A 56,923-nucleotide genomic window follows, 5' to 3' on the forward strand; every position below is an offset into this window, starting at 1 on the left:
AGGCAATGACTGTCTTCGGCACTTCGCGCCGTGCCGAATGGCCGGTTTCGGGATGGCGAAACGGCCGACTGAGCGTCCAAGATTTGGGCGTTAGCAGACCGTCCGCTTTATGAGTCTCCGTCCTAGTTGGCGCTCATCGAAAAGGGCCGCGCCTTCTTGCTCGCCCCCCATGCCTTGTTCGGCGTCGCCTGCATCGTGAAGCGCAATTCGCCGCCTGCCATGATCTCCTCGTGGCGGATATAGACGCGGTCGAGCGGCTTTCCGTTGAGCGTCACCCGGCCGACATAGCGGTTCGCGTCCGACAGGTTGCTCGCCAAGATCGTGAAGCGCTTGCCGTTCGGCAGGTTGAGCACCGCGCGATCGACGAAAGGTCGGCCGATAACATATTCGTTGGAGCCGGGCGCGACGGGGTAGAAGCCCAGTGACGTGAAGACGAGCCAGGCCGACATCTGCCCGAGATCGTCGTTGCCGGAGAGCCCGTCGGGCGTCGGCTTGTACTGGCTGTCGACGATCTGCTTCAGCCGCTCCTGCGTCCGCCAGGGCTGGCCGGCATAGCTGTACAGATAGGCGACGTGGTGGCTGGGCTCGTTGCCATGGATATACTGGCCGATCAGCCCGGCGATATCCTCGGCATGGCTGTAGTCGATCTTCGAATTGTCGAAGTCGAACATGGCGTCGAGCTTCTTCACCGCCGCGGCGTCGCCGCCCAGCAGCGCGAACATGCCGGCCTGATCCTGCGGCACGAACCACGAATATTGCCAGGCATTGCCCTCGGTATAGTCGGATCCATAGTTGATCGCGGTGGGATCGAAGGGCGTGCGATAGCTGCCGTCCGCCTTGCGGGCGCGCAGGAAGCCGGTCTTCACGTCGAAGCTGTTGCGCCAGTTGGCGGCGCGCTTCTCGAACGCGGTCGCGATGTCGGTCTGGCCCATCGCCTTGGCCATCCGCGCGATCGTCCAGTCGTCATAGGCATATTCGACCGTCTTGGATGCCGCTTCCGGCTCCTTATCGATCGGCACGTAGCCGAGCTTCATGTACCAATCGAGCCCGCCATAGGGGCCATAGGTCGCGCTCTTCACCATCGCCTCGAGCCCGGCCTTGGCATCGAAGCCCTTGAGCCCCTTCATATAGGCGTCGGCGATCACCGGGACGGCATGATAGCCGATCATCGTCCAGGTCTCGCGGCCCTGGAACTGCCAGACCGGCAGGATGCCGAACGGGCTCGCCTGCTGGCTGGCGATCAGCGAGTTGATGAAATCGGCGTTCTTCTTCTCGGGCTGGACCAGCATGAGCAGCGGATGCTCGGCGCGGAACGTGTCCCACAGCGAAAAGGTCGAGTGGAAGGTGAAGCCCTTGGCCTGGTGGACCTGATCGTCCGGTCCCCGATAGCGCCCGTCCGCGTCGGAGAATATGCTGGGCGCCATCAGGCTGTGATAGAGCGCGGTGTAGACGGTCTTCTTCTCCTCCGGTGCGGCGTCGATCGCCACCGCGCCGAGCGCTTGCTCCCAGGCCGTGCGGGTCTTCGCGCGGATCGCATCGAAATCGCCGGGCTCGCTTGCCAGGTTGGCGATCGCGCCGTCTTCGTCGACGCTCGAGATCGCGACCTTCACTTCCAGCGGCTTGTCGAGCGCGCCGAAATCGAGCCGGGCGACCAAAGCGCGGCCTTCCAGCTGCGCGGAATCATCGGCGCCGCGGCTGGGCCCCTGGAAGCCCTTGTACGGTACCTTCTCCTCGCGGTTGAAAAAGGCATGGCCGGCGAGCGGCGCGTTGGGACGGATCGCGAAATAGAGCTTCCGCGCAGGCGCCCATCCCCGCGTCTCGCGCATGCCGGTGATCGTGCCGTCGGGGCGGATGCGCACCGAGGACCACATGATCTTGCCCGGATAATTGTAGAGCGAGCTGCGCAGATCGAGCACCAGGTGCGCGGCCTTGCCTGCAGCGAAGGCGTAGCGCTGCACGCCGACGCGCTGGCCCGCGGTCAACTCGGCGCGGATGCCGGCATCGGACAGGGTGACGCCATAATAGCCGGGCTGCGCGGTCTCGTCGGCATGGCCGAAGCGCGAGCGATAGCCCGAGCCGGGCTTCTTCGGATCGCCGGGTTCGAGGGCCACATCACTGCCGGCCACCGGCATGATCAGAAAATCGCCCAGGTCAGAATGTCCCGCGCCCGAGAAATGGGTCATCGAGAAGCCCTGGATCGTCGGGTCGTCGTAGCGATAGCCCGCGGCATGCCCATAGCATTGGCGGATCTCGCAGCCGGTATCGGTGTCCGGACTGAGCTGCATCATCCCGAACGGCGCGACCGCGCCGGGGAAAGTATGGCCTTCGCCGCCGGTGCCGATCATCGGATCGACGCTCTCATACGCGGTCTGCGCGGCGAGCGGGGCGGAGACCAGGGCGGCGGCGGTTAGGGCGAGCGTCGCCCGGCGAAGATGCGCGATCATGGCGCGCAGCGGTAACGGCTGTTTCGCGCGGGGCAAAGGGCAATGGCGAGGATCGGTGGTTAGTCGACGTTCCGTCCCAGCAGCCTCGCTACATTTGTTTCACGCCGCATCATGGCCTGCATCTCAGCAGCGAACCGCGCTGTATCAGGATAGTTTGTGCGAAAGACAGCCTGACACTGTTGCCGCGCGTCGTTGAGGTCGCCGACCTTCACAAGAACGTCGAGGTCACCAGTCTTGTTGGCCGGTAAGATGGAGACGCCGATTATCACCTCGTAGTTGGAGCCGTCGCTCTGGCACTGTCCCCATTCCGCCACGCATGGGTTCTCAGTCGAGATAGGGTAGGAACCGAGTTTGCCGGCCCACGCCTCGACGTCTTGCCATTGTACCCAGAACCCACCCCGGCCCGAGAACGGATAGGTCTCCACCTCGGCCGCTAGCCACCCGAAGTCGCCGTCATCAGAACTAAATTCGTATCGCAGTGTGAGTTTGGCGTTCATGGCTTACGTTACGTCGCCAACGGAACGTCCGCTACCGGGTCGCTAACAGCCTTTCGGGCGATCGGTCCCTCGAACGTCCGAAAAGAGGGAGCTGCCGATGGCCGCTCCTAACGCTTCTCCTTCCCCAGCGCGATGCCGGCCTGGACGAGCTCGATATAGCTCGGCCCCATGTTGATGACGTACTCGTTCTCGCCCCAGAAGAACGGCCAATGCTCGCTATTCTCCGGGAAGTCGGGCTTGAGGATCAGCACGCCGGGCACCACGCCGCCGGCGATGAACGAGAAATCGGCGCGGTTGCTGCCATAGGCGACTTCTTTCGAGACGGTGCCGACGCCCGACACGAACGAGATGTCCGATCCCGGATGCGTGCCGTGGAGGAAATCGAGCGCGCGATAGGCTAGGCTGCCGTCGGTAACTGCCGGAAACGCCTTGTGCAGCACATAGTCGGTGATGCCGGTCTGGATCACCGCGCCATTGCCCGCCCAGCCGCCGGTGGTGACGGGCACACCGTAGGGATTGTCGGGCTTTTGGGCCGCCTTCCAGGCACGCGCCGCCTTCTCCACCTCGACGCTGTAGCCGGCGGGCATGCGCGACAGCGCCTGTACCGCGGTCTGGGCATATTGGCCGAAGCGCGTCGCGATCTCGGGCCATAGTGCGGCGACCCGATCGGCATATTGCTTGTCGCCGGTAGTAACGAGCAGCTCGACCGCGGCAGCGAACTCCTCGCCCGGCAGCCAGCCGCCGGTGGTGTTGCCATGGCTGTAGGTGTCGGGCGCATGGCTATGCTCCTCCGCCCAGACGCGCCTGGCGAGGCCGAGCGCCTTGTCGGCCAGCGCATCGTTATAGCCGCGGAGCGCCCGGCTCGACGCGGCCAGTGCCGCCGCCGATCCATAGTTGAGCGCGCTCGCCTTGGTGGTGAACACCCAACGATCGTCGGGCGTGCCGCTCTTGCCGTCCCTGCGTTCGCCATAGGCGAGATCGGGATCGTAGATCAGTCCATCGGTCTTGGACGCGGCATCGCCCAGATGCGTGTATTGCGCGACATCGGGCTCGACCACGCCGTGCACCGCATGGCCGACCGCGTCGTACATCGAGGTGAGATAGAGCGTGCCGTGCTCGATCTGCTGGAGCATGTCCGGCTTGCCGTCGGGCACATGGATTTCGACGTGGCGCAGCTTCTGGTCGACCAGGGTCTGGTCGCGGGTGGGGCGGTAATCCTCCCATATGCCCACCAGCGTGCGGATCACCGCATATTGCGTCTGGGTGCGGATGTCGAAATCGCCCGCGTCGAGCCAGCCGCCGATATTGAGCCCCGGGATGTGCTCGCCCGGCTTGAACTTGGTGTCGGTCGTCGGCCCCTGGGCATAGAGATCGATATGCTCGTGGTTGACCGGCGCCTGGCGCGCATCGTCGCGGTGGCTGTCGCTGTGCCACACGCGATACGCCTCGTTGACCAGCATATGGTCCATCGCCACCGGCATGTAGACGTCGAGGCTCGGATGCCAGGCGGTGTCGTAGAGGTCGGACGCTATGCGGAAGGTCGCGGTGCGCCTGCCGCCATATTCGAGCAGATAGGTGCCGGGCTGCTGCACGCCGCTGAAGTCGAAGGTGCGATAGGTATAGCGCAGATATCTGCCCCAGGGCTTGGTCGCGCCGCTGAGTACGGATGTGATCGCGCCGGTTTCCGAAACGCGCAGCAGCCGCGCGGTGGCAGGCGCGGTCGTCATCGCCGGATCGAGCTCGATCACCGCCAGCTTCTTCTGCTCGGGCGCATAGCCGAGTTGCGAATGGCCGATCACCGGCGCGCGCACCCAGCCGGGCACGCTGTTCGGCGTCAGCGTCCATTCGATCACTTTGCCGGTCTTGCCCGCTGGGATGGCGCTGCGGACGACGAACCAGCCATTCTGCGCCTGGTCTCGGCCGTCGAACAGGCCGAGTTCGCCAGCGGTAGATGTGATCGTGACGCGGCGCGCCGGATCCTCGGGCGCGAGCACCAAAGTCTTGCCGGCGGCGAAGGGCAGCGGCTCGGCGCCGGGGCCGATGTCACGCCCGCTGGCGGCGTTGCGCGCGCCGCCCGCGACCATGTCGCTGGACGGATAGAGCGGGAAGCTGCCCGATTTGCCATCGGCCATCAGGCTCTTGTGGAAATAGGCCGAGGGGATGAACTCCAGGTTGAACCCGGCCTTGCCGACCAGCGCCTCGGGAAGGGGTCTGTCGAGTAGGACCGAGAGGATCACCGATCCGCCGCGGCGCTCGGCGCGGATGCGGTACTGGAAATTATAGTCCGGATATTCGAGCAGTACCTCGATCGTGCCGGTCTTGGGGTCTACATCGCGCTTCACCATCCGGCCGATCGGATCCCATTGGCCCGGCGTGGCGGAAAGGCGGACATCGCCGTTGGTCGCGGTGCGCTCGCCCTGCTGGATGATCTCGACGCCGCTGATCTTGGAGTCCGCGAATAGCCCGTCATACCAGTTGGAGAAGACGAGGACGTTGACGCCGGGGCTCTCGAAATAGCCCGCATCGCCAAGTCGCAGCGCGGTCTGCGCATCGGCGGGAAGCGCGGTTCCGGCGAGCAGGCAGGCGCAGATCAGGCGTTGAACGGCTTTGGCTTTCACGGCGCTCTCCTTCGTGGCAGGTTGGTTCCCGCGCATCGAAGTTAGCGCTAACACAGACAAATGGGGCAGGGGAAGACCGGGGAATGAAGAGCAACACGCTGGCGGATCGGCAGGGCATCTGGGCGTTCGGCATCGGGTGTGTGGCCGTCACCGCGGGAGTGCTCATGCACATCCCGATGTTCCTGATGGGCCGCGACATGCATTTCATGCTCGCCGGCATGCCGATGGGCTGGGACATGGTCGCCGGCATGGGGTTGATCATCATCGGCTGCCTAGTCGCCGCCTGGGGACTGCTGCCGCGCAACGTCGCCGCGCAGCGCGCGGCGAGCGTCGATCTGATCGTCGCCGCTCCAGAGGATGCGCCGCTGGGGCCTGCGCATTGGGGTTTGCTCTTCGTGCTCGTGCTGGCGCTGATCATCGACACGATGAAGCCCGCCTCGCTCGGCTTCACCGTGCCCGGCATGGTCGGCGAATATGGAGTGCCCAAGGCGACGGTGTCGCTGGTGCCCTTCTTCGCGCTGATCGGGACCATGACCGGATCGGTGGTGTGGGGCGTGCTTGCCGACATCTATGGCCGCAAGGCGACGATCCTGCTTTCCGCGGTGATGTTCGTCGGCACCTCGATCTGCGGCGCGATGCCCAGTCTCGCCTGGAATATCGGCATGTGCTTCATGATGGGGCTGGCTGCGGGCGGCATGCTGCCGGTGACCTATGCGCTGCTCGCCGAGATGATGCCCAACAAGCATCGCGGCTGGAGCCTGGTGCTGGTCGGCGGGCTGGGCGCGGTGGGCGGCTATTTTGCGGCAAGCGGGCTTTCGGCGCTGCTCCAGCCGGTGTTCGGCTGGCGGATATTGTGGCTGCTCAACCTGCCGACCGGGCTGGCGCTGGTGTTGCTCGGCGCCTTCATCCCCGAATCCGCCAAGTTCCTGCTCGCGCGCGGCCGCGCGGTCGAGGCGCAGGCAGTGATGCGCCGGTTCGGAGCGGTTGTGCGCAAGGCCGAGGCTGCGCCCGGGGCGCGCGAGAAATCGACGCACACGCCACTCACCGGCGCCAAGCTGATCGGCAAGCTCACCGCGCTTTCGATCGCGGCGATCGCTTGGGGCCTGATCAATTTCGGGCTGCTGCTATGGTTGCCCGCCGATCTCGCCGCCAAGGGCTATTCGATCGCGGTGGCCAGCAAGCTGCTTGCCGAATCGGCGCTGATCGCTTTCCCCACCGTGTTCGTCGCGGCTTTGCTGTACAGCCGCTGGAGCACCAAATGGTCGCTCGTCGGCGCGATTGCTGTCACCCTGGCGGGTCTTGCGCTGGTGTTGCGGCTCGAGACCGGCGGCGGGGGCAGCCCGGTGCTCCCGGTCGCGCTGCTGATCGTCGGATCGAACGGGATCATCGCGATCCTGCTGCCCTATGCCGCCGAAAGCTTCCCCTTGCGCGTGCGCGGTCGCGCCACGGGATGGGTGGCGGCCTGCACCAAGGGTGGTGGCGTGCTGGCGCAGGCCCTGTCGATCACCGCATTGGTGCCGGCGATGGGCGTCGTGGCAGGGATAATCCTGGTGCCGACCCTGTTGGCGCTGGGGCTGGTCGCCTGGTTCGGGCGCGAAACGCGTGGCGGCGATCTGCGCCGGCTCGACGACGCGATGGATGCGCCGCTCGTCTGAAGATTCGTCCTGATCGAAGTTAGGTGCCCGCTTTGAAGCGGAACCATCGCGCTTTTCTGCCGGTTTTTACGGCCAGGCAGGAGAGCAATCCATCATGGCGACTAGAGCACGCGATTTCGCGAACGATACCGGCTCGCAATTTCTCAAGGACAGTTTCCAGCGCGGCCTCGCGCACTGGAATCACGAACGGCTATCACCCGGATTTCCGAGCGACGACTGGCAGCGCATCTTCGATCGCGACGCGAAGATGCAGCGACTGGAAGGCGCGTTCCTCGAGGAACTGCGCGCCGACGTGATCGAAGAGGCCGCGCAGGCGCCGACCGATGCCCACGGGTTCATCGCCTGGTTCGAGGAACTGGCGGCGACGGGTCCGGGGCAGGGCGACCCGCTTTTCCCCTGGCTGTGCGCCAAGGCCGGCATCGACGAATTGCGCTGGTTTTTCGAGCAGGAAGCGGCCGGCGAGGCGGGGTTCGACGATCTGGTCGCAATGACGCAGGTCAAGCTGCCCGTTCGCCCCAAGCTCGAGCTCGCCCGCAATTATTGGGACGAGATGGGGCATGGCACCTATGCCGGCATGCACGGGCCGATGCTCGATGCGCTGGTCGAGACGCTGCAGGTGAATCCCGTCATCGAGAATACCGTGTGGGAGAGCCTCGCGCTCGCCAATGCGATGACTGCGATGGCGACCAGCCGGCGCTACGCCTGGCATTCGGTGGGGGCACTGGGCGCAATCGAGCTGACCGCGCCGGGCCGCTCGGCGATGGTCGCCGAAGGGCTCAAGCGGCTGGGTTTCTCGGGCAAGGAGCGCCGCTATTTCTCCGTGCACGCGGTGCTGGACATCAAGCACAGCGTGGAATGGAACAAGGAAGCGATCCGCCCCGCCGTGGAGGAAGACCCGGCGCGCGCCACCGCGATGGCTGAAGGCGCGCTGATCCGCCTCCGTTGCGGCGCGCGCTGCTTCGAGGCCTATCGCGCCCGGCTCTGGAGCTAGAAGGCCGAGCTGGCGATCTTCGTGTCAGCGCTCTTCCAGGCGGCTTCGAACTGCGCGCGCGCCTCAGCGGCCTCCGCCGTCCTGCCTTGTTCCTCCAGCGCCTGGGCGAGGCCGAGCAGCGCCCAGCCATTCGCCGGATTGCGTTTCAGATCCTCGCGATAGACGGATGCGGCTTCGACTTTCCTGCCCGCCTTGAGCAAGGCGGCGCCCAACAAATGGCGTGTCGGGAAGAACTCATCGGCCGGCTCGTTGTAGGAAAGCGTGTCCTCCTTGGCGACGGCCTGGGTGAGCAGCGCGATTGCCGTGGCGTAGTCACCCTGCGCACCGGCGATGCGCGCCTTCGCCCGCAACACCGCGATCTCGTAGAGCGGCAGTCCGGCGTTCATGCCGGCGGCCGCGTTGGCGGGTGCTGCCGCCACCGCCTTTTCGGTCTCGGCGAGTTCAGCGGTGGCTTCGTTCACTCGGCCCTGGGCGGCGAAGGCGATGACGCGCGCAGAGTGATAGTTGATCACCATGCCGGTCAGCCGCGGATCGGGCGCGGGTTCGGCGAGCATCGCGTCCCACATGCCGAAGCGCAGCAGCGATTCGTAGAGAAAGGCGATCGTCCAGTCGATGCCAGGCATGCCCGCGACCATGTCGTCGGACATCGTCGTGCGGACGTCACGCAGTGCCTTCACCGTCTCGGCACCGCGTCCCTCCATGGCGGCCGCTGCGGCGAGGAATTGGTAGTTGTGCGCCGAATACATCGGGTAATAATCGATCGCCGCGGTCTTGGCGTAATAGGCCGTATCCGCCGCGGCCGCTAGGCGATTGACCTCCGCCGAATCGGCATATCGCCCCACACGCTGCAGGATGTGCGACGGCATATGGACCAGGTGTCCAGCCGCCGGCATTGCACCGCCGACGCGCTCGGCGGATGCGATCGCCTTGCCCGGATCCTTCGATGCCTCGACGGCGTGGATGTAATAATGGTTGGCGCCCGGATGGTTGGGCGCCCTGGCGAGCACCCCCTCCAGCGTCGATACGATCTCGAGCGTGCCGGGGGCCGGGCTGCCATCGGCGTTCCACAGCTTCCACGGATTGAGGTTCATCATCGATTCGGCGAACAGCACCTGCAGATCGAGATCGTCGGGAAAGCGGCGCGCAGCCTCGCGCATGCCGTTGGCAAAGGCGAGAAGCGACGGGCCGCCATTGGAAGGATCGAGTCCCTTGGCGCCATCGAAGCGCTTGGCCAGCGCCGCGATCATCGCCTGGTCGGCGGGCGAGGCCTTGGCCGAAAGCGCCTGGGCGCGATGGATCGCATCGAAGCCGACCTTGGCGCGCGCCTCGGCCATCATCGGCATGTTGTAGTTGGGCCCGAGCGTCAGCGCGACGCCCCAGAAGCACATCGCGCAGGTCGGATCGAGCTCGGCCGCGCGGGCGAAGGAGCGCGTCGCCTCGTCATGGTTGAACGCCCAGAGGAAACGCATGCCCTGGTCGAAATAGGCTTGCGCCTCTTTCGACGAAGTGCCGGCCGGACGGTGGAAGTCGCCCAGCCCCTCGAAGAGCTGCGCGCCATGCGCCCAGTCATCGAGCGTCTGCGGGAAGCCGTGATGCATGCCCGCCATCGCATCGGCGGGCGCGCCGCTTTGCGCGGTAGCGGGCGGCACCGCTAAAAGGATCGGCGCGGCACAGAGCGTCAGCAGGCTTCGAATCATTGGTCTTCCCGCGAAGAACCGAAGATCGCGAAACTACGCCGCCGCTCCGTACCGCGCAATGCAGCTAGACCGTCTTCAGCGCCTCTTCGAAGTCCGCGATCAGATCGTCGGCATCCTCGACGCCGATCGAGATGCGCACGAGATTGTCGGTGATGCCCAGCGCCTGCTTGCGCGCCTCGGGCACCGACAGGTGCGTCATCCCCGCCGGATGGCTGGCCAGCGTCTCGGTGCCGCCCAGCGAGACCGCGAGCTTGGCGATCTTGAGCGCGTCGAGGAACGCGAAAGCCTCCTTCTCGCCGCCCTTCAGATAGAGCGAGAAGGTCGATCCGGCGCCGATGCAGTGGCGTCGATAGATGTCGGCCTGGCGTTCGTCGTCGCCGCCCTCGAGGAAGCCGAGATAGCCGACCTTCTCCACCTTGGGATGGCTACGCAGATATTCGCAGACCTTGACCGCATTCTCGCCCGCCCGGCTCATGCGCAGCTCAAGCGTCTCGAGGCTGCGAAGCAGCATCCAGGCGGTGTGGGGGTCGCAGATCGTGCCGATCGTGTTGCGCATCAGCCGGATCGTGTTGATGTGCTCCTTGTTGCCGAGCACGCCGCCCGCGACCAGGTCCGAATGGCCGCCCGCATATTTGGTGAGCGAATAGACGACGATATCGGCGCCCTGCTTGAGCGGCTGCGCCCAGAGCGGCCCCAAGAAGGTGTTGTCGATAGCGATCGGCGGCTTGGCGCCCTTGAAGATCGCGTCGCGGCTGGCGCGGACGGCTTCGACGTCGACCAGCGCATTGGTCGGATTGGCCGGGCTTTCGAGATAGATCAAAGCGACGTTGCCGCTCGCCGCGCGGTTCAGCACCGCGTCGATCTCGGCGCGGGTCGCGCCCGCCGGGAAATCGAGCCAATGCACGCCGAATCGGCCCAGGATGCGCGCGATCAGCGTCTCGGTCGCGGCATAGAGCGGACCCGAATGGACGATCGTATCGCCGGGCTTGACCATCGACAGGAACAAGGTGGCGATCGCCGACATGCCCGAGGAGAAAGCGAGCGCGTCCTCCGCCTCTTCCCACACCGCGAGGCGATCCTCGAGGATCTCCTGGTTCGGCCCGTTGAAGCGCGAATAGACCAGCCCCTCAGCACCGCCCGGCCGCTTGCCGGTGACGCCCTCGAAATGGCGCTTGCCCGCAGCGGCATTGGGGAAGACGAAGGTCGAGGTGAGGAAGATCGGCGGCTTCAGCGAGCCTTCGGAGAGCACCGGATCATAGCCATGGCCCATCATCATCGTGCTGGGCTTCAGCTTGCGATCGCCGATCCTGTCGGCCGAGGGTTTGGGGCGACGGCGGGGCGCGCCGCCGGTCAGATCGGCTTCGGTTTCGTCGGTCATGTGGCTCTCCTGATTCTTTCGGCGGCTCTAGCCGAAAGAAGGTCTCAATTGATACCAATTATCGAAATCTGACGTCCGTAATCAGGCTCGCCGCGATGGGTCGAGCGGCGGAAGCTGTAGAAACGATCCTCGTGCGCATAAGTGTCGAGTCCCAGCGCCTCGACGGTGCGGATGCCCGCGGCGGCGAGGCGGTGCGCGACATAGGCTTCGAGGTCGAACTGATAGTGCCCCGGCTTGCCGTCGGCGAAGAAACGCTCATTGGCGGGATCGGCTTCCGCGAACCGGGTGAAGAAGTCCTGGTTCACCTCATAGCTGGCGCGGGCGATGCAGGGTCCGATCGCCGCGGCAATCCGCTCGCGCCTTGCCCCCAGCTTTTCCATCGCGGCGATGGTCGAATCGGTAACGCCGCCGACGGCACCTTTCCAGCCTGCATGCGCCGCGCCGATCACGCCCGCTTGCGCGTCGGCGAACAACACGGGCGCGCAATCGGCGGTGAGGATACCGAGCGCCAGGCCCGGGCGATCGGTGACCACCGCGTCGGCATGGGGGCGTTCGGCGAAGGGCTCGGTTGCGATCACGGCATCGGGCGAATGGACCTGAAAGACCGTCACCAGGCGCCCGCCGGGCAGCACCGCTTCGGTCGCGCGGCGGCGGTTCTCGGCGATCAGCGCGGGATCGTCCTGCGACCCCGTGCCGACATTGAGCCCTGCCAGGATTCCGCTCGAGACGCCGCCGCGCCGGCCGACAAAGCCGTGCGCGATGCCGTCCAGGGCTTTCGCACGCGTGACGTCGATATCGATCACAGATCGAGGCTCCAGATGCGGTCGTCGTCGATTTGGTCACCGACTCGGAATTCGTAGCGGCCCACTTCGCGGAAACCGTAGCGCGCATAGAATCGCTGCGCGCGGACATTCTCGACGAACACGCTGAGCAGCATCTGCGTGGCCCCCTGCGCGCGGGCGGTGACAATGGCCCAGTCCATCAGCACCGGTGCCACGCCTTCGCCCTGCCAGCGACCAAGGACGTAGAGCTGGTGGAGTTCGATCGCACCGGCATCCCAATCGCCGGGAAAGTCGACGGGACCCAGTTTGATGAAGCCGGCGATGGTATCCCCTTCGCAAGCGAGGCGCACCGTATAGTCGGGATCGTCGAGTTGCGAGGGCAGCCCGTCCGCACCGAAGGTTCGGTCGAGGAACGCGGCGAGATCGGAGGCGCGGTAGAGGCTGCCGAACGTGTCGGTAAACGCGCGCTTCGCCATCGCCGAGAGCGCGGGCCCGTCGGCGGGCAGGGCGGCGCGATACGCGATGGTCAAAGCGTGCGCCACCAGATGCGGTCGCAATCGATGCGGGTGCCGACGTAGAAATCGAACGAACCGATCTCGACGAAACCGTAGCGCGTGTAGAAGGCGCGGGCACGGTGATTATACGCGAACACGGCCAGATAGATTTCGGGCGCGCCCATCGTTCTTGCGGTGTCGAGCGTCCAGTCCATCAGCGCGGTAGCCACGCCCGCGCCGTGCCAATCCTTCAACACATAGAGCTGGCGGAGTTCGGCGGCGCCCGGCTGCGGATCGGGTGCCGGCAGCGCGACGCGGGAAAGTTTCGAATAGCCGATGATCCGGCCATCCTCCAGCGCGATACGGAAGCGGATCGCCGGATCGGCGAGGTGGGCGACGAGGCCCTCGGGACCATAGGCCTGGGCGAGATAGACGGCGAAGTCGTCGGGCTCATATTCGCTGGCGAACGTGTCGATCGCGCATTGCTTCGCCATGGCATTGAGTGCCTCGGCATCGGCCAGCGTCGCGTCGCGATATTCGATCATGCGAACCCCGCGGGCACGGGCCAGTCGGGCGCGGTGATCGCAAGCACCTTGAAGAGGTCACCCATCGCCTCGTCTCCGGTCAGCCGCTCGCGGTCCAGCGCGATATCCTCCGCGCGCTCGGGGCTAGCTTTGGCCAGGGCTTCGGCGCGCGCGTCGATGCCGAGCGCGGTCAGGAAAACGCCCTGGGTAACGGGACCATAGACGACCAGCCCCTCGGCCTCGGCGGCTTCGCGCAGCGTCGCGAAGTCGACATGCGCAGTGAGGTCTGCCTCGCCCGGCTCCTCGAACGGGTTGGCATATTGGTGGCCGCGCACCGCCTGCAGCGTGTCGCCGATCGCGGGACCCTGATAGCCATAGTCGATGATCAGGGCCGCACCGCCCTGGCCGAGCAGGCGCCGGGCGAGGCCGCGCAGCATCGCCACGCTGGCGGGCGAGGTTTCCAGGATCGATCCCGGCGGCGCATCACGCAGATCGGGCGGAATGATCATGTCGAAGCTGCGGTCGCCGGCGATCGGCAGGAACAAGGTATCCTGGCAGGCGACCAGCCGCTCGCGCCAGCCCTCGTTCGTGGCGACGAGCTGGCGGATCGGCAGCGCGTCGAAGAATTCGTTGGCAACGACGAGCAGCGGCCCGTCTTCGGAGATGCCCGTGAAACCCAGATGCCATTCGGCGTCCGGTACGCGCTCGGCCTGCGCGGCGCGCAGCGTCGGGCTGGTCTCGATCAGATCGACCGGCGGCGTCAGTCCGGCCTTCGCCATCGCGCGGAGCGCATCGACGGCGAGCGTGCCGCGCCCCGGCCCCAGCTCGACATAGCGCGCCGCGGGGCGGCCCGCGCGATCCCATAGATCGGCAAGCCATAGCCCGATCAGCTCGCCGAACATCTGGCTGATCTCGGGCGCGGTGGTGAAGTCGCCGCGCGCGCCGAGCGGATCGCGCGTGCCGTAATAATGGGCGTTGGCGGCGCCCATGAACTGCGACAGCGGGATCGGCCCAGCCATGGTGATCGCACGGGCGAGGCGTTCGGCGAGCAGCGGCTCCGCGGCGTTTTCCGCGCGCTCCTGCGCCCCCGCCGACAGGGGATTGTCGTCAGGCACGCGCGTTCAGGCCACGCTCTCGCTGCCCGCGATCGGCTCGACGCGCTGACGGCGTCCCTTGGCGGTGGCGATGAAGTAGATGCCCAGCGCGATCATCGGCAGGCACAGCCATTGTCCCATGTGGAGCCCGGTCTGCTCGACCAGCCAGACGAGCTGGCGGTCGGGCTCGCGGAAGAACTCGACGAAGAAGCGGCACAGGCCATAGCCGAGCAGGAAGATGCCGACGAGCTTGCCCGGTTCGTAGCGCGCCTTGGTCCGCCAGAAGAAGAACCAGAGCACCGCGAACAGCAATATGCCTTCTAGCCCCGCCTCGTAGAGCTGGCTCGGGTGGCGGGCCGGCTCGGGAACCCCATTGACGGTACCGCGGAAGACGATCGCCCAGGGCACGTCCGCCGGCTTGCCCCAGAGCTCGCCGTTCACGAAATTGGCGAGGCGGCCGAAGAAGAGTCCGAACGGCGCGACGCAGGCGACATAATCGTGCACCCTCAGCCAGTTGAGCCCCTGGCGCCACGAAAGCAGGATGATCGCCAGCGTGGTGCCGATCACGCCGCCATGGAACGACATGCCGCCGTCCCACAGCTTGAGCACCGATGCCGGGTGCTCGAGCATGCTGGGCGCATAGAAGATCACATAGCCGAGCCGCCCGCCCAGGATGATGCCGAGCGTCGCATAGAAGACGAGATCATCGGCGTGGCGCCGCGCCATCGGTGCGCCGGGCTCGCGCAGCAGGCGGAGCAGATACCACCAGCCGATCAGGATGCCGGCGATATAGGCCAGCGAATACCATTTGATCTGGAAGAAGGTGAGATCGAGCGCGACCGGGTTCAGCCCGAGGCTGTCGAAATGGAGATGGTCGCCAGCGGCGGCCAGAGTGGTGAAAAGCACGATCGATCGATCCCCGGCGAGTGTCCGGCGCACCGATAGAGCAGCCGCGCGTCAAACCCAAGTCCCTGGGTGTCGAGCACACAGCCTTAGCGCGCTGGCGCACCGCGCCCGCCCGCGATAGAGCGGGGGCGATGACGGCGAACCCAAAGGCGCGGATCAAGCTCGACCGGCGCACGTTGCTGATCGGCGGCGGCGTGGGGGCGGGGCTGGTGGTCGCCTGGGCGGTGTGGCCGCGCACCTATCTGCCGAACCTCACTGCGTCGCCGGGCGAGAGCCTGTACGGCGCCTGGCTCAAGATCGGCACCGACGGGCACGTCACGGTCGCGGTCCCCCAGGCCGAGATGGGGCAGGGCGTGTTCACCGCGATGCCGCAGATTGTCGCGGACGAGCTGGGTGCGGACTGGAAGATGGTCGGCGTCGAGCCGGCGCCGCTCAATCCGCTCTATGCCAATCCGCTGGCGGCGGCGACCTTGTTCGAGCTCGCATTGGGCTCGATGCCCGAGCAGCTCCAGCGCACCTTTGCGGCGCGCACCGGGCTGATGCTCACCGGCTGCTCGACCTCGATCCGCTATTTCGAGGACCAGCTGCGCCATGCCGGTGCCGCCGCGCGCGTGCTGCTGTGCAAGGCGGCGGCGCGGCGCTGGAATACCGATTGGCAAGCCTGCGGCACGGCGAACGGCTTCGTCGTCCATGGCAATCAGCGGCTGCCCTTCGGCCAGCTCGCCGCCGAGGCGGCCGACGAAGAAGCGCCCGATCCGGTGCCGCTGCGTACCGGCGACGACAACCGGCTCTACGGCCAGCCACTTCCGCGGCTCGATACGCCGGCGAAGGTCGACGGCAGCGCCAATTTCGCTGCCGATATCCGCCTGCCGAACATGGTCTATGCCTCGATCCGCCAGGGACCGGTCGGCACGACCGAGCTGGTGCGCGTCGATCGCGCGGCGGCCGACAAGATCCCGGGCATGCTCAAGGTGGTGACGACCCGGGACTGGGTCGCCGCGGTCGCCAACAATTGGTGGGCGGCGGATCGCGCGATCGAGGCGATGCGCCCGCGCTTCAAGGTGCCCGATCCGGTGATCAACGACGATTCGATCGAGGAGGCACTCGGCAAGGCGTTCGACGGCGAAGGCGCGCGGATCGCGCAGGCGGGTGATCTCGCGGCAGAATTCCGCGGCGCCAAGATCATCTTCGCCGAATATCGGGTGGGGCTGGCGCTCCACGCCGCGCTCGAGCCGATGACCTGCACCGCTTCGTTCGCCGACGGCAAGCTGGCGCTGTGGCTGCCGACCCAGGCGCCGGGACTGGCGCGCCGGGCGGCGGCGCTCGCCGCGGGCATCGGCGAGGGGCGCGTGACGGTGCATCCGATGATGGGCGGCGGATCGTTCGGCGCGAAGCTCGAGCATGACGTCGCGGCGCAGGCGGCGCTGCTCGCGAAGGAAATCGGCCGCCCGGTACAGCTCACCTGGCCGCGCGGCGAGGATTTCCGGCACGACCGCTATCGCCCCGCCGCCGCCGGGCGGCTGAGCGCGAAGCTCAACGAACGCGGCCAGATCGCCGGATGGCTCGCCAAGATTGCCGCGCCCGAGACCGGGCGCGAGCTTGCCAGGCGCTTGCTCGGCGGCGATCCGGTGATCGCCGCGTCGCTGGCGCTGCCCGGCAATGGCGACCCCTCGGCGATCGCGGGAGCGACCCCGCCTTATGCGATTGCCAACTATGCGATCGATCACCACCCCGCCGACTACGGCATCCCGACCGGTTATTGGCGGGGCGGGGCGCATAGCTACACCGCCTTCTTCACCGAAAGCTTCATCGACGAGCTCGCGCACGTCGCCGGGATCGACGCTGTCGCGTTCCGCATGGCGATGCTGGGCCAGCAGCCGCGCCTCGCGCGCTGCCTCCAGACCGCGGCGCAGCTCGGCGGCTGGCAGGGCGGCACGCCGGGGAGCGGGCAGGGCGTTGCGTGCCATAGCTTCCGTGGATCGCATATCGCGGTGATGGCCGAGGCGCATCTGACCGGCGACCGCAAGATCCAGGTGGACCGGCTGGTCGCAGCGGTCGATTGCGGACGCGTGGTCAATCCCGAACTGGTCGCGCAGCAGATCGAGGGCGGGCTGATCTTCGGCATGGCGGCGGCTTTGGGCGCCAGCACCGGATTCACGGAGAATGTCGCCGACGCGCGCGAGATCGCCGATCTCGCCCTGCCGACGCTGGCGGATGCGCCCGATGTGACGGTCGAGATCATCCGCAGCGGTTCGGACACCGGTGGGGCGAGCGAGCTCGCCGTCCCGGCCGTAGCGCCCGCCATCGCCAATGCATTGCAGGCCGCGACCGGCGTGCGCTTCCGCCGTCTTCCGCTGCTATCGGACGCCGAATGAGCCTTCCCCCCGATCATCCGGCGGTGCGGCCGCGCCGCATCGGCGTGCTGCTCGTCAATCTGGGCACGCCCGACGCGCCCGAGGCGGGGGCGGTGCGGCGCTATCTCGGGGAGTTCCTGTCGGACCGCCGCGTCGTCGAGATCCCGCAGATCCTGTGGCAGCCGATCCTGCGCGGCATCATCCTGCGCACGCGTCCCAAGAAGTCTGCGCATGCCTATCGCCAAGTCTGGCGCGAGGACGGCTCGCCGCTCGCTGCGATCACGAAGCTCCAGGCCAGGGCACTAGAGAGTGCGTTCGGGCCGGAGGTGATCGTCGACCATGCGATGCGCTATGGGCGTCCCGCGATTGCCGACCGCTTGCGGGCGCTGAAGGATCAGGGTTGCGACCGCATTCTGCTCGCACCGCTCTATCCGCAATATTGCGCGGCGACGACCGCCACTGCCAACGATGCCGGCTTCGCCGCGCTCGCCGCGATGCGCTGGCAACCGGCGCTCCGCACGCTGCCGCCCTATCATGACGATCCCGACTATATCGCCGCCTTGAAGGCCTCGGTCGAAGCCTCGCTCGCCGCGCTCGATTTCACCCCTGACGCGGTGATGGCGAGTTTCCATGGCATGCCCGAGCGTACGCTGCATCTCGGCGACCCCTATCATTGCCATTGCCGCAAGACCGCGCGGCTGCTGGGCGAGGCGCTCAAGGAAACTTTGGGAGGCCGCGAGCTGATCGTAACCTTCCAGTCGCGCTTCGGTCGCGCCAGATGGCTCGAGCCCGCGACCGACACCACGCTGGCGGCGCTGCCGGGAAGGGGCATCAAGCGCATCGCGATCGTCGCGCCGGGCTTCTCGGCCGATTGCCTCGAGACACTTGAGGAGCTCGCGATCCGCGGGCGCGAAACCTTCATGTCTGCAGGCGGAATCGATTTCGTCTATCTGCCTTGCCTGAACGATAGTGATCCCGGCATTGAAATGCTCAAGAAGATCGTCGGCCGGGAACTTGCCGGATGGACCGCACAGCCCTAGCGTTTCGGAAAACCAAAGGAGAGGATGGCATATGGCACGCGTAGCGATCGTGACGGGCGGCACCCGCGGCATCGGCGAGGCGATCAGCCTTGCTCTCAAGGAGCATGGCGTAACGGTCGCCGCCAACTATGCCGGCAACGAGGAGAAGGCGAATGCCTTCACCGAGCGCACCGGCATCGCCAGCTACAAATGGGACGTAGGCGATTTCGATGCCTGCGCCGCGGGAGTCGCCCAGGTCGAGGCGGAGCTGGGTCCTGTCGATATCGTCGTCAACAACGCCGGGATCACCCGCGACGGCACGATCCTGAAGATGAGCCGGGACATGTGGGAGGACGTGATCCGCGTCAATCTGGGCGGGTGCTTCAACATGGCGCACGCGACGTTTCCGGGCATGCGCAGCCGCAAATGGGGACGGATCGTCAATATCGGCTCGATCAACGGGCAGGCGGGTCAATATGGCCAGGTCAATTACGCAGCCGCTAAATCGGGCATCCATGGCTTCACCAAGGCGCTGTCGCAGGAAGGCGCGCGCGCGGGCGTGACCGTGAACGCGATCGCGCCTGGCTATATCGATACCGACATGGTCGCCGCAGTACCGCCCGAAGTGCTCGAGAAGATCGTCGCGAAGATCCCGGTGGGCCGACTGGGCCAGGCGAGCGAGATCGCCCGCGGTGTGGTGTTCCTGTGCTCGGAAGAAGGGGGCTTCGTCACCGGATCGACCCTGTCGATCAACGGCGGACAGCATATGTACTGAGAGTCGATGGGGGCCGGTTCTTTCGAACCGGCCCCCAGCCCTCGATACGCTACGCGAGGGATCGATACGCGAACAACGAGCCCCTTCTACCGGGGTTCCGTTGATTTGAAGCTGAACGAATTGGTTATCTGGCGTTCATAATTGATCGCTGGATGCCCTCCGCATAACGGGTATGAGCGTAGGGGATGCGGTTCGGCTTCCTGAAATTCGGCGTCCTGCTATTGGCCCTGATACCGGATTCGTCCAGCGACACGCTGCGCGTCAGGCTGGGCAGCGTACCCGAAATGCGCACGGTTCGCGTGCCGCTCGATCCATCCGATCCCGCGCGCACGCGGCTCGGCGCGCTCACCTATCTAGGCGGTGCGCGCCTCGTCAGTCGCGATCGGGTCTTTGGCGGCTTTTCGGCGATGCAGGTGCTGGGGGACCGCTTCACGCTGCTCAGCGATCGCGGCAACATCGTCCAGTTCCGCATGGGCAGCGATTGGCGGGCTCGCGAGATCCGCTTTGCCGATCTGCCGAGCGGACCGGGCACCGGCGCGTTCAGGGAGGATCGCGATTCGGAATCGCTCACGTACGATCCTGTGGCCGGAAAATTCTGGGTGGGTTTCGAGCAGCGCAATGCGATCTGGCGCTACGATGGCAATTTTCTGAAAGGCGAAGGTGCGGCGCGGCCACCGGTCATGAGGGACTGGTCTGGAAGTGGCGGAGCCGAATCGTTGGTGCGGCTGCACGACGGTCGCTTCATGGTGATCAGCGAGACGACCCGGCCCGATGGTGGGCATCGGCGAGGCGAGCGTGTGGCATTGATCTTTGCCCGCGATCCGACCGATCCTGCCGGCCCGATTGCTGTTCTCTCTTATGTGCCGCCCAAGGGATATGACCCGAGCGATGCGGCTGAACTGCCCGATGGCCGCCTTTTGGTGGTGAACCGGCGAATCACGCTGCGCGATCTGTTCACCGCCAAGCTGACCGTGGTCGATATTCGCGGCGCCAAGGCGGGGACGGTATTGCGGGGCGCCGAGATCGCCACCTTCGCGGCGCCGGTGCAGCATGACAATTTCGAAGCACTGGCGATCACGCGCGAGAGCGGCACGACGATTCTGTGGATCGCCTCGGACGACAATAATGAATGGTGGCAGCAATCGCTGCTGCTCAAATTCCGCCTGGATCTGTAAGTCGGCCAGACACGGCAAGGCCCGCCCCCACGCGAAGCGGGAGCGGGCCTATGCCGTCATCGCTAGGGCCGAATCAGGCCGCGGCGGTTTCCGCGGTCTTCTTGCGCAGTTCGCGCTTCAGACGGCGGACGCGCAGCGAGAGATCCTCGTCGCTGGTCTTGAGCAGCCAATTGTCCAGGCCGCCGACATGCTCGACCGAACGCAGGCCGTGCGTCGAGACGCGCAGGCGCACGCTCTTGCCGAGTGCGTCAGACATCAGCGTCACGTTCTGCAGGTTGGGCAGAAAGGTGCGCTTGGTCTTGTTGTTGGCGTGCGAAACGTTGTTTCCCACCTGCCGGCCCTTGCCGGTCAGCTCGCAAATGCGCGACATCGCTTGAAATCCTGAATTTTGGCCGAAGCCGGAAAGGCCGCGCCGATAACCCCATTGGCGGGCCACGTCAACCGATTCACTCTTTTCGACGCAACCGAGTGGGCAGATGCGGCGTTAATTACGCAAGCGATTCAATCGGAGAGAGAAACGATGCGTGCAATCCTGGTGCTGGTCGGCCTTGTTGCCGTCGTCGTCGTCATACTCATGTCGCTGGGGATGCTCAATCTCCAGATGCAGAGCGGCAGCTTCCCCACGGTCACGGTCAACACCAAGGGCGGCGAGCTGCCCAAGGTCAAGGCGGAGACCGGCTCGATCGGCCTGGGCACCACCAATACCACCGTGCAGGTGCCGACGGTGGAGATGAAGAACACCACCGTGACGACGCCCACGATCGACGTGAAGCCGGCCGCCAAGCCGACCCCGGCACAATGAGTGCGACGCCCGGCCGAATCGCCGCGGCGTTGCTGCTGCCTCCGCTCGGCGTCTATCTGGCGCGCGGGCCGGGGCGGGATTTCCTGATTGACTGCATCCTGACCGTGCTCGGATATCTTCCCGGCATGGCGTTCGCGCTCTGGACGGTGCTGCGGCCGGAGAATCGTCCGGCACTCGCCTGATCGGGGCGAGGACGCTAAGCCGCGTCCGATGTTCCAGCTCCCCGAACCGATGCGTGCCGCCTTTGAGGCGGCGCAAGCCGCCGCCGAGCAGGGCGAGGTACCGATCGGCGCGGTGATCGTGTGGAAGGGCGAGATCGTCGCGAGCGCCGGCAACGCGCCCCGCACGCTCCGTGATCCCACCGCGCATGCGGAGATGCTGGCGATCCGAGAGGCGGCGCGAATACTCGGCCGGGACCGGTTGGAGGATTGCGACCTCTGGGTGACGCTCGAGCCCTGCGCGATGTGCGCCGGGGCGATATCGCATGCGCGGATCGGGCGCCTCTATTATGCTGCCGGCGATCCCAAGGGCGGCGCGATCGAGCATGGCCCGCGTTTCTTCGGCCAGCCGACCTGCCATCATCGCCCCGAAGTCTATTCGGGCATTGGCGAGGTCGAAGCGGGGAATATGCTCAGGGAGTTCTTCCGGGAGCGGCGCTGACGCAATTGCGCACGCCTGTTGCGCCTCTGCACCGAAAGTCTCGCGACTGCCGGTTGTAGTGAGCGGCATAGTGCGGATATGGAGTCGGCTTCATCATGAACGCCCCTTTTCCCTGGATCGACGTAGCGATCATCCTCGTGCTCGTCGCTGTGAACGGCGTCTTTTCGATGTCCGAGCTGGCAATCGTCTCCGCGCGCACCGCGCGGCTGGAGGCGCTTGCGCGGAGTGGCAACAAGGGCGCGGCGACCGCGATCCTGCTCGCGGCCGACCCCGGCAAGTTCCTGTCGACCGTCCAGATCGGCATCACGCTGATCGGCATTATCGCGGGTGCCTATTCGGGCGCCAGCCTGGGCGAGCCGGTGGCGCAGCGCCTCGCCTGGACCGGGCTCAGCCCCGAAACCGCGCATACCGTCGGCATCGCGCTGGTCATCGCGCTCACCACTTATGCCTCGCTGGTCGTCGGCGAGCTGGTGCCCAAGCAGTTCGCGCTGCGCTCGCCCGAGCCGATCGCGGCGATCATGGCGCTGCCGATGCTGTGGCTCAGCCGGATCACCGCGCCGGTAGTGTGGTTGCTCGACAAGAGCAGCGCGCTGATCTTCCGGCTGATCGGCCTCAAGCGCGAATCCGAGAATCGCGTGACGGCGGAGGAGCTGCACCTGATCGTCGCCGAGGCCAGCAAGTCGGGCGTGATCGAGGAACATGAGCGCTCGATCATCTCGGGCGTGGTGCGCCTGGCCGATCGCCCGGTGCGCGAAGTGATGACGCCGCGCACCGAGGTCGACTGGCTCGACGTGTCGCTCGACGGCGCCGGTATTCGCGACGCATTGCTCGCGACCCCGCACACGCGGCTGCCGGTGGCGGAGGGATCGGTCGATTCGGTGATCGGCGTGGTCCAGGCGCGCGACATCGCCGCAGCTTTGTTCCGCGGCGAGGCGCTCGATCTCCGCAAGCTGATGCGCGCCGCGCCGATCCTGCCTGATCAGGTCGATGCAATGGACGCGCTAGGGGCGCTGCGCCGCGCCGAAGTGCCGATGGGCCTGGTCCATGACGAATATGGCCATTTCGAAGGCATCGTGACCCCGGCCAATCTGCTCGCGGCGATCGCCGGCGAGTTCGCGTCGGACGCCGATCCCGGCGACAACCCCAATGTCGTGGTGCGCGAGGATGGCTCGCTGCTCGTCTCGGGCCAGATGCCCGCCGATGCACTGGCCGAACGGCTCGGCATCGATCTGCCCGAGGACCGCGACTACGCCACCGTCGCGGGTCTCGCGCTTGCGGTGCTCAAGCATCTGCCCAATGAGGGTGAGGTGTTCGCCGAGCAGGGCTGGCGCTTCGAGATCGTCGACATGGACGGCCGCAAGATCGACAAGCTGCTGGTGCGCGACGAGCGCTAGGCAGTCGTCACGCCAACCACTCGCCAATGTCGATCCGCGTAGGAGCTCAGAGCTTCCCGAACGTCGCCTCATAGCCCGCGACATCGCCTGCCGCGAGGAAACGGGCCTGCTCGATCCAGCGGTCGCGGTGGATGCGCCCCTGGAAATTGCCGAGCTGCGCGTCGAGCGCCGCGGCTTCGTCCGGGCTCATCGTCGAAAGCTGGGCGAAGCTGGTGATGCCCAGCTCCTTCAGGCGATCGACCAGCTTGGGGCCGACGCCCTTCATCCGCGTGAGATCGTCGCCGCCGGAAGCCGAAGGGGGCGGAGGCGCAGGAACGTCGGCGGCGAGCGAGGCCGGCGATGCATCGAGCGGCGCGGCGGCGGCGATCGGCTCGTCGGCGATCGGCGGCTCGGGTGCGATCTCCGGTTCGGGCGGGGCGGGCGGCATCGCCGGAAGCGGCGCCTCGGCGATCGGCGGCGGGGCAGGCGCGACCGGCGGTGTCGGCGCGGAAGGCGGTGCTGGGACCGGCTCGTCTGGGAAATGCGCTTCGCCGCGATCTTGCAGCTCGTCCCGCGCATGGCGACGGCGGATCGCCAGGCGCGTTCCCCAGACGATGATGTAGAGTGCGAAGAGCACGCCGAGCGCGATCAACGCGAAGGGCAGGGTCAGCCATCCCTGGTCGCCGTTCAGCAAGGCGGCGGGCGGGGTTGCCATATCGTTCATCTGCGCCCTCCCGACGCTATCCAGAAGCGGACTTCGCGCCCTGCATAGCGTCGGTTGGAGATGCGTCCAACGGCGATGCGGTCGAAGCGCCGCGCCGAGCGGCTTTATTTTTCCCGCGCGACCTCGCGCCAGCCGATGTCGCGACGGCAAAAGCCGGTCGGGAAGTCGATCGCATCGACAGCGCGATAGGCGGCGGCTTGGGCAGTGCGGACATTGGGGCCGATCGCGGTCACGTTGAGTACGCGCCCACCACTTGCCACCAGCGTGTCGCCGTCCAGCCGGGTGCCGGCCTGGAACACGCGCGCGCCGGTCGCCTCCGCTGCGTCGATCCCGCGGATCGCGCCGCCGGTCTCGGGCGTGCCGGGATAGCCCTTCGCCGCCATCACGACGGTGAGCGCCGTCTCGGTGCTGAACCGCGGGGCGGGTCGTCCGGCGAGCTCGCCCCTGCCGGTGGCGAGCATCAGTTCGAGCAGATCGTCCTGCAGCCGCATCATCAGCACCTGGCATTCGGGATCGCCGAACCGGGCATTATATTCGATCAGCTTGGGGCCGGCACGGGTGAGCATCAGCCCGGCGTAGAGCACCCCCGAATAGGGCATGCCGGCACGCGCCAGCGCTTCCACGGTGGGCCGCACGATCGTCTCGATCGCCTCGCGCTCCAGCGCGGGGGTGAGCACGCGGGCAGGGCTGTAGGCGCCCATTCCGCCGGTGTTCGGCCCCGTGTCGCCGTCGCCGACTCGCTTGTGGTCCTGCGCCGATCCGAAGGGGAGGATCGTGGTGCCGTCGGTGATGACGAACAGGCTGGCTTCCTCGCCTTCCAGGAATTCCTCGATCACCGCGCTGCCGCCCGGCTCGGCGAAGATCGCCAGCACAGCCTCCTCGGCTTCCTCATGCGTGAACGCGACGGTCACGCCCTTGCCGGCGGCCAGGCCATCGGCCTTGATCACCACCGGCAGGCCGAAATCCTCGAGGCTGGCGAGCGCGCCGTCGCGCGATTCGACGCGGACATAGCCCGCGGTCGGGATGCGCTCGCGTGCGCACAGGTCCTTGGTGAAACCCTTCGATCCCTCGAGCTGCGCCGCGGCCTTGTTGGGCCCGAACACGCCGATACCCATGGTGCGCAGATTGTCGCCGAGCCCTGCGACCAGCGGCGCCTCGGGTCCGATTACGACGAAGCTGATCGAATGGCGCAGGCAGAAATCGATCACGGTGCGCTGATCCGAGATCGCGATATCGGCGAGCTCGGCATACTTGGCTATTCCCGGATTGCCCGGTGCCGCATAGAGCTTGTCCAGCAGCGGCGATTGCGCAAGCTTCCAGGCAAGCGCATGTTCGCGACCCCCCGATCCCAATAGCAGGACGTTCATGGCCGACCCCTTTCCCGATACGTCATCCGGGCGGCTCGTAGCCGAGGCGGTGCCCGGCGACAACGCGGCTCCGCTCAGTGTCAGCGAGCTTTCGCTTGCGCTGAAACGGATGGTGGAGGGCGAGTTCGGCCATGTCCGCCTCCGCGGCGAGATTTCGGGCTGGAAGCGCGCGGCTTCGGGCCACGCCTATCTGGCGCTCAAGGATGCCGATGCGGTGATCGACGGGGTGATCTGGCGCGGTGCCGCGTCCGCACTCGCCTTTGCCCCGCAGGACGGTATCGAGGTGATCGTCACCGGCAAGCTCACCACTTATCCCGGCCGCTCCAAATACCAGATCGTGATCGAGCGGATGGAGCTGGCCGGCGAAGGCCAGCTGATGGCGCTGTTCGAGAAATTGAAGGCCAAGCTGGCGGGCGAGGGGCTGTTCGATCGCGAGCGGAAAAAGCCGCTCCCCTATATGCCGCGCACGATCGGGGTGGTGACCTCGCCCACCGGCGCGGTGATCCGCGACATTCTGCATCGCCTCGCCGATCGCTTCCCCAGCTATGTCATCGTCTGGCCCGTGAAGGTGCAGGGCGACGGCGCCGCGGCCGAGGTTGCCGCGGCGATCCGTGGCTTCGATGCGTTGCCGGAGGATGGTCCGGTAAGGCGGCCCGATCTCCTAATCGTCGCACGCGGCGGCGGATCGATCGAGGATCTCTGGGCCTTCAACGAGGAAGTCGTGGTCCGCGCGATCGCCGCCTGTTCGATCCCCGTGATCTCGGCGGTGGGGCACGAGACCGACACCAGCCTTTCCGATTTCGCCGCCGATCTGCGCGCGCCGACGCCCACCGCGGCGGCGGAGATGGCGGTTCCGGTGCTCGCCGACGTCGCCAATACGATCGCCACGCTAGCGCTCAGGACCGAGCGCTGCGCCCGCCGCTATCACGAGCGCGCCGGCGAGCGGCTGGCGGCGCTGGTCCGCGTGCTGCCGCGCCGCGATGCGCTGCTCGGGCCGCAGCGCCAGAAGATGGACGATCTCGGCGGCCGGCTCGATCGCGCGCTCGAACGCCGCGTGACCTTGGCGCGCGGCCAGCTCGATCGCTCGTCGGGTGCGCTCCGGCCCGCGATGCTCGACCAGCGTCTCGCCGCCGCGCAGCACCGGCTTGAGGCGATGGGCCGGCACCTCGATCTCGTCCATCCCAATCGCCCGCTCGAGAAAGGCTATGCCTGGGTCGAGGCGCGCGGCACCGGCAAGGTGATCGGCAGCGCTGAGGGCGCGCGCGCGGCGCAGGCCGTGACGCTCCATTTTGGAGACGGCGCGGTCGACGCGCGGGTTGAGCGTCCCGCCGGCAAATCCTATGTTACAACCAAGCCCGAACAGCCCAGCCTGTTGTGAATAGACGAAGGATCGCGCGCTTATGCTGATGTCCAACACCACCGCCCGCGCGGCGCGCCTTCACTATATGGCGAACGGCTTCCGCGTGCTTTCACCCGGCGATCATGTCGTCTGCGTGGCGAGCGGCGAGCGCATTCCGCTCGACGAGCTGCGCTACTGGAGCGTCTCCGCCCAAGAACCCTATGCCAGCGCCGAGATCGCGATGCGGACGATCCACGCAAAATGAGTTCCTTCGCGCGGCTGTGCGCCGCGCTTTTCTTGGTGCCGTTCGCAGTTCCCCTCCAACCGATCGGGGCGCAGGTCGCCCCGCTATCCGGCGCGTTCCGGCTGCAGGGCTCGTTGATCCAGGGCGGCATGGCGATCGGCACCGCACCGCCGGGCACGCGCCAGCTCAACCTCGATGGCATCGCGATTCCGGTCGCGTCCGATGGCCGCTTCCTGATCGCGTTCGATCGCGATGCGGGGCCGACGGCGACCCTGGTCGCAGAGTTGGCGAACGGCGGTGATGTGCGCGAGACGTTGGCCATCGCCCCGCGCGCCTGGAACATCTCCCGGCTCCCCACGCTCCCGAGATTTCCCGTGCCCGCCCCCGAATTCGAGCGGGTGCGTCCCGGTGAGCTCGCCGAGCTCGAGGCGGCGCGGGCGATGCGGACCGATGCGGAGGGCTGGCGCCAGACGTTCCAATGGCCGCTCACCGGCCGTATCTCGACGCGGTTCGGCTCGCAGCGAATCTATGCCGGCGAGCCGGGCGCCTATCATGCCGGAATCGACATCGCCCGCGCGACCGGCACGATCGTGCTGGCGCCCGCGGACGGTGTCGTCGTGCTGGCCGCGGCAAGGCCCTTCACGCTGGAAGGCAACCTGCTGATGATCGATCACGGCATGGGGCTCAACAGCGCCTTCATGCACCTGTCGCGAATCGACGTGCGAATCGGGGATCGGGTACGGCGGGGGCAGTCGATCGGCGCGGTGGGGATGACGGGACGTGCGACCGGACCGCATCTTCATTGGGGTCTCAAGTGGCGCGATGCCCGGATCGACCCGCTTCTCGTCGCGGGACCGATGCCTTCTGCCAAATAAACGCGCATGGGTTTTCGCGTTTGCAACATAATCGAACAGCGCTGGTGGCGCGGGCGCAATATTCGACCCCGAAATGTGGCTTTTTGGCTACAGTTCTTCAAAACGCACCGCACAAACATGAATGCCGGCTTTACAGCGCGCAGGTCTCGCTTATCCATCGCTCCAAGCTTTGCCCGACGTGCGCGCTGCGCACATCCGGCTTAGCGGGGAGACATCCCGGCCCGGGGCACATCGCAAAACGGCCGGAAAAGCGAGGGAATTCCATGAAGAAGACGCAAATCACTTTGCGCGGGAGCACGGCTCTGTCGGCGCTCGCGTTGATCGGCGCAGGGGCGCTGTTTGCTGCGCCTGCGATGGCGCAGGATACCACGACACCGGCAACGCAGACCGCGCCCGCGACCGAGGATGCGGGCCAGGGCCAGGACATCGTCGTCACTGGTTCGCTGTTCTCGACCAGCACGATCACGCCGTCGCCGGTGACCACCGTCACCGCCGAATCGCTCGATCAGCGCGGCATCAACACCGTTCAGGACGCGATCCAGCAGCTTTCGTCGAACAACGGTCCGTCGCTGACGAACTCGTTCACCGCGAACGGCGCGTTCGCCGGCGGTGCATCGTCGATCTCGCTGCGCGGTCTGTCGACCAACTCGACGCTGGTTCTGTTCGACGGCCTGCGCGCCGCTTACTACCCGCTCGCCGACGACGGTTCGCGTAACTTCGTCGACCTCAACACGATCCCGGACGACATTGTCGACCGTATCGAAGTTCTGCGTGACGGCGCTTCGTCGAGCTACGGCGCCGACGCGATCGCGGGCGTGGTCAACATCATCACCAAGAAGAGCTTCCAGGGCGTTGCGGGCCGCGTCGAAGCGGGCATTGCGGAGCGCGGCTTCGGTGCGAACCAGCGCTTCACGCTGACCGCCGGCACCGGCGACCTCGATGAGAAGGGCTACAACGCCTATCTCAGCGGCTTCTTCTATCGCAGCGAAGCAGTCTACAACAAGGATCTGCCGGCACCGTTCAACACGGACGACCAGCGCAACATCTGCTTTGACGGCACCTGCGGTCCGAACGGCATCATCAACGGTCTCGACCAGGCTGGCCACTATGGCGGCTTCGCGATCCCGACCGACTTCTATGTCCGTCCGTACACCAATGTCGGCTATTCGAACGGCGTCCAGAACGGCGGCGTCGCCGTTGGCCGCTACCAGAAGCTGAACCCGAACTCGGCCTGCATCAGCGGCATGTCGTACACGCCGACCGCAGCCGATCTGGCCGCCTCGGCCGTGACGCCGACGTTCGTCTGCCAGGAAGATCTGACCGGCCAGTACGGCGCGGTTGCACCGAACATCGAGCGCTTCGGCGGTTCGGCGCGCTTCACCGCCCGCATCGGCGATTCGTCGGAAGCCTATCTGGCGTTCAACTTCCAGCAGAGCACGGTCAACTATAACGGCTTCCCGGGCACGATCCGCGGCAACGCGCCGACCGGCATCGACTATCCGCGCTTCACGACCTCGGCAGCATTCGCGCCGCCGTCGGCACCCGGGTCGGGCATTCTCGCCCTGCCGGTCTATGTCTGCCCGCAGCGCGTGAACTGCGATGCGACCAATGGCGTCCTCAACCCGAACAACCCGTTCGCCGCTGCAGGCAATATCGCGCGCATCACCGGCCGTCTGCCCGATCCGACGTTCAACGAGACCCGCAGCAAGGTGTATCGTGCGGCGTTCGGCATCAGCGGCACCGTGTTCGGTGACTGGGACTATCGCTTCGACGCGACGGCAATGCACACCGACCTGAAGCGTCGCCAGGAAGGCTATGTTTACATCCAGCACCTGCTCGATGTGATCGCCGACGGCAGCTACAACTTCGTCAATCCGTCGGCCAACACCCAGAAGGTGATGGACTATCTGACGCCGAGCAACGTCGGCTTCAACTCGTCGGATCTGTATCAGGCGCAGTTGAGCGTGAACAAGGCGGTGTTCGATCTGCCGGGCGGTCCGCTCCAGATCGGTGTCGGTGGCTCGATCTACTACGAAGCCGTCGACTCGCCGAGCGGCAACCCCGACTATAACGGTCCGACCCAGCGCTATTTCGTGCTCAACGCGTTCGGTACCGTCGGTAATCGTACGGTCGCTTCGGCGTTCGGCGAAATCAACGCTCCGATCCTCGACCAGCTCGAAGTCAACGCTTCGGGCCGCTACGATCACTACTCGTCGGGTCAGAGCGCGTTCTCGCCGAAGGTTGGCGTGAAGATCACGCCGATCAAGCAGGTCTCGCTCCGCGGTACTTATTCGAAGGGCTTCCGCATCCCGTCGTTCGGTGAGGCCAACGCCCTGCCGACCACCGGTTATGTGTCGCAGTCGATCTCGAACATCCCGGCGGCATTCCTGGCGCAGTACAGCACCCCCACCGGCGGTGTCTGCTCGGCCAGCAACCTCCCGGGCTGCCCGACCTACCTGACCACCTACTCGATCGGTCTCACCACGCTGGCTTCGCCGAACCTGAAGCCTGAGAAGTCGCGCAGCTTCACTGCCGGCATCTACTTCGAGCCGATCCACAACGTCTCGCTCACGGTCGACTATTACAACATCAAGAAGACCGGAGCGATCACCGCGCCGTCGTCGGCGCCTGCCGTTGCGGCATATTATGCCGGCACGGCGATCCCCGCCGGCTACAATGTGGTTGCCGACGCGGTCGATCCCAACAACCCGAATGCCCGTCCGAAGATCGCGTTCGTTGAATCGCAGCTGATCAACGCCAACACGATCAAGTCGGAAGGCATCGACTTCGGCGCCAACGCCAAGTTCGACATCGGCGGGGTCACCTGGACCAGCAACCTCGAAGCCAGCCTCATCCTCGAGCTGAGCACGACGTTCCCGGACGGCACCAAGGAGACGTATGTCGACACGCTCGGCAACTTCAACCTGACGGCCGGCTCGGGTACCTTCCGCTGGAAGGGTAACTGGGTGAACTCGTTCGCTTCGGGTCCGTTCACGCTGACCGGTGTGGTCAACTACACCTCGGGTTACGACCTGTCGGCGATGGACCAGGGCACGGGCTATGGTGACTGCGGTCTCTCGCCCGGTTACGTGCCCTGCCGCGTGAAGAGCTACACGACGTTCGATCTGAGCGGCAGCGTGAAGGTCAACGACCAGTTCACCTTCTACGCGAACGTGCTCAACGTGCTCGACAAGATGCCGCCGGTTGACGCGGTCACTTACGGCGCGTTCCTCTACAACCCGGTCCAGGCGGGCAACGGCATTTACGGCCGCATGTTCCGCGCCGGCGCGAAGTTCAACTTCTAAGCCGAACGGACGCAAAAGATCGGGGCCGCTCCTTCGGGAGCGGCCCCTTTTTTGTGCCCATTTTCAGCAGCGCCGATCGCAAGCCGCGCTCGGCCGCGGCTATTCCACGGCCAGTTTGAGCGCCCCGTCGCCCTCGTCGACCTTCACCGTCGATCCGTCGCGCACGTCGCCGCGCAGGATCATGTCGGCCAGCGGATCCTGCAGATAGCGCTGCACCGCGCGCTTCAGCGGGCGCGCGCCATATACCGGGTCATACCCAACGCGCCCGAGCCAGGCCCGCGCCGCATCGGTGAGTTCGATCCTGATCTTGCGATCGGCGAGCAGCTTGCCGACGCGCCCGACCTGGATGTCGACGATCGGCGCCATGTGATCCGCCGCCAGCCGGTGGAACAGGATGATCTCGTCGAGCCGGTTGAGGAATTCGGGCCGGAAATGGGCGCGGACGACGTCCATTACCTGCGGCTCGACATCCTCGACCCGCTGCCCCTCACCCAGATTGGTGAGATATTGGCTGCCGAGATTCGAGGTCAGGATGATGATCGTGTTCGAGAAATCGACGGTTCGGCCCTGGCCGTCGGTCAGCCGCCCGTCGTCTAGCACCTGGAGGAGCACGTTGAATACATCGCCATGCGCCTTCTCGACCTCGTCGAACAGTACGACCTGATAAGGCCGACGTCGAACCGCTTCGGTTAGAACGCCGCCTTCCTCATAACCGACATAGCCGGGAGGGGCGCCGATCAGCCGCGCGACCGAGTGCTTCTCCATGAACTCGCTCATGTCGATCCGCACCATCGCCGAAGAATCGTCGAACAGGAATTCGGCGAGCGCCTTGGTCAGCTCGGTCTTGCCGACGCCGGTCGGCCCCAGGAACAGGAACGAGCCGAGCGGCCGGTTCGGATCCTGCAGCCCCGCGCGGCTGCGACGGACGGCGGTCGCGACGGCCTTCACTGCATCGGCCTGGCCGATCACCCGCTTGGCCAGGGCCTCTTCCATCTGAAGCAGCTTCTCGCGCTCGCCCTCGAGCATCTTGTCGACCGGGATACCCGTCCAACGGCTGACCACGCCGGCGATGTCGTCGGCGGTCACTTCCTCGCGCAGCATCGCGCTCTTGGTGGTGGCCTGCGCCTCCTCCAATTGCTTCGTCAACGCGGGGATGGTCCCGTAGCTGAGCTCGCTCATCTTCGCGAGGTCGCCAGCGCGCTGCGCCTGCTCCAGCTCGGTGCGCGCGGCATCCAGCTTCGCCTTGAGCTGCGCCTCGGCGGAGATCTTGTCCTTCTCCGCCTGCCAGCGTGTCGTCAGCTCGGCCGATTGCTGCTCGAGATTGACCAGCTCGGCTTCCAGATTGGCGAGCCGATCCTTCGATGCCGCATCGGTTTCCTTGCGCAGCGCCTCGCGCTCGATCTTGAGCTGGATGATCCGGCGATCGAGAGTCTCGATCTCTTCTGGCTTCGACTCGACTTCCATGCGGATGCGCGAGGCGGCCTCGTCCATCAGGTCGATCGCCTTGTCGGGCAGGAAACGGTCGGTGATGTAGCGGTTGGAAAGCGTCGCGGCGGCGACGATCGCGGCGTCGGTGATGCGGACGCCCTGATGGTGCGCCTCGTACCGGTCCTTCAGGCCCCGCAGGATCGAGATCGTGTCCTCGACCGTCGGCTCGCCGACGAACACCGGCTGGAAGCGCCGCTGCAGCGCCGCGTCCTTCTCGACATATTTGCGATACTCGTCGAGCGTCGTCGCGCCGATGCAGTGCAGCTCGCCACGCGCCAGCGCGGGCTTGAGCAGATTGCCCGCGTCCATCGCGCCTTCGCTTTTGCCCGCGCCGATCAGCTGGTGCATCTCGTCGATGAACAGGATGATATGGCCCTCGCCGGCCTTCACCTCGTCGAGCACGCCCTTCAGCCGCTCCTCGAACTCGCCGCGATATTTCGCGCCGGCGATGAGCGCGCCCATGTCGAGCGCCATCAGCGTGCGGTCCTTGATGCCGTCGGGCACATCGCCGTTTACGATGCGCAGCGCGAGCCCCTCGGCGATCGCGGTCTTGCCGACGCCGGGCTCGCCGATCAGCACCGGGTTGTTCTTGGTGCGGCGCGCCAGGATCTGGATCGTGCGGCGGATCTCCTCGTCGCGGCCGATCACCGGGTCGAGCTTGCCGTCGCGCGCCGCCTGGGTGAGGTCGCGCGCGAACTTCTTGAGCGCGTCGTAGCGGTCCTCGGCGCCTGCGGTATCGGCGGTGCGGCCGCCGCGGATCTCGTTGATCGCCGCATTCAGCCCTTCGGGGGTCGCGCCAGATGCCTTGATCGCCTTGCCGGCCGCGGTGTTGAAGCCGAGGGCCAGTGCGACCAGCAACCGTTCGACCGTTACGAAGCTGTCGCCGGCCTTGGTGGCGATCTGCTCAGCCTGGTCGAGCACCCGCACCAGATCATTGTCGAGCCCCGGCGTCGCCTGCGCGCCGCTGCCCGATACCGCCGGAATCTTCGACAGCGCGAGATCGGTTTCGGTCACCGCGCGCTTGGCGTCGCCGCCCGCGGCCGAGATCAGCCCGCTGGCCATGCCCTGCTCGTCCTCGAGCAGCGCCTTGAGCAGATGCTCGGGCGAAATCCGCTGATGGCTCATCCGGATCGCGACCGTCTGCGCCGATTGCAGGAAACCCTTTGCGCGGTCGGTGAATTTTTCGAGATTCATGATCGTCCCTGTTTGCTGATTGCCAGCAGATAGTGTGGCATTTTGGCCACACAAGAGGCGCATTGCGCGGCCCCCGAACGCAACATGGGGAGATTGGTCGCGGAAATCCAACGGCTTTCCCGCCTGTCCGAAACCTGTCTCGCGATCGTAGCCGAACTGCCATGCAACTCACCAAATGCTGCAATGCACAAGGCCTAGCGGCGGCGGACGTGGGCGAAGGGTCCACGCCATTTCCCAGAGGAACATGCGCATGCGCAAGGTTGCAGCCGCCCTGTTGGCCAGCTCGTCGATTTTCATTTCCGGTACAGCGTTCGCGCAAAGCGCGGTCACCGCAGTCGATGTGGCGCCCGCGGCCGACGATAGCGGCTCTGGCGACATCGTCGTGATCGGCAGGGGCGAGACGCGCCAGGTCCAGGAACTCGGCCAGCAGGATCTCGCCGAGCTCACGCCCGGTACCAGCCCGCTCAAGGCGATCGAGAAGCTTCCCAGCGTCAACTTCCAGGGCGCCGATCCCTTCGGTGCCTATGAATGGGCGCAGCGCGTCTCGATCCGCGGCTTCAACCAGAACCAGCTCGGCTTCACGCTCGACGGCATCCCGCTCGGCGACGCCAGCTATGGCAACGTCAACGGCCTGCACATCAGCCGCGCGATCATCAGCGAGAACATCGCGCAGACGCGCGTGTCGCAGGGGTCGGGCTCGATCGGCACGCAGGCGACCAACAATCTGGGCGGCACGCTCGAATTCTTCTCGCGCGATCCCTCGCGCGAATTCGGCGTCGACGTGAACGCCACCAGCGGCAGCGACAGCTTCTGGCGCGTGTTCGGCCGGCTCGACACCGGCGAGCTCGGCGCCGGCGGGCCCAGCGTCTCGGTCTCCTTCGTCCATTCGGACACCGACAAGTGGAAGGGCTGGGGCTCGCAGCGCATCAACCAGGTCAATGCCAAGGCGGTGATGCCGTTCAACGACACGGTCCGCGCGGTCGGCACCTTCGATTTCTCGGATCGCCGCGAGAATGATTATCAGGACATGTCGCTCGGGATGATCAAGCGCCTGGGCTATGATTGGGACAATATCTCGAACGATTATGCGCTGGCGGTGAAGGTCGCCGATGTCGGCGCGAATACCGGCTATACGGGCGTGACGCCAACTAACCCGGCGGCAGGCACCGTCTATCCGGCACCCTTCGCCAATCCCGACGACGCCTATTTCGACGCCGCTGGCCTGCGCCAGGATTATCTCGCCTCGCTGGGCGTGGAAGCGACCGGCGACGTGCATGGCCAGCTCAAGGGCTATTACCATTCGAACCATGGCCAGGGCATCTGGTTCACCCCATACACTGCCTCGCCCTCGGGCGTGCCGATCTCCATCCGCACCACCGAGTACGACATCCGCCGCAAGGGCGTGTTCGGCGATATCGGCACCAAGCTGGCATTCAACGATCTGACCGTCGGCGGCTGGTACGAGAATAATGATTTCCGCCAGGCGCGGCGCTTCTACGGCCTTACCAGCCGCACCGATCCGGGTCGCGACAGCCTCGATTTCCAGAGCGATTCGTTCGCGACCCAGTGGGACTGGAAGTACAAGACCGAAACCTTCCAATATTATGTCGAGGACAAGCTCGGTTTCGGCCCGCTCACCGTCAATCTCGGCTGGAAGGGCTTCAGCGTCACCGATCGCGCCAATCCGATCATTGGCGGTGGACTTGCCGGCGGCGAGATCAAGGTGACCGACTGGTTCCAGCCACATGCCGGCTTCGCCTATGAGGTCATGCCCGGTGCCGAGCTGTTCGGCGGCTTCACCCAGGTGACGCGCGCTTATGTCGCCTCGGCGACGACGGGCCCGTTCGCCACCACCCAGGCCGGCTTCAACGCGCTGCTCGGCGGCGCCACCAAGCTCAAGCCCGAACAGTCGGACACCTATGAGATCGGCGGCCGCTTCCATCGCGGCGCCTTCACCGGCTCGCTCGCCGGCTATTATGTGAACTTCCGCAACCGTTTGCTCGCGGTCACCGTCGGCGCCGGCATCGTCGGCAACCCGCCGATCTTGCAGAATGTCGGCGATGTCCGCTCGGTCGGCGTCGAGGCGACCGGCGACCTCAAGCTCGGCAGCGGCTTCGGCCTGTTCGCCTCGTACAGCTACAATGACTCGACCTATCGTGACGACGTGATCACCAACTCGATCGTGGCCGGCGTGCCGACCAAGGTGGTCGTCCCCACCGCCGACAAGACCGTGGTCGATGCGCCGAAGCACATGCTCAAGGGCGAGCTGACCTATGACAATTCGGGCTTCAACGTCCGGATCGGCGCCAATTATATGAGCAAGCGCTACTTCACCTACACCAACGACCAGTCGGTCGAGGGCCGGGTGATCGTCGACGCCACGCTCGGCTACAAGTTCGATCTCGGCGGCCATGACCTGGAGCTCCAGGGCAATGTCACCAACCTGTTCGACAAGAAGTACGTCTCGACGATCGGCACGAACGGCTTCGGCAATTCGGGCGACAACCAGACGCTGATGGCCGGCGCGCCGCAGCAGTTCTTCCTGACGCTGAAGGCCGGCTTCTAAATCGGGTACCGGGCGGGCGGGAGACCGCTCGCCCGGCATTGACCTGTTCCGCGACCTCCCCGACAAGATGCGCGAAGCGCGGAACGGCGCGGGGGAGGATGCTCATGAAATGGTTCCGCCGTATCGGGCTGACGGTGCTCGTCCTGGTCGTTCTCGTCGCGATCGGGCTCGCCAGCTGGGAGCCTTTGCTCGCCTCCCGCGCGGCACCGCCGCCGGCGCACAGCTACGACGTCACCATCGCCCGCGACAATTTCGGCGTGCCGCATATCTTCGGGAAGACCGACCCGGACGTCGCCTATGGCATTGCCTATGCCCATGCCGAGGACGATTTCTCGACCCTCCAGGAAGTGGTGGCGATGACGCGCGGCCGGCTGGGCGCGATGACCGGCGCGGACGGCGCCAAGACCGATTTCGTCGTCCATCTGCTCGGCGCCCGCGCCACGGTCGCGCGCGATTACGACAAGCAGCCCGCGGACGTGCGCGCGCTGCTCGACGGCTATGCTGCGGGCCTCAACCGTTACGCCGAGAAGCATCCGGGCGAGGTCCGCCTCTCCCGCCTTTTCCCTGTCAACGGCCAGGACATCGCCACCGGCTTCGTCCTGCGCTCGCCCTTCTTCTTCGGACTCGATGCGGTGCTCGGCGCGCTGGCGGGGGACAAGCCGCTTCCCGTCGAGAGTGCCGGTCCGCAGCCCGACGCGCCCGACGTCACCCCGCTCGGCCCCAACCCCCAGGAAGCCGGATCGAACGCCTTCGTCGTCGCGCCGAAGCGCTCGGCGGACGGCTTCACTAGGCTCGTTTCCAATTCGCACCAGCCCTGGCGCGGCGGCGCCGCCTGGTACGAGCTGGTCGTGCATTCCCAGGCGGGGTGGAACTTCGCCGGCGCCACGTTTCCCGGCGCGCCCTATCCGCTGCTCGGCCATAACGAGCATCTCGGCTGGACCAACACGGTCAACCGCCCCGACATGATCGACGTCTACAAGCTGGTCACCGATGGCGATCGCTATCGCTTCGACGGCGAGTGGCGGCCGCTGGAGAAGCAGACCGTCTGGCTGCCGGTGAAATTGTGGGGGCCGTTCGTGCTGCCCGTCCCCAAGACCGTCTCCCGCGCCGTCCAGGGTCCGGTCGTGCGCAACAGGGAGGGCAGCTACGCGCTCCGCTATGGTGGCGCCGACCAGCTCAAGATGGTCGAGGAATATTACCGGCTGAACCGCGCGCAGGATTTCGCCCAGTGGCAGGCGGCGCTGGCCATCCAGGGGGTGCCCGGCACCAACTTCCTCTATGGCGACGCCGCCGGCAACATCGCCTATTTCTACAATGCCAGCTTCCCCAATCGGAAGCCGGGCTTCAACTATGCCCAGGTCCTGCCGGGTGACACCTCGAAGGCCTACGCGCCGGGCACCGTTCCGTGGAGCATGGTCCCGCGCAACATCAACCCCGCCTCGGGCTTCCTGATCAACGCCAACAATTCGCCCTATCAGGCGGCGGGGCAGGGCTCCGAGATCCCGCGGCAACCACCCTTGCTGGGCGTCGAGACTGACACCACCAATCGCGGCACCCGCGCGCTCGAGTTGATGGGCGCGAACCCGTCGATCCGCGCCGAGGACCTGTACCGGATCAAGTTCGACAGCGGCGTCAGCCGGCTGGGGTATCTCGGTGCCTGGTACAGCGAGCTGCTCGCGGTCGATCCGAAGGGCGATCCGCTGCTCGCCCGCGCACATCAGTTATTGGCGCAGTGGGACTGGAACTTCGACGGCAAGGGACCGGCCGACAGCCTCGCCTTCTCGATCCTGCGCGTCCCCAATCGCTGGCATTACGAGCGCAAGCCCAAGCCCGATCCGCGCAAGGTGCTCGTCGAAGCCGCGAGCTATCTCCACAAGCATTTCGGGCGGCTCGACCTGCCGCTCGGCGACTTCATCCGCCTGCAGCAGGGCAAGGTCGATCTGCCGCTCGACGGCGGCCCGGATTCGCTGCGCGCCGCGACGAGCTATGACGAACTTCCCGACGGCCGCCTCGCGATCAAGCATGGCGACAGCTTCATCATGTTCATCACCTGGGACAAGGCGGGCAAGGTATCGTCGCAGTCGATCCAGCCCTTCGGTGCAGCGAGCACCCGCCCGGAGTCGCCGCACTATACCGATCAGGCGAAGCTGTTCGTCGAGCATAAGCTCAAGCCGGTCTGGTTCGATCCCGCGCAGTTGAAGGGGCATATCGAGCGAAGCTACCGGCCATGATCTTGTTGCTTTCCGCGCTGCTGGCCGGAGCTCAGACGGCGGAGCCCGTCCGTATCGACATTACCTGGGACGGCGAGACCTGCGGCGCGGCTATCGGCGGCACTCCGATCACGGAGAACGATCTCGATCGGCGCGCCCGGCAATGGGTGCGGGAGAAGCGGGAGGTGTCGCTGCGCGGCACGGACCGGACACCGTATCGCTGCATCGGCGGTACGATCTATCGCCTGCAGATGGCGGGTCTGGTGCGGATCGGATTTTTCAGCGAGCCGCCGCCGAAGCCCTGATCGTCAGAGCTTTGCCGCCGGAGCCGGCCTCGGTGCCTTTGGCGCCCTGGGCGCGAAGCGTTCGCCGAACGGGTCCCGGTCATACCATAGCGGTGCTACGTCGCCGTCGGCGATCTCGCGGGCGATCAGATAGTTGAGCTTCGCGAACTTTGCGCCGGCATTCCAGTCGAAGGGCAGCGACAGGTCGTCCGACACCTGGTGATAATGGGTCTTCAGGAAGCTGCGGAACGCCTTCTCGCCGCCATTCTTGAATCCGGTGACGAGGAACACCGACGGCACGCCCGCCTGGACGAAACTGTAATGGTCCGAGCGGACGAACAAATTCTCCTCGGGCATCGGGTCCGGCGACAGCGTCACGCCCATCTTCGCACCCGCCGCCGCCACGATCGGCCCCAAGGTCGAATGCTCGGCGCCGAACGCGACCACGTCCTGGAAATCGTAGAGCAGGATCGGCATGTCGAGGTTCACGTCGGCGACCACGCGTCCGGTGCCGATCACCGGGTTCTTCGCCAGATAGGAGGAGCCGAGCAGCCCTTCCTCCTCGCCCGCAAGCGCTACGAAGAGGATCGATCGCCGCGGCGGCTTGCCGCTGGTCATGAAGGCGCGCGCCGCCTCCAGCATCGTCGCGACGCCGGCGGCATTGTCCATCGCGCCATTGTAGATCTTGTCGCTTCCGGGCCTCGGATCCACCCCGATATGGTCGAGATGCGCGCTCAGCACGACATATTCGTTTTTGAGCACCGGGTCCGACCCAGGCAGGATGCCGATGACGTTCGGCGCCTTATAGGTCCGCGTGACTTTTCCCGCGGGAAGGCGGATCGGCACCAGCTGGAACCACGGATAGTCGGTGCCGCCAGGTTTCAGGCCCAGCGCCTGGAAGCGCTCGGCGACATAGGCCGCCGCGGTCAGATAGCCCTTGCTGGCGGTGAAGCGGCCCTCGAGCTTGTCGTCCGCGAGATAGGTGACGTCCGCGCGGACGCGATCGGCGCTGAATTGCGGCTCGTCGGTCGCGGTCGGCCCCTGGGCCGCGGACTGCGTGAGCGCCACCGGCGCGAGGCCGAGCGTAACCGCGGCGAAAAACAGGGACAGGCGCATCAAGGGTCCTTGAAAAGCGAAAGGCAAGCCGCTCAGGCTAGACCAAAAAACTGGGTCCGCAAGCGCGCGGGTTTCAGTTGCGAGCCGCGAGCGCCGCGCTATTGTTTCATCTGCAACCTTTTGCGGGATTTCCGACATCCATGAAATCGTTCCTGTTGTTCTGCAGCGTCGCAACCTGTGCGCTGGCTGTCGCCGTACCCGTCTCCGCCCAGCAGGTGGCCGCGCCCGCGCCGTCGGCCAAGCCGGCGCCGGTGGCCGATCTCGTCAAGCAGGTCGACGTGCCGTACCAGGAATTCACCCTCGCCAATGGCCTGCGCGTGATCGTCCATACCGATCGCAAGGCGCCGATCGTCGCGGTCTCGACCTGGTACGATGTCGGCTCCAAGCATGAGCCGGCGGGCAAGACCGGCTTCGCACACCTGTTCGAGCATCTGATGTTCAACGGGTCGGAGAATGCGCCCGGCGATTTCTTCGAACCCCTGAAGCAGGTCGGCGCCACCGATTTCAACGGCACCACCAGCTTCGACCGCACCAATTATTTCGAGACCGTGCCCCGCCCGGCGCTCGATCGCGCATTGTTCCTCGAGAGCGACCGCATGGGCTGGCTCACCGGCGCGATCACCCAGGACGTGCTCGACGAGCAGCGCGGTGTCGTCCAGAACGAGAAGCGCCAGAACGACAACCGCCCCTATGGCCTGATCTATTACAAGGTCCTGGAGGAGCTGCTCGCCGGCAATCCCTATGGCCACACGCCGATCGGTTCGATGACCGATCTCGATTCCGCCAGCCTTGCCGACGTCAAGAACTGGTTCCGCTCGCATTACGGCCCGAACAATGCGGTGCTGGTGCTTGCCGGCGATGTGGACGCCAAGGAAGCGCGCCCGCTCGTCGAGAAATATTTCGGCGCCATCCCCGCCGGTCCCAAGAGCGTGCTGCCCAAGGTGCCGGTCCCCACCTTGACCGCGAGCAAGAGCGCGGTGCTGAAGGACAATGTCGCCGCGACGATGATCCTGCGCACCTGGGCGGTGCCGGGCCTCAACGATCCCGATGCCGTTCCGCTCGACGTGTTCGGCCAGGTGCTCGGCGGCCTCGCCAGCTCGCGCTTCGACAATGCGCTGGTCCGCAAGGAGAAGGTGGCCGTGCAGGTTTCGGCCGGCGTCCAGTCGATGGCGCAGCTCGGGATCTTCCAGGTCCAGGCGATCGTGAAGCCCGGCGTCGATCCCGTATTGGTCGGCAAGCGGCTCGACGAGATCATGGCCGATCTGATCAAGAACGGCCCGACCGCCGACGAGGTCCGGCGCGTCGCCACCACCAATGTCTCGGATCGCATTGCCGGTCTCGAATCGGTCGGCGGTTTCGGCGGCAAGGCGGTCGCGCTTGCCCAGGGCGAGCTTTATTCGGGCGATCCTGCCTTCTTCAAGAAGCAGCTCGCGGCGATGGCGAACGTCACGCCCGCGCAAGTGAAGGCCGCCGCCGCCAAATGGCTGACCCGCCCATCGGTGACCATCACGGTCGAGCCCGGCCAGCGCGAAGCCTATCAGGAAGCCGCGACAGTTCCCGTCGCCAAGCCGGTCGCAGGTGCCAAGGCCGAAGCGGTCAAGGGCACGCGCGGTCCGCTACCTCCGGTCAGCCCGATCGGCGAGCTCGATTTCCCCAAGGTCGAGCGCACGCATCTGTCGAACGGCGTCGAGCTGATCTACGCCAATCGCACCGCGGTGCCGATCTCGCAGGTGGTGCTGAGCTTCGATGCGGGCGTCGCCGCCGATCAGGCGGGCAAGCTTGGCACCCAGAGCCTGGCTTTGTCGCTGCTCGACGAGGGTACGACCAGCCTCGATTCGACCGCCATCGCCGAGACGCGCGAGCGGCTGGGCGCGGATATCGGCGGCGGCAGCTCGGCTGACCGCACCTATCTGACGCTCGGCGCGCCCAGCGCGAACCTTGGCGGCGCGCTCGATCTGTTCGCCGATGTGGTGCGCCATCCGGCCTTCGCGCCCGCCGAGGTCGAGCGCATCCGCGCGAGCACGCTGACCGGTATCGCCCAGGAGCTGACCAGCCCCGAGGGACTGGGCGGCCGCGCGCTGCCGCCTCTGCTCTACGGAGCCGCGAGCCCCTATGCCAAGATGGCCGCGGGCTCGGGCGATCCGGTGGCGATCAAGGCGCTGACCCGCGACGATCTCGTCGCCTTCCACAAGGCATGGATCCGCCCGGACAAGGCCAAGATCTTCGTCGTCAGCGATCTCCCGCTCGCCCAGGTCAAGGCCGCGCTCGAGGCGCGCTTCGGCAACTGGCGGGGCGAGGGCGCCGCCGGCGTCAAGGATTTCGGCCAGGCGGCGGTGCAGGCCTCGCCCAGGATCGTCCTGGTCAATCGCCCGGATTCGCCCCAGTCGGTGATCCTCGCCGCGCAGATGACCCCGCTCAGTCCCACCGACGATTTGCTCGTCGCGATGACGTCGAACGAAGTGCTCGGCGGCGATTTCCTGTCGCGGATCAACATGGATCTGCGCGAGGCGAAGCATTGGTCCTATGGCGTGAACGGCGGCTTCACCTGGCTGGAAAAGGCGGTGCCCTATGTCATCCGCGCGCCGGTCCAGGCCGACAAGACCGGCGAGTCGATCCAGGCGCTGCGCCAGGACGTGCGCGAGTTCCTGACCAGCAAGGGCGTCACCGATGCCGAGCTCGAGCGGACGATCAACGGCAATGTCCGCGGTCTTGCGGGCCGATTCGAAACCTCCGGCGCGGTGCTCGGCGCGATGCAGCAGAACGACATCCGGCATCGCCCGGACGACTTCTACGCCACCATCGCGCAAAAATATCGCGGCATGACCGCGGCCCAGCTTGACGCTGCGGCACGCGGGGCTCTCGATCCGAACAGGTTCGTCTGGGTGGTGGTTGGCGATGCCGCCAAGGTGAAGCCGCAGCTTGACAGCCTCGGCCTGCCTGTCGAGGTGGTTTCCGCGGCCTCGGTAGCGTCTCCCGCAAAGCCCGCGGCCAACTGATCAGGAGAGAGTCATGGCGAATGTCGACGGAAGCTGGAACACGGTGACCAAATCCCCGCTGGGCGACCAGCAGGCGGTACTGACGATTGCGAGCAGCGGTGACAGCTTCACCGGCAGCTTTGTCGGCGGCATGGGCACGACCGATATCAAGGACGGCAAGATCGATGGCGACACGCTCAGCTGGTCGCTCGACATCACCGTGCCGATGCCGATGACGCTCACCTGCGAAGCGACGGTCGACGGCGATGCGCTGAACGGCACCGTGACCGCGGGCGCCTTTGGCAGCTTCCCGATCACCGGTACGCGCGCCTAAAATACGCTACGGCTGAAACGAGCGGCCCGCCTCCGAAAGGAAGCGGGCCGTTTGCTTTTTGGGCCGTTTACATTCGCCCCCGCGCCGCCCAGCCTGCGCCTCGACAGACTCGGGGGAAGCGACATGCGCGACTGGTTGGCGGCGACAATTTTCGTGGCGGCACTCGCCGGCCCCGCGGCGGCGCAGACCGCCGACGAACGCCCCGCCACCATCACCCAGCCCACCCCCGGCTGGAACTATGAGCGCCGCAGCGTCGACATCCCGATGCGCGACGGCGTCACGCTTCACACCGTCATCCTGATCCCCAGCGGCGCGAAGGACGCGCCGATCCTGCTCACCCGCACGCCCTACAATGCCGAGGGCATGACGATGCAGCAGAAGAGCGGGCGGATGGACGCGGTGCTCGACGGCTATGACAACGCCACCGACGTGATCGTCGCGGGCGGCTATATCCGCGTCGTCCAGGACGTGCGCGGCAAATATGGCTCGCAGGGCATCTACATGATGAACCCGGCGCTGGCGCATACCCAGTGGAACCCCACCGACACCGACGATTCAACCGATGCCTATGACACGATCGACTGGCTGGTGAAGCATCTGCCCCAGTCGAACGGCAAGGTCGGCGTGCTCGGCATCTCCTATGACGGCTTCACCGCGCTGATGCCGCTGATCAACCCGCACCCGGCGCTCGCGGTGGCGGTGCCGATGAACCCGATGGTCGATGGCTGGCGCGGCGACGACTGGTTCCACAACGGCGCCTTCCGCCAGGGCCTCGACTATGTCTGGGAGCAGATCGCCACCCGCGACAATTCGAGCCCTTGGACCGACAATCATTACGACAGCTACGACGACGCGATGGAGGGCGGCTCGGCGGGCGCGATCGCCCGGGCGCATGGGCTCGATCAGATCGGCTTCTGGCGCAAGATCGCCGCGCATCCCGCTTATGACAGCTTCTGGTCCGAACAGGCGATGGATACCGTGCTGGCGAAGCAACCGCTCAAGGTGCCGGTGATGCTGGTCCATTCGCTCTGGGACCAGGAGGATATCTACGGCGCCACTGCGGTCTACAAGGCGATCGAGCCCAAGGACACGGCCAACGACCGGGTCTTCCTGACGCTCGGCCCCTGGTATCACGGCCAGGAGATCGATCAGGGCAGCAATCTTGGGGCCATCAAATGGGACCAGGACACCGCGAAATGGTGGCGCTGGCACGTGCTCGCCCCGTTCCTGTCGCACTGGCTGAAGGGCACGCCGATGGACGTGGCGCCGGTCACCGTCTTCCAGAGCGGCGCCAACGAATGGCAGCGCCGCAGCGACTGGCCGGGCGCGCCCGCCACGGCGAAGCTGTACCTCAAGCCAGACATGGCGGTCGGCTTCGAGCCGGCGGGCGGCAAGGCCGAGACCGCGGACTATGTCTCCGATCCCGCGCACCCGGTGACGTTCGTGCCGCGCCCGGTTCGCCCGGTCAGCTATGAGGACGATCACTGGAAGGCCTGGCTGACCAGCGACCAGCGCAACGCCTCGAGCCGCCCGGACGTGCTCAGCTTCACCTCGGACGCGCTGACCGCGCCGGTGACGATCTCCGGCCAGCCGATGGTGCACCTGAACGCCGCGACCAGCGGCAGCGACAGCGACTGGGTGGTCAAGCTGATCGACGTCTATCCCGATCAGGTGCCGCTCGATCATGCGATGGGCGGCTATCAGCTCGCGGTCGGCATGGACATCTTCCGCGGCCGCTACCGGGAGTCACTGGCGGAGGCGAAGCCGATCGCCGCGAACAAGCCGCTCGACTATGTCTTCGCGCTGCCCAACGCCAACCATGTCTTCCTGCCGGGCCACCGCATCATGGTGCAGGTCCAGTCGAGCTGGTTCCCGCTTTACGACCGCAACCCGCAGAAGTTCGTGCCCAACATCTTCTTCGCCAAGCCGGGTGACTATCAGAAGGCCATGCAGAAGGTGACCGTGGCCGGCCCGGGCGAGAGCTATATCGCGCTGCCGCTGGTGAAATAGGCGTTCGGCACGCCGCACACGCGGCGCAATCGGCTTTCAAGAAGCGTCCGTTCCGCTATGGGCTGGGCGGGCTTTTCATTCCGTGCGGTGCGCGGGCGATATGGGGGAATCATGCCGGGCGGTCTGGTTGCATTGCTGGATGACGTCGCCGTGCTCGCAAAGCTGGCGGCGGCTTCGATCGACGACGTCTCCGCGGCGGCTGGTCGCGCCGGGGTGAAGGCCGCCGGCGTGGTGATCGACGATACTGCGGTGACGCCGCGCTATGTCGTCGGGCTCACGCCGGATCGCGAACTGCCGATCATCTGGAAGATCACGCTCGGCTCGCTGCGCAACAAGCTGTTCTTCATCCTGCCGGCGGCGCTCGCGCTGAGCGCGTTCGCGCCCTGGGCGCTGACTCCGCTGCTGATGATCGGCGGCTCCTATCTCTGCTTCGAGGCGGTCGAGAAGATCGTCGAGGCGCTCCTCGGTCATCATCATGAGGAGGAGGTCGCGGACATCCACGACGCCGTCTCGCTCGAGAAGCGCCAGGTGGCTGGCGCCGTCCGCACCGATTTCATCCTCTCGGCAGAGATCATGGCGATCGCGCTGGCCGAACTGCCCGGGCTCTCGCTGGCGATGCGCGCCGCCGCGCTCGCATTGGTGGCGGTGGCGATCACCGTCGGCGTCTATGGCGTCGTCGCGCTGATCGTGAAGATGGACGATATCGGCCTGCACCTCGCCCGTCGCCCCTCGGCGGCTGCGCGGAGGCTAGGCATGGGGCTGGTCCACGCGATGCCGGTGCTGCTCCAGGCGCTTTCCCATATCGGTGTCGCGGCGATGGTCTGGGTCGGCGGCGGCATATTGCTGCACGGACTGGAGGCATTCGGGCTGGGCGCGGTTCCCCACGCCGTGCACCACGCCGCCGAGGCTGCCGGCCATGCCGTGCCGGTCGGGCAGGGGCTGGTCGAATGGCTGGTCGGCGCGCTTGGCGCCGGCGTGCTGGGACTGATCGTCGGCGGCGCGATCGTCGGCGTGCTGCACCTGATCCCGCGCAAGAAGGCGCATTGAGGCGCGTCAGGGGCAGCGCGTCGCGCGCCTGAGCTTGATGTTGTCGGCGCCGATCCGCGGCTCGCGCTGGTCATCGGTCGTCTCGATCACGGCCTTGCCCGCAAAGGTGGCGGGGATGACGCCCGTGGCGTCCCGGATCTCGTGCCGTTGCACGGGCGCGACAAGCACCACCAGCACGAGTGCGTCGAGCTCGCGCATCCGCTCGCGCCCGATCCAGGTCACGCCGTGACTGGCTTCGCCTTCGAAGGTGCCGTTGGGCGTGGCGCTCGATCCCGCCTTGATCCGCCAGCCGGGCGGGATGCGGCACACCGCTTTGAACTGCACGCCCCAGGTGTCGAAAGCGAAGGCGCTGATCCGTTCGTCGGGGCCGAGCGGGATCGAGACTGAAGCGAGATAGGTCACCGGATGATCGCGCTGGACCGGAGCGGTGAGCAGCAATGCGGGTAGGAGCAGCGGGACCATCGCGAGACTATTCGCCGCCGCCGCAATTCCCGCAATAGGTCAGTCCCGCTTCACCCGCGTCACATGCCCCATCTTGCGCCCCGGCCGAACATTCGCCTTGCCGTAAAGGTGCAGATGCGCGCCCGGCTCGGCGAGGAGCTCGGCCCAGCGGCCGGCCTGGTCGCCGATGAGGTTCTCCGTCTCGACATGGCTGCCGGTCAGCGCGGTCGATCCCAGCGGCAGCCCGCAGATCGCGCGGATATGGTTCTCGAACTGCGAGGTCTCGGCGCCCTCGATCGTCCAGTGGCCGCTGTTATGGACGCGCGGCGCCATCTCGTTGAACACCGGGCCGTTGTCGGTCGCGAAGAACTCCAGCGTCAGTACGCCGATATGGTCCAGCGCCTCGGCAACACGTCCGGCCAGCGTCGCCGCCTCGGTCCAGTGCCGCGCGATCTCGGCGGGGGCGGGGAGCGAGGAGCGGGCGAGGATGCCGTCGACATGCTCGTTCCACGGCGGCGGATAGCTGGCCAGCGACCCGTCCGCCCCGCGCACGGTGATGATCGAGAATTCATGGTCGAATTCGACGAACCCCTCGAGGATCGCCGGTCGCTCGCCGATCTCGGCCCAGGCGGTCGCGGCATCCTTGGCGTCGCGGATGCGCACCTGGCCCTTGCCGTCATAGCCGAGCCGGAGCGTCTTCAGGATCGACGGCGCGCCGATCCGCTTGATCGCCGCCTCCAGCTCCTCGGTGGTCGAGACCTGCGCCCAAGGCGCCGTTCGGCCGCCCAAAGCCGCGACGAATGCCTTTTCACGCGCACGGTCCTGCGCGATCGACAGGCTCTGCGGGCCGGGCCGCACCGGCACCTTGCCCGAGAGATATTCGACCGGTCCGAGCGCGATATTCTCGAACTCATAGGTCACGACGTCGGCATGCGCGGCAAGCTCGTCGAGCACGATGCGGCTGTGGAAATCGGCGCGGGTGAAGCTGGACGCGGTCTGTGCCGCGACGCTCTCCTCATCGGGTGCGAGCACATGGGTGCGGTAGCCGAGCTGTGCCGCGGCCACCGCGAGCATCCGCCCGAGCTGCCCGCCGCCTAGGATGCCGATCGTCGAACCGGGCGCCAAGGGACCGTTGGACGCGCTCATTCGGGATCGTTCGCCACGCCGTCGGTCTGCGCCGCGCGCCACGCCTTGAGCCGCCCGGCCAGCGCCTCGTCCGAAATCGCCAGGATCGCGGCCGCGAGCAGCCCGGCATTGAGCGCGCCGGCCTTGCCGATCGCCAGCGTTCCCACTGGAACCCCGCCCGGCATCTGGACGATCGAGTACAGGCTATCCACGCCCTTCAGCGCCTTGGATTCCACCGGCACGCCCAGCACCGGCAGATGCGTCATCGACGCCGCCATGCCCGGCAGATGCGCCGCTCCGCCGGCACCCGCGATGATCACCTTGATCCCGCGCGCATCGGCGCCGGTCGCATAGTCGTACAGCCGCTGCGGCGTGCGGTGCGCGGAGACGACCTTGGTCTCGTGCGCGACGCGCAGCTCGCCGAGCACCCGCGCGGCATGGCGCATCGTCTCCCAATCGGAAGTGCTGCCCATGATGATGCCGACTAGAGGTGCGCCCGACATGTATGCCCCGTGTTCAGGAAGCGCGTGTGTTAGAGAGGCGGGCGGGGCAGAGCAACACCTGCCTCGCATCGGAATGACGCAGTTGTCGCGGCGTTGGAGCCCTCGCGAGCGCAGCTGTGATCGCCGAGACGGATGTTTGAACATGTGACCCTCCAATTGAAGAGGGCCACCAGCTGCATGCAGGTCTCGAACTCGATTACGGCGGATTTAACATACGTTTGTAATCTAAGGATATTTTACCGCTCGCTCAGATAATACCGATCCGTCGCCACCAGCGCGTCGTCCAGTTCGTACACGATCGGCTGCCCCGTCGGGATCTCCAGCTCGGTGATCTCGTCGTCGGGAATCCCCGAAAGATGCTTCACCAGCGCGCGCAGCGAATTGCCGTGCGCGGCGATCAGCACGCGCTTGCCGGCCTTCAGATCGGGCGCGATCCGGCTCTCCCAATATGGCAGCACCCGCGCGATCGTGTCCTTCAGGCTCTCGGTCTGCGGGATCGCCACGCCCTTGTAGCGCTCGTCCTTGGCGAGGTCCCAGGGCGATCCTTCCTCGGGCATCGGCGGCGGCACGTCGAAGCTGCGGCGCCAGATCTTGACCTGGTCGTCGCCGTGCAGCGCCGCGGTTTCGGCCTTGTTGAGCCCGGTCAGCCCGCCATAATGCCGCTCGTTCAGCCGCCAGTCCTTCTCGGTCGGCAGCCAAAGCCGCCCCATCGCCTCCAGCGCCAGGTTGAGCGTCTTGATCGCCCGGCTCTGGAAGCTGGTATAGGTCATGTCGAAGTCTAGGCCCTTGGCCTTCATCAGTTCGCCCGCCGCCCAGGCTTCCTGCACGCCCTGCTCGGTCAGGTCGACGTCCCACCAGCCGGTGAAACGGTTCTCCAGATTCCAGGCGGATTGTCCGTGGCGGATCAGGACGAGCATGGGCATCGCGACACTCCTTGCAACTGCTTGGCGAGGTCCTTAGCGGCAATGCCGGCAGGGGCAAGCTTGTGGAGAAACGCAATGGCGATCGTTCGGCAGACCCTGGTATATGACGGCCCCGGCGGCCCCTTCGAGGGCGTCGCGGCGTGGGACGAGCGGCAAGAGGGCCGGCGCCCCGCGGTGCTCGTCATCCCCAATGTGCTCGGCCAGAAGGAAGCCGATAATCTGAAGGCCGAGGAACTGGCGAAGCTCGGCTATGTCGCGCTTGCCGCCGACGTCTTCGGCCAGGGCCGCCGCAAGACGCACGAATCCGAAAACACCGCCGAATATATGAACGAGCTCAACGCCGACCGCGCGCTGCTCCGCGATCGCCTGAGCGCTTCGCTCGCGGCGTTGAAGGGCCTTCCCCAGGCCGATCCGGACAAGGTCGCCGCGATCGGCTTCTGCTTCGGCGGCAAGTGCGTGCTCGACATGGCCCGCGCCGGACTGCCGATCCTCGGCGGCGTCTCGTTCCACGGCGTCTATGACCGGCCGGGCTATGCGAACGTCACGCCGATCGCGGCGAAGCTGCTCGTCTGCCACGGCTGGGAAGACCCGATCGCCCCGCCCGAAAAGACCGTCGCGCTCGCCCAGGAACTGACCGAAGCCGGCGCCGACTGGCAGCTCCACGCTTATGGCCATGCCGGCCACGCCTTCACCGATTTCGGCCGCAAGAGCGACAATCCGCGCGTCGCCTACGAACCCCGCGCCGATCGGCGCAGCTGGCAGGCGATGGTCAATTTCCTCGAGGAAGTGTTCGCCTAGCGCTCAGGCGGCCTCGGCTTGTGCGCCGCCGCCGAGCGCCACGTCCTGGACCCAGCAATCGATCTGCCCGGCGATCTTCTGGAGCAGCCCGGCATAATAATGCGTAACGTCGGCCATCTCGTCGCCCTCGACGAGATGCGCCACGTCGAGGATCCAGACATGCTCCGGATTCTCGCGCGCCGCCTTCCGCCACAGCGCGTTGAAATGCTGCGTCCGCGCGCGCGTCTGGTTCATCACGACGCGATATTTGTCGTCCGGCGCATCCTCGGGCGGCAGCACCACCAGCATGCGCAGCCCCCGCTCGAGCAGGAAGATGCACATCCGGATCACGCATTTCTCGTACAGGCCGATGTCGAGCAGATGCCATTTCCCGGGCCAGCGCATGTCGAGATAGTCGATCGTCGCGCCATAGACGAGGAATGGCGGGAAATGCTGCTCGAGATGGCTGGCGTCGTCGAGCATGCGCAGCTCGAACATGCGCGGATTGTTGTCGAACTCGATCGCCGGCCGGAAATGGCTGAAATGCGCGATCCCGCCCGATTGGCACCCGAACATGATCCGCAGCGCAGGCTCGGCGACGACAGGAACCTGCTCCGCTAGCAGCCGGCCGCGGATCGCGGGATCGTCAAAGGAGCAATCCTCGATCCAGTCCGGCGGCGTGCGGCTGAAGCGGCCCTCCAGCGGAGAGATGTCGATATCCGGCCAGCGCGCGAGCACCTTGCCGAGCGCATATTCCTCCAGCCCCATGTGCATCACGCGGCACGAAAAGGTGAAATGGACGAGCGTGCGTTCGTGCAGGTCGATCATCACGAAGCCGACCAGCCCGTAATCGCCATATCTATCCCAAACGAAGACCGACCAACTAACCAAGCGCGCGACATTCATGATGTCGCGCTCCAGCGCCTCCTGCTCGACCCGCGACTTGGTGTAGTTGAGCTGGTTCGAACGGTTGATCAGCTCGGCGATGCGTCCGGCGAAATCGAGATTGTCCATGAGGAAGGGCGCACACGCCCGAATCTCGCACGAGCGCAGGAAATCCTCGTTCGATAGCGCGGCAGCGCCCCGGTCGCGCTGCTTGCGCTCCAGCATCCGATAGTCGTCGATGCGGTTGCGGCGTCCCGACTGGAGCGCCAGCAGGCCCGCGAGATGGTCGTCGGCATCCGCGTCGGTGATGTCGAGCGTCTGGATGCCGGGCAGGCAGTGCCGGACCTCGCCCAAATTCACCGTATTGTCGTCGACGAACAGGACGTTGGCGGGCCGAAGCTGCATATCCTCGATGATCGCCCGGATCGCTTCGGGCTTGGGGGTGAAGGCGATGTGCGGGAAGACGAATTCGTCCCACAGGTCGAGCAGGACCAGCTTTGCCCGTGCCGTCTCGAAGTCGTTCTTCGAGCAGATCGACGAAACCACGCCCCGGGCGTTGAAGGCGCGGATCATTTCGGCGCGGTGCGCGTGCAACGCGACCGCATCGCCGTCCGCCAGCGTGCCGCGCCACAGCGTGTCGTCGAGATCCCAGATGATGAGCTTTACCGGCTCAGCAGCGGATGGCATGGCGGAGACCTTGTGCATATACGCTCATTTTAGAGCGATCTGGCGGAATCTGACTCGTCACATGCCGCAAGTGACGGACTTCATCACTCTGAGCGGGAATGTTCGTGGGAATGCGATGCGCGCATCCCTATATCCCGCACATGAAGAAGATCGCCAAAGCCATCGCCATCCCAGTCGAACGGATCGTCAACCCCGCCGAGCGTGCGCTGGGCGCCGCCATCGTCGTAGCGGGCCTCGCCACGCTCGCCGCGAAGCTGCTGGGCTAGAGCACCCGCGACATGAAGCGGCTGAACGGATCGTCGGCCGGATAGTCCCCGAACGCGCCGCATTCGGTGAAGCCGAACTGGCGGTAGAGCGCGTGCGCCGCCTCGAATGCCGGCCCCGATCCGGTCTCCAGGCTTATGCGCCGATAGCCGCGCTCGCGCGCGACGCCCAGCATGTGGGAAACCAATGCGGCGCCCACGCCTCTCCGCAGCCGTTCGGGATCGGTCCGCATCGACTTGATCTCGCCATGCTGGGGATCGAGCTGTTTCAGCGCTCCGCAGCCGAGCAATTGCCCGTCCTCCCATGCCGTCCAGAAGGTGATGTCGTCGCGGCGCAGCCCACTCAGGTCCAGCGCGTGCACGCTTTCCGCAGGCGAGTTGGCATGCATCGCCGCGAGGTGCAGCCGCAGCAGCGCCTGCACCTCTGGCTCGTCCAGCCCGCCTTCGCGGATCTCGATCAAATCCGGTCGATCATGCCGGCAAGGGTATCGAGACATGCGTGCGCCAGCACCTTGCAGCGCTCGGGCGACCAGCCGAATTCGGCGTTCGCATTCGCCTGATGATCCTTGAACGGCATTTCCAGCGTCATCGACACGGCACCGTAGCGCTCGGCGAGCTGATTCGTCGACATCGAGAGGTTGGCCTGGCCCGGCGCGGATTTCTCATAGCCCAGGTCGAGCTGGAATTCGAGCGTCGCCTCGGCCAGCGCGCGGGCGAAATCGTAGAATTTCTCGCCCAGCTCGTCGGTCCAGTTCGGAATGCCCTCGAAGCCGGCGAGGAAATTTGCGGGGATCGCCTCGTCGCCATGCACGTCCATCGCGAACACCACGCCGGTCTCGTCCATCGCATTGCGTACCGCGAGCACTTCGGGGCTCTTCTCGGGCGTCGGCGCATGCCATTCGCGATTAAGGTTCACGCCCGCGGCATTGGTGCGCAGATGCCCGCGGCGTGAGCCGTCGGGGTTCATGTTGGGCACGATGTGGAAGGTCGCCTTTTCGCGCAGCGTCGTGGCAGTCGCGTCACCGGCGTCAGTTAGTTTTTCCAGGGCGCCTTCCATCCACCATTCGGCCATCGTCTCGCCGGGATGCTGGCGGGCATAGAGCCAGACCTGCTTGGGGCCTTCGCCCAGGGTGAGGCAATCGATCGGCTGGCCGTCCAGCGTGACGCCCAGTTCCCGGTGGGTGACGCCGGGCATCGTCGCGATCCGACTGACCAGGTCGTGATGGCGCTCCATCGAATAGGGCGCGAAATAGGCGAACCAGACCAGATCGTCGTCCATCCGGTGCGTGAAGCTCAGCACGCCGTTTTCGTAGCTGGTCTCCGGCGTCTGGCGCCATGTCTGGCGATCGGTGCTCCAGCGCGCCTTGTAGCCCGGCCAGCCGAACGGATAGGCCGAGCCCCCGGCGTTCAGGATGCGGAAGGTGAGCGTGCGCCCCTTCGCTCCGGCCACGCGGAAATGGAACCATTGATAGAAATCGGACTCATGGTCCTTCACGATCTCGAGGTCGGCCAGGTCGCCCTCGATGGCCACGACGCGAATGTTGCCGGCGTCGAACGCGGCGTTGATGCTGATGCTCATTTAACCGTGATAGTGACGCCGGACTCTCCGGGGAAGTCCTTGAAAAGCGCGCTGGCGAGTCGGGCGGCCGTTTGGCCGGGTTGGGCGTTCTCGATGCCGACTGCCTGGGTCTGTGCACGGCCTTCCCAGATCACGCTGTTGTTGGCGCGCCGGCGTAGCTGCACCCAGAGTTCGCCGGTGAACACCTCACGCGTCTTGCCGCCGATCCCGAAGGCGACGTCGCCGCCGACCCCCACGCCGGTGCCGCCACGCCGACCGCCGCCGCTGAAGCTGCCGCCGCCCAGGCCGATCGTCACCGGTGGGCGATCCTTGACGAATCCCTTGCTCGTCCGCGTGAACGAGATGCCGGCGATATAGCCCGATTCGGTGCCGTTGGTCGCGCGGACATAGCCCAGCCGTTCCAGCTCGGTCTGCACCGCATCGGCATAGGTCTGGTACTCGGGATTGACCTGCACCGCGCCGCTCATCGGCTCGAACGACACGCTGGTCCGCTCCATCGGCTGGCCCAGATGATAGCGGGTCACGTCGATCGGCCCGGTGCGCGCGGTAGTGGTGCAACCGGCCAGCCCCATGGCTGCTACTAGCGCTAAGCTGATGGGTTTAAACACGGCACACCTCCTGTTTCGCGAACGGAACGGCTCTTATGGCGACAAACCCGAACCTTGCCGAGTCGGTTCCGGCATGCGTTAAAGGGACCCGCTGTGGGTTGACTTGGAAGGGGCTCGGCTATAGGCGGGCGCCTCTTTTCCGGCATTCCAGATAATTCGAGAAGCGAATCGGTCATGAAGATCGTGAATTCATTAAAGTCGCTCAAGGGGCGGCACCGCGACAACCGCGTGATCCGCCGCCGTGGCCGGATCTACGTGATCAACAAGACCAACCGTCGGTTCAAGGCCCGCCAGGGCTGAACTCGGACGTGGGGACGCCGCGCGCCGTCATCTTTGACGTCGGCAACGTCCTCTACTCCTGGGAACCGCGTAGGTTGTACGAGCGCCTGATCGGGGACGATCGGGCGCTCGACGCGTTTATGGCCGAAGTCGTCACCAAAGAGTGGCACTTCCAGCACGACGCCGGCCGTCCGTTCGCCGAGACCTCGGTCGAACTCAGCGCCGAATATCCGCAGCATGCCGATCTGATCGGACTGTGGGGGCCGCGCTTCCACGACACGCTGCCCGGCATGGTCCCAGGCATGGCCGCGATCGTCGAGGATCTCGACGCGCGCGGCGTGCCCCTGTTCGGCATCACCAATTTCTCCGGCGAGTTCTGGCCGCCCTTCCGCGACCGCGAGGCGGCGATCTTCGATCGCTTCCGCGACGTGGTCGTCTCGGGCGACGAGAAGCTCGTGAAGCCCGGTGCGGCGATCTACGAACTGGCGCTGAAGCGATTCGGGCTGGAAGCGGCGGAAGCCGTCTTCGTCGACGACAGCCCCGCCAATGTCGAAGGCGCTGCGAAGCTCGGCATCCATGCTGTGCTTTTCACCGACGCTATGGATTTCCGGGCGGAGCTGGTCCGCCTCGGCCTTCTCTAGGCTGCACCACATCAACGGGGGCGCTGCTGCGAAAGCAGGAGCCCAGGGTGGCCTGGCATTTCCTTTGCCTGGGCTCCTCCTTTCGCAGGAGCACAAGCTCTTTGCTTCTAGCCTCAGCCGCCCTCGGGCCCGCGATAGGTCTTCAGCTCGTCGCCGACGATCGTGACGACATGGAGCACATTGGTCGATCCCGGCGTCTTGAAGGGCACGCCCGCGCAGATGATCACCCGGTCGCCCGCGGCCGCCAGATGGTGGCGTAGCACCATCCGCTTGGCCTTCTCGACCATCTCCTCGAACGATTCGACGTCGCGGGCGTGGACCGCGTGCATGCCCCAGAGCAGCCCCAGCCGCCGCGCCGTCTCCAGCTTGGGCGTCAGCCCCATGATCGGCACCGGCGGCCGCTCGCGCGCGATGCGCCGTGCCGTCGATCCCGACAGGGTGAAGCAGACGATCGCCGCCGCCGACACGGTCTTGGCGATGCTCTTCGCCGCCTCTGCCAGCGCGTCGGCGGTGGTGGGATCGGGCTTGGTGACGGTGAAGTGGACGCGATCGCCATGGCCGGGATCGCGCTCCACCGCATCGGCGATCGAATCCATCATCGCCACCGATTCGATCGGCCATTTGCCCGCCGCGCTCTCCGCCGAGAGCATGATCGCGTCGGCGCCGTCATAGACTGCGGTCGCGACGTCCGAGACTTCGGCGCGGGTGGGCGAGGGCGATTCGATCATCGATTCGAGCATCTGCGTCGCCACGATCACCGGCCGGCCCATCCGCCGCGCGGTTTCGACGATGCGCTTCTGCAGCGGCGGCACGGTCTGCGGCGGCAGCTCGACGCCCAGATCGCCGCGCGCCACCATCACGCCGTCGCACTGCTCCATGATCTCGTCGAGCCGCGCGATGGCGCTGGGTTTCTCGATCTTGGCGAGCAAAGCCGCCTTGCCGCCGATCAGGCGGCGCGCCTCCATCAGATCCTCGGGCCGCTGGACGAAGGAGAGGGCGATCCAATCCGCGCCCATCTCGACCGCGAAGCTCAGGTCGCTGCGGTCCTTCTCGGTCAGCGCCGCCAGCGGCAACACCATGTCGGGGACGTTCAACCCCTTCGAATTGGAAAGCATCCCGCCGACTTCGACGATCGTCGTCATCCGGTCGGCGGACGCGCTGATCACGCGCAGCACCAGCTTGCCGTCGTCGAGCAGCAGCCGTGCATCGGTATGCGCCGCCTCGAAGATCTCGCGGTGCGGCAGCTCGACGCGAGTCGCATCGCCCGGAGTGGGATCGCGGTCGAGGACGAATTCATGGCCGGCGTGCAGCATCACCTTGCCTTCGGCGAACTTGCCGACGCGCAGCTTGGGTCCCTGGAGATCGGCGAGGATCGTCGAGGGACGGCCCAATTTCTTCTCGAGCGCGCGAATCGCCTCGAACACCGGCACCTTCGATGCCTGGTCGCCATGGCTCATGTTGATGCGAAACGCATCGGCGCCGGTCTCGAACAGTTTCTCGATCATCTCGGGCGTGTTGCTCGCCGGTCCCAGGGTGGCGAGAATGCGCACCTTTCTGGAGCGGGGGCTTATGGCCTTTGTCATCGCTGTCATCCTCGGCTTGTGCGTGGCTGCCTCTAACCTTTAATGCGGGCCAATCAACTCCGGAGGTTACGAAATGGACGATCTAGACAGGCTGGACGACGCGACAGCGGCCAAGGCGTTCCGTCGGCTCGTCCGGCATCTGCGCCACCGCAAGGACGCCGAGAATATCGATCTGATGGGCCTGGCCGGCTTTTGCCGCAATTGCCTGGCCGACTGGATCGTCGAGGCGGACCCGAACATCGCCAAGGACGAGGCGCGCCGGATCATCTACGACATGCCGTTCAGCGAGTGGAAGGCAAAGCACCAGAGCGAG

General features: G+C 66.1%; 50 protein-coding genes (1 of these 50 cut by a window edge). 26 read left to right on the top strand and 24 right to left on the bottom strand.

Annotation, left to right across the window (positions count from 1 at the left end; all coding sequences use genetic code 11):
- Positions 1 to 122: 122 nt before the first annotated feature.
- The 3 genes from IAG41_RS20355 to IAG41_RS20365 form a co-directional block, all read right to left on the bottom strand.
- Positions 123 to 2,444: a GH92 family glycosyl hydrolase gene (locus tag IAG41_RS20355; RefSeq protein WP_187730528.1), complete on the bottom strand. Its 2,322-nt coding sequence runs from the start codon at positions 2,442 to 2,444 to the stop codon at positions 123 to 125.
- 59 nt (positions 2,445 to 2,503) lie between these two features.
- Complete coding sequence (locus IAG41_RS20360) at positions 2,504 to 2,941, bottom strand: hypothetical protein (protein ID WP_187730529.1); 438 nt, start codon at positions 2,939 to 2,941, stop codon at positions 2,504 to 2,506.
- Between the two features lie 107 nt (positions 2,942 to 3,048).
- Positions 3,049 to 5,559 (bottom strand): glycoside hydrolase family 9 protein, encoded by a 2,511-nt coding sequence (locus tag IAG41_RS20365; RefSeq protein ID WP_316251194.1) that lies wholly within the window; start codon positions 5,557 to 5,559, stop codon positions 3,049 to 3,051.
- A gap of 83 nt (positions 5,560 to 5,642) precedes the next feature.
- On the opposite strand from IAG41_RS20365, the gene IAG41_RS20370 reads away from it, so the two are divergent.
- Together IAG41_RS20370 and IAG41_RS20375 are read left to right on the top strand one after the other, a co-directional pair.
- Positions 5,643 to 7,214: an MFS transporter gene (locus IAG41_RS20370; RefSeq protein ID WP_187730531.1), complete on the top strand. Its 1,572-nt coding sequence runs from the start codon at positions 5,643 to 5,645 to the stop codon at positions 7,212 to 7,214.
- 94 nt (positions 7,215 to 7,308) lie between these two features.
- Positions 7,309 to 8,205, top strand: a complete 897-nt coding sequence (locus IAG41_RS20375) for an iron-containing redox enzyme family protein (protein WP_187730532.1) — start codon at positions 7,309 to 7,311, stop codon at positions 8,203 to 8,205.
- On the opposite strand, the gene IAG41_RS20380 is transcribed toward IAG41_RS20375, so the two are convergent.
- From IAG41_RS20380 to lgt, 7 genes are all read right to left on the bottom strand, one after another.
- Entirely contained in the window at positions 8,202 to 9,902 is a 1,701-nt protein-coding gene (locus IAG41_RS20380) for a hypothetical protein (protein WP_187730533.1), read from the bottom strand. The genes IAG41_RS20375 and IAG41_RS20380 overlap by 4 nt on opposite strands.
- 64 nt (positions 9,903 to 9,966) lie before the next feature.
- Positions 9,967 to 11,280, bottom strand: a complete 1,314-nt coding sequence (locus IAG41_RS20385) for a cystathionine gamma-synthase family protein (RefSeq protein ID WP_187730534.1) — start codon at positions 11,278 to 11,280, stop codon at positions 9,967 to 9,969.
- 44 nt (positions 11,281 to 11,324) lie between these two features.
- Entirely contained in the window at positions 11,325 to 12,083 is a 759-nt protein-coding gene (gene pgeF, locus IAG41_RS20390) for a peptidoglycan editing factor PgeF (protein WP_187730535.1), read from the bottom strand.
- Positions 12,080 to 12,592, bottom strand: a complete 513-nt coding sequence (locus tag IAG41_RS20395; RefSeq protein ID WP_262408800.1) for a GNAT family N-acetyltransferase — start codon at positions 12,590 to 12,592, stop codon at positions 12,080 to 12,082. Before IAG41_RS20395 ends, pgeF begins: the two co-directional genes overlap by 4 nt.
- A complete protein-coding gene (locus tag IAG41_RS20400; RefSeq protein ID WP_187730536.1) occupies positions 12,589 to 13,101 on the bottom strand; it encodes a GNAT family N-acetyltransferase in 513 nt (170 codons plus the stop codon). Before IAG41_RS20400 ends, IAG41_RS20395 begins: the two co-directional genes overlap by 4 nt.
- Positions 13,098 to 14,099 carry a class I SAM-dependent methyltransferase gene (locus IAG41_RS20405; protein WP_187730757.1) on the bottom strand — a complete coding sequence of 334 codons (1,002 nt, stop codon included), beginning with the start codon at positions 14,097 to 14,099 and terminating at the stop codon, positions 13,098 to 13,100. Before IAG41_RS20405 ends, IAG41_RS20400 begins: the two co-directional genes overlap by 4 nt.
- Positions 14,100 to 14,201: 102 nt before the next feature.
- Positions 14,202 to 15,080: a prolipoprotein diacylglyceryl transferase gene (gene lgt, locus IAG41_RS20410; RefSeq protein WP_187730537.1), complete on the bottom strand. Its 879-nt coding sequence runs from the start codon at positions 15,078 to 15,080 to the stop codon at positions 14,202 to 14,204.
- 131 nt (positions 15,081 to 15,211) lie between these two features.
- Between lgt and IAG41_RS20415 the strand changes: the two genes are divergently transcribed.
- The 4 genes from IAG41_RS20415 to IAG41_RS20430 all read left to right on the top strand — a co-directional run bounded on the left by IAG41_RS20415 (position 15,212) and on the right by IAG41_RS20430 (position 20,403).
- On the top strand, positions 15,212 to 17,455 hold the full coding sequence (locus tag IAG41_RS20415; protein ID WP_187730538.1) for a xanthine dehydrogenase family protein molybdopterin-binding subunit: 2,244 nt from the start codon (positions 15,212 to 15,214) through the stop codon (positions 17,453 to 17,455).
- Positions 17,452 to 18,474: a ferrochelatase gene (gene hemH / locus IAG41_RS20420; RefSeq protein ID WP_187730539.1), complete on the top strand. Its 1,023-nt coding sequence runs from the start codon at positions 17,452 to 17,454 to the stop codon at positions 18,472 to 18,474. The genes IAG41_RS20415 and hemH overlap by 4 nt, the downstream gene beginning before the upstream one ends.
- Before the next feature lie 31 nt (positions 18,475 to 18,505).
- Positions 18,506 to 19,228: an acetoacetyl-CoA reductase gene (gene phbB, locus IAG41_RS20425; RefSeq protein WP_187730540.1), complete on the top strand. Its 723-nt coding sequence runs from the start codon at positions 18,506 to 18,508 to the stop codon at positions 19,226 to 19,228.
- A 185-nt stretch (positions 19,229 to 19,413) separates the two neighbouring features.
- Positions 19,414 to 20,403, top strand: a complete 990-nt coding sequence (locus IAG41_RS20430; RefSeq protein ID WP_187730541.1) for an esterase-like activity of phytase family protein — start codon at positions 19,414 to 19,416, stop codon at positions 20,401 to 20,403.
- A gap of 73 nt (positions 20,404 to 20,476) precedes the next feature.
- Here IAG41_RS20430 and rpmB read toward each other — a convergent pair whose 3' ends face one another.
- Positions 20,477 to 20,773, bottom strand: a complete 297-nt coding sequence (rpmB, locus tag IAG41_RS20435; RefSeq protein ID WP_187730542.1) for a 50S ribosomal protein L28 — start codon at positions 20,771 to 20,773, stop codon at positions 20,477 to 20,479.
- A 150-nt stretch (positions 20,774 to 20,923) separates the two neighbouring features.
- On the opposite strand from rpmB, the gene IAG41_RS20440 reads away from it, so the two are divergent.
- The 4 genes from IAG41_RS20440 to IAG41_RS20455 all read left to right on the top strand — a co-directional run bounded on the left by IAG41_RS20440 (position 20,924) and on the right by IAG41_RS20455 (position 23,259).
- On the top strand, positions 20,924 to 21,205 hold the full coding sequence (locus IAG41_RS20440) for a hypothetical protein (RefSeq protein WP_187730543.1): 282 nt from the start codon (positions 20,924 to 20,926) through the stop codon (positions 21,203 to 21,205).
- The gene (locus tag IAG41_RS20445) at positions 21,202 to 21,387 is read left to right on the top strand and encodes a YqaE/Pmp3 family membrane protein (RefSeq protein WP_187730544.1); all 186 of its coding nucleotides are present in this window, start codon (positions 21,202 to 21,204) and stop codon (positions 21,385 to 21,387) included. Before IAG41_RS20440 ends, IAG41_RS20445 begins: the two co-directional genes overlap by 4 nt.
- Positions 21,388 to 21,436: 49 nt before the next feature.
- The gene (locus IAG41_RS20450; RefSeq protein WP_187730758.1) at positions 21,437 to 21,865 is read left to right on the top strand and encodes a nucleoside deaminase; all 429 of its coding nucleotides are present in this window, start codon (positions 21,437 to 21,439) and stop codon (positions 21,863 to 21,865) included.
- A gap of 95 nt (positions 21,866 to 21,960) precedes the next feature.
- Entirely contained in the window at positions 21,961 to 23,259 is a 1,299-nt protein-coding gene (locus IAG41_RS20455; RefSeq protein WP_187730545.1) for a hemolysin family protein, read from the top strand.
- A 46-nt stretch (positions 23,260 to 23,305) separates the two neighbouring features.
- Here IAG41_RS20455 and IAG41_RS20460 read toward each other — a convergent pair whose 3' ends face one another.
- Both IAG41_RS20460 and purD read right to left on the bottom strand, forming a co-directional pair.
- On the bottom strand, positions 23,306 to 23,962 hold the full coding sequence (locus IAG41_RS20460; RefSeq protein ID WP_187730546.1) for a hypothetical protein: 657 nt from the start codon (positions 23,960 to 23,962) through the stop codon (positions 23,306 to 23,308).
- 104 nt (positions 23,963 to 24,066) lie between these two features.
- Positions 24,067 to 25,329 (bottom strand): phosphoribosylamine--glycine ligase, encoded by a 1,263-nt coding sequence (gene purD / locus IAG41_RS20465; RefSeq protein WP_187730547.1) that lies wholly within the window; start codon positions 25,327 to 25,329, stop codon positions 24,067 to 24,069.
- Between purD and xseA the strand changes: the two genes are divergently transcribed.
- The 4 genes from xseA to IAG41_RS20485 all read left to right on the top strand — a co-directional run bounded on the left by xseA (position 25,328) and on the right by IAG41_RS20485 (position 31,092).
- Positions 25,328 to 26,707, top strand: coding sequence for an exodeoxyribonuclease VII large subunit (xseA, locus tag IAG41_RS20470; protein ID WP_187730548.1), 1,380 nt, complete (start codon positions 25,328 to 25,330; stop codon positions 26,705 to 26,707). The genes purD and xseA overlap by 2 nt on opposite strands.
- A 22-nt stretch (positions 26,708 to 26,729) precedes the next feature.
- Positions 26,730 to 26,933 (top strand): DUF2093 domain-containing protein, encoded by a 204-nt coding sequence (locus IAG41_RS20475; RefSeq protein ID WP_187730549.1) that lies wholly within the window; start codon positions 26,730 to 26,732, stop codon positions 26,931 to 26,933.
- The gene (locus IAG41_RS20480; protein WP_187730550.1) at positions 26,930 to 27,787 is read left to right on the top strand and encodes a M23 family metallopeptidase; all 858 of its coding nucleotides are present in this window, start codon (positions 26,930 to 26,932) and stop codon (positions 27,785 to 27,787) included. The genes IAG41_RS20475 and IAG41_RS20480 overlap by 4 nt, the downstream gene beginning before the upstream one ends.
- Positions 27,788 to 28,050: 263 nt before the next feature.
- Positions 28,051 to 31,092, top strand: a complete 3,042-nt coding sequence (locus IAG41_RS20485; RefSeq protein WP_187730551.1) for a TonB-dependent receptor domain-containing protein — start codon at positions 28,051 to 28,053, stop codon at positions 31,090 to 31,092.
- Between the two features lie 99 nt (positions 31,093 to 31,191).
- On the opposite strand, the gene clpB is transcribed toward IAG41_RS20485, so the two are convergent.
- The gene (gene clpB / locus IAG41_RS20490) at positions 31,192 to 33,774 is read right to left on the bottom strand and encodes an ATP-dependent chaperone ClpB (RefSeq protein ID WP_187730552.1); all 2,583 of its coding nucleotides are present in this window, start codon (positions 33,772 to 33,774) and stop codon (positions 31,192 to 31,194) included.
- Positions 33,775 to 34,024: 250 nt separating this feature from the next.
- Between clpB and IAG41_RS20495 the strand changes: the two genes are divergently transcribed.
- From IAG41_RS20495 to IAG41_RS20505, 3 genes are all read left to right on the top strand, one after another.
- A complete protein-coding gene (locus IAG41_RS20495; protein WP_187730553.1) occupies positions 34,025 to 36,340 on the top strand; it encodes a TonB-dependent receptor domain-containing protein in 2,316 nt (771 codons plus the stop codon).
- Between the two features lie 104 nt (positions 36,341 to 36,444).
- Entirely contained in the window at positions 36,445 to 38,571 is a 2,127-nt protein-coding gene (locus IAG41_RS20500) for a penicillin acylase family protein (RefSeq protein ID WP_187730554.1), read from the top strand.
- Positions 38,568 to 38,855, top strand: coding sequence for an ExbD/TolR family protein (locus tag IAG41_RS20505; protein WP_187730555.1), 288 nt, complete (start codon positions 38,568 to 38,570; stop codon positions 38,853 to 38,855). Before IAG41_RS20500 ends, IAG41_RS20505 begins: the two co-directional genes overlap by 4 nt.
- Positions 38,856 to 38,858: 3 nt before the next feature.
- Here the strand turns inward: IAG41_RS20505 and IAG41_RS23375 are convergent, their stop codons facing one another.
- Complete coding sequence (locus IAG41_RS23375) at positions 38,859 to 39,950, bottom strand: M28 family metallopeptidase (protein WP_316251195.1); 1,092 nt, start codon at positions 39,948 to 39,950, stop codon at positions 38,859 to 38,861.
- Positions 39,951 to 40,090: 140 nt separating this feature from the next.
- Here IAG41_RS23375 and IAG41_RS20515 point away from each other — a divergent pair, with 140 nt between their 5' ends.
- The 4 genes from IAG41_RS20515 (at position 40,091) to IAG41_RS20530 (ending at position 46,316) form a co-directional block, all read left to right on the top strand.
- Positions 40,091 to 42,946, top strand: a complete 2,856-nt coding sequence (locus tag IAG41_RS20515; protein WP_187730557.1) for a M16 family metallopeptidase — start codon at positions 40,091 to 40,093, stop codon at positions 42,944 to 42,946.
- A 13-nt stretch (positions 42,947 to 42,959) separates the two neighbouring features.
- Positions 42,960 to 43,259 carry a hypothetical protein gene (locus tag IAG41_RS20520; RefSeq protein WP_187730558.1) on the top strand — a complete coding sequence of 100 codons (300 nt, stop codon included), beginning with the start codon at positions 42,960 to 42,962 and terminating at the stop codon, positions 43,257 to 43,259.
- 123 nt (positions 43,260 to 43,382) lie between these two features.
- The gene (locus IAG41_RS20525) at positions 43,383 to 45,269 is read left to right on the top strand and encodes a CocE/NonD family hydrolase (protein ID WP_187730559.1); all 1,887 of its coding nucleotides are present in this window, start codon (positions 43,383 to 43,385) and stop codon (positions 45,267 to 45,269) included.
- A 111-nt stretch (positions 45,270 to 45,380) separates the two neighbouring features.
- Positions 45,381 to 46,316, top strand: coding sequence for a DUF808 domain-containing protein (locus tag IAG41_RS20530; protein WP_187730560.1), 936 nt, complete (start codon positions 45,381 to 45,383; stop codon positions 46,314 to 46,316).
- A 6-nt stretch (positions 46,317 to 46,322) separates the two neighbouring features.
- Here IAG41_RS20530 and IAG41_RS20535 read toward each other — a convergent pair whose 3' ends face one another.
- The 4 genes from IAG41_RS20535 to gpmA form a co-directional block, all read right to left on the bottom strand.
- The gene (locus IAG41_RS20535; RefSeq protein ID WP_187730561.1) at positions 46,323 to 46,778 is read right to left on the bottom strand and encodes a hypothetical protein; all 456 of its coding nucleotides are present in this window, start codon (positions 46,776 to 46,778) and stop codon (positions 46,323 to 46,325) included.
- Between the two features lie 39 nt (positions 46,779 to 46,817).
- Positions 46,818 to 47,903 (bottom strand): 5-(carboxyamino)imidazole ribonucleotide synthase, encoded by a 1,086-nt coding sequence (locus IAG41_RS20540; protein WP_187730562.1) that lies wholly within the window; start codon positions 47,901 to 47,903, stop codon positions 46,818 to 46,820.
- Positions 47,900 to 48,385, bottom strand: coding sequence for a 5-(carboxyamino)imidazole ribonucleotide mutase (gene purE, locus IAG41_RS20545; protein ID WP_187730563.1), 486 nt, complete (start codon positions 48,383 to 48,385; stop codon positions 47,900 to 47,902). The genes IAG41_RS20540 and purE overlap by 4 nt, the downstream gene beginning before the upstream one ends.
- A gap of 236 nt (positions 48,386 to 48,621) precedes the next feature.
- A complete protein-coding gene (gene gpmA / locus IAG41_RS20550) occupies positions 48,622 to 49,308 on the bottom strand; it encodes a 2,3-diphosphoglycerate-dependent phosphoglycerate mutase (protein WP_187730564.1) in 687 nt (228 codons plus the stop codon).
- Between the two features lie 75 nt (positions 49,309 to 49,383).
- Here gpmA and IAG41_RS20555 point away from each other — a divergent pair, with 75 nt between their 5' ends.
- Positions 49,384 to 50,106, top strand: a complete 723-nt coding sequence (locus tag IAG41_RS20555; protein ID WP_187730565.1) for a dienelactone hydrolase family protein — start codon at positions 49,384 to 49,386, stop codon at positions 50,104 to 50,106.
- A 3-nt stretch (positions 50,107 to 50,109) separates the two neighbouring features.
- Here IAG41_RS20555 and IAG41_RS20560 read toward each other — a convergent pair whose 3' ends face one another.
- Positions 50,110 to 51,657 (bottom strand): HAD-IIIC family phosphatase, encoded by a 1,548-nt coding sequence (locus IAG41_RS20560; RefSeq protein ID WP_187730566.1) that lies wholly within the window; start codon positions 51,655 to 51,657, stop codon positions 50,110 to 50,112.
- Between the two features lie 110 nt (positions 51,658 to 51,767).
- Here IAG41_RS20560 and IAG41_RS20565 point away from each other — a divergent pair, with 110 nt between their 5' ends.
- Positions 51,768 to 51,923: a hypothetical protein gene (locus tag IAG41_RS20565; protein WP_187730772.1), complete on the top strand. Its 156-nt coding sequence runs from the start codon at positions 51,768 to 51,770 to the stop codon at positions 51,921 to 51,923.
- Here the strand turns inward: IAG41_RS20565 and IAG41_RS20570 are convergent.
- Genes IAG41_RS20570 through IAG41_RS20580 form a run of 3 tightly spaced genes read right to left on the bottom strand, consistent with a single transcriptional unit; the run spans position 51,920 to position 54,107 of the window.
- Entirely contained in the window at positions 51,920 to 52,381 is a 462-nt protein-coding gene (locus tag IAG41_RS20570) for a GNAT family N-acetyltransferase (RefSeq protein ID WP_262408801.1), read from the bottom strand. The genes IAG41_RS20565 and IAG41_RS20570 overlap by 4 nt on opposite strands.
- Positions 52,378 to 53,499 (bottom strand): carboxypeptidase family protein, encoded by a 1,122-nt coding sequence (locus IAG41_RS20575; protein ID WP_187730568.1) that lies wholly within the window; start codon positions 53,497 to 53,499, stop codon positions 52,378 to 52,380. Before IAG41_RS20575 ends, IAG41_RS20570 begins: the two co-directional genes overlap by 4 nt.
- Entirely contained in the window at positions 53,496 to 54,107 is a 612-nt protein-coding gene (locus IAG41_RS20580) for a DUF4136 domain-containing protein (protein ID WP_316251196.1), read from the bottom strand. Before IAG41_RS20580 ends, IAG41_RS20575 begins: the two co-directional genes overlap by 4 nt.
- Before the next feature lie 174 nt (positions 54,108 to 54,281).
- Here IAG41_RS20580 and ykgO point away from each other — a divergent pair, with 174 nt between their 5' ends.
- Positions 54,282 to 54,407, top strand: a complete 126-nt coding sequence (gene ykgO / locus IAG41_RS20585; RefSeq protein WP_066482602.1) for a type B 50S ribosomal protein L36 — start codon at positions 54,282 to 54,284, stop codon at positions 54,405 to 54,407.
- Positions 54,408 to 54,415: 8 nt separating this feature from the next.
- Complete coding sequence (locus IAG41_RS20590; RefSeq protein WP_187730569.1) at positions 54,416 to 55,027, top strand: HAD family hydrolase; 612 nt, start codon at positions 54,416 to 54,418, stop codon at positions 55,025 to 55,027.
- Between the two features lie 113 nt (positions 55,028 to 55,140).
- Here the strand turns inward: IAG41_RS20590 and pyk are convergent, their stop codons facing one another.
- A complete protein-coding gene (pyk, locus tag IAG41_RS20595; RefSeq protein ID WP_187730570.1) occupies positions 55,141 to 56,610 on the bottom strand; it encodes a pyruvate kinase in 1,470 nt (489 codons plus the stop codon).
- A 73-nt stretch (positions 56,611 to 56,683) separates the two neighbouring features.
- On the opposite strand from pyk, the gene IAG41_RS20600 reads away from it, so the two are divergent.
- A protein-coding gene (locus IAG41_RS20600) for a DUF1244 domain-containing protein (RefSeq protein WP_187730571.1) crosses the window boundary here: on the top strand, positions 56,684 to 56,923 show its 5' portion. Its footprint extends 135 nt past the window's final position; the window shows 240 of its 375 coding nt (coding positions 1-240); the start codon lies at positions 56,684 to 56,686; the stop codon falls past the right edge of the window.

The organism is Sphingomonas sp. JC676, from assembly GCF_014489075.1.
GTDB lineage: Bacteria > Pseudomonadota > Alphaproteobacteria > Sphingomonadales > Sphingomonadaceae > Sphingomonas.

Coding starts and splice junctions, on each gene's coding strand:
- IAG41_RS20575 (WP_187730568.1), bottom strand. CDS start 53,499: ATGAGCATCAGCATCAACGCCGCGTTCGACGCCGGCAACATTCGCGTC.
- IAG41_RS20385 (WP_187730534.1), bottom strand. CDS start 11,280: ATGACCGACGAAACCGAAGCCGATCTGACCGGCGGCGCGCCCCGCCGT.
- IAG41_RS20355 (WP_187730528.1), bottom strand. CDS start 2,444: ATGATCGCGCATCTTCGCCGGGCGACGCTCGCCCTAACCGCCGCCGCC.
- IAG41_RS20535 (WP_187730561.1), bottom strand. CDS start 46,778: ATGGTCCCGCTGCTCCTACCCGCATTGCTGCTCACCGCTCCGGTCCAG.
- IAG41_RS20430 (WP_187730541.1), top strand. CDS start 19,414: ATGCGGTTCGGCTTCCTGAAATTCGGCGTCCTGCTATTGGCCCTGATA.
- IAG41_RS20540 (WP_187730562.1), bottom strand. CDS start 47,903: ATGAGCGCGTCCAACGGTCCCTTGGCGCCCGGTTCGACGATCGGCATC.
- IAG41_RS20415 (WP_187730538.1), top strand. CDS start 15,212: ATGACGGCGAACCCAAAGGCGCGGATCAAGCTCGACCGGCGCACGTTG.
- IAG41_RS20370 (WP_187730531.1), top strand. CDS start 5,643: ATGAAGAGCAACACGCTGGCGGATCGGCAGGGCATCTGGGCGTTCGGC.
- purE (WP_187730563.1), bottom strand. CDS start 48,385: ATGTCGGGCGCACCTCTAGTCGGCATCATCATGGGCAGCACTTCCGAT.
- IAG41_RS20530 (WP_187730560.1), top strand. CDS start 45,381: ATGCCGGGCGGTCTGGTTGCATTGCTGGATGACGTCGCCGTGCTCGCA.
- IAG41_RS23375 (WP_316251195.1), bottom strand. CDS start 39,950: ATGCGCCTGTCCCTGTTTTTCGCCGCGGTTACGCTCGGCCTCGCGCCG.
- pyk (WP_187730570.1), bottom strand. CDS start 56,610: ATGACAAAGGCCATAAGCCCCCGCTCCAGAAAGGTGCGCATTCTCGCC.
- IAG41_RS20525 (WP_187730559.1), top strand. CDS start 43,383: ATGCGCGACTGGTTGGCGGCGACAATTTTCGTGGCGGCACTCGCCGGC.
- IAG41_RS20400 (WP_187730536.1), bottom strand. CDS start 13,101: ATGATCGAATATCGCGACGCGACGCTGGCCGATGCCGAGGCACTCAAT.
- hemH (WP_187730539.1), top strand. CDS start 17,452: ATGAGCCTTCCCCCCGATCATCCGGCGGTGCGGCCGCGCCGCATCGGC.
- IAG41_RS20520 (WP_187730558.1), top strand. CDS start 42,960: ATGGCGAATGTCGACGGAAGCTGGAACACGGTGACCAAATCCCCGCTG.
- IAG41_RS20450 (WP_187730758.1), top strand. CDS start 21,437: ATGCGTGCCGCCTTTGAGGCGGCGCAAGCCGCCGCCGAGCAGGGCGAG.
- IAG41_RS20485 (WP_187730551.1), top strand. CDS start 28,051: ATGAAGAAGACGCAAATCACTTTGCGCGGGAGCACGGCTCTGTCGGCG.
- IAG41_RS20460 (WP_187730546.1), bottom strand. CDS start 23,962: ATGAACGATATGGCAACCCCGCCCGCCGCCTTGCTGAACGGCGACCAG.
- IAG41_RS20380 (WP_187730533.1), bottom strand. CDS start 9,902: ATGATTCGAAGCCTGCTGACGCTCTGTGCCGCGCCGATCCTTTTAGCG.
- IAG41_RS20445 (WP_187730544.1), top strand. CDS start 21,202: ATGAGTGCGACGCCCGGCCGAATCGCCGCGGCGTTGCTGCTGCCTCCG.
- IAG41_RS20440 (WP_187730543.1), top strand. CDS start 20,924: ATGCGTGCAATCCTGGTGCTGGTCGGCCTTGTTGCCGTCGTCGTCGTC.
- clpB (WP_187730552.1), bottom strand. CDS start 33,774: ATGAATCTCGAAAAATTCACCGACCGCGCAAAGGGTTTCCTGCAATCG.
- phbB (WP_187730540.1), top strand. CDS start 18,506: ATGGCACGCGTAGCGATCGTGACGGGCGGCACCCGCGGCATCGGCGAG.
- ykgO (WP_066482602.1), top strand. CDS start 54,282: ATGAAGATCGTGAATTCATTAAAGTCGCTCAAGGGGCGGCACCGCGAC.
- IAG41_RS20495 (WP_187730553.1), top strand. CDS start 34,025: ATGCGCAAGGTTGCAGCCGCCCTGTTGGCCAGCTCGTCGATTTTCATT.
- IAG41_RS20500 (WP_187730554.1), top strand. CDS start 36,445: ATGAAATGGTTCCGCCGTATCGGGCTGACGGTGCTCGTCCTGGTCGTT.
- IAG41_RS20475 (WP_187730549.1), top strand. CDS start 26,730: ATGCTGATGTCCAACACCACCGCCCGCGCGGCGCGCCTTCACTATATG.
- IAG41_RS20515 (WP_187730557.1), top strand. CDS start 40,091: ATGAAATCGTTCCTGTTGTTCTGCAGCGTCGCAACCTGTGCGCTGGCT.
- IAG41_RS20480 (WP_187730550.1), top strand. CDS start 26,930: ATGAGTTCCTTCGCGCGGCTGTGCGCCGCGCTTTTCTTGGTGCCGTTC.
- IAG41_RS20455 (WP_187730545.1), top strand. CDS start 21,961: ATGAACGCCCCTTTTCCCTGGATCGACGTAGCGATCATCCTCGTGCTC.
- IAG41_RS20560 (WP_187730566.1), bottom strand. CDS start 51,657: ATGCCATCCGCTGCTGAGCCGGTAAAGCTCATCATCTGGGATCTCGAC.
- purD (WP_187730547.1), bottom strand. CDS start 25,329: ATGAACGTCCTGCTATTGGGATCGGGGGGTCGCGAACATGCGCTTGCC.
- rpmB (WP_187730542.1), bottom strand. CDS start 20,773: ATGTCGCGCATTTGCGAGCTGACCGGCAAGGGCCGGCAGGTGGGAAAC.
- xseA (WP_187730548.1), top strand. CDS start 25,328: ATGGCCGACCCCTTTCCCGATACGTCATCCGGGCGGCTCGTAGCCGAG.
- IAG41_RS20565 (WP_187730772.1), top strand. CDS start 51,768: ATGCGATGCGCGCATCCCTATATCCCGCACATGAAGAAGATCGCCAAA.
- IAG41_RS20360 (WP_187730529.1), bottom strand. CDS start 2,941: ATGAACGCCAAACTCACACTGCGATACGAATTTAGTTCTGATGACGGC.
- IAG41_RS20505 (WP_187730555.1), top strand. CDS start 38,568: ATGATCTTGTTGCTTTCCGCGCTGCTGGCCGGAGCTCAGACGGCGGAG.
- gpmA (WP_187730564.1), bottom strand. CDS start 49,308: ATGCCCATGCTCGTCCTGATCCGCCACGGACAATCCGCCTGGAATCTG.
- IAG41_RS20375 (WP_187730532.1), top strand. CDS start 7,309: ATGGCGACTAGAGCACGCGATTTCGCGAACGATACCGGCTCGCAATTT.
- IAG41_RS20405 (WP_187730757.1), bottom strand. CDS start 14,099: ATGGCTGGGCCGATCCCGCTGTCGCAGTTCATGGGCGCCGCCAACGCC.
- IAG41_RS20555 (WP_187730565.1), top strand. CDS start 49,384: ATGGCGATCGTTCGGCAGACCCTGGTATATGACGGCCCCGGCGGCCCC.